The following is a 56,355-nucleotide window of genomic DNA, read 5'->3' as shown; positions in this document are numbered from 1 at the left end:
CCAGCGGTGTCAGCAGCACCGCGGCCAGGATGCCCCGCCAGGTCTTGGACGGCCCGAGCCAGGGCCGGCCGTCGGGCGCCCGCCGTCCGCCGTCCACCGGTCGGCCCTCGCGGCCGCCCGCGAGCAGGCGCGCCAGGATGGGCGCGCCGTTGGCCAGAATCAGCAGGCCCAGGACGATCAGGGCGTCGATCCAGGGTTCCGGCATGCGGTTTGGGGTCCTTGCGTCTCGCCCGTGAGGATTTTCAGCTTACCCGCGACCCGCGGGTTTCACCACGGGGACGAGGAAATGCCCGCAAATCCCTGTATTTTCGAAGCGGGAACCCGATGTGTCCTGTTCACCCGGCTGGCCTGCTGTCGGCGTATCCGGATGACGCCCGCCATCGCGCGCCCGGCGGCGGGCCTGGTACAGAATTCCTCCCCGGCGCCGATAACCCGGCCGAAGGCACGGGCCGGGCGGCCCGCGCATTGCCACTCAGGCGGCAGCGGGTGCAGCCGCTGCCGACCGACGAAGAACCGCTCATGGAAGAAGCCCTCGCCCTCGACCAGCTGCGCCCCACCGACCTGCCCGCGCCGCCTCAGGCCGCGCTGCAGATCGTTCAGGCCTGTTCGCGCCCGGACATCGATGCGCGTCGCCTGGGCGAATTCATCACCCGCGACCCGGTGCTCACGGCCGAATTGCTGCGGGTGGCCAATTCGGCCTTCTTCGGCTTTCGCTCCCAGGTCAGGTCCGCCGCCCACGCGGTCGCGCTGCTCGGTCAACGCGCCCTGCGCAACCTCGCGCTCTGTATCGCCATGCGCGATGCCCTGCGCAAGGAGGCCATTCCGGGCATGCCCCTGGACCGCTTCTGGGAGGCTGCCTTGCGGCGTGCGGTCTGCGCGCGGGCATTGGCAGACATTGCGGGACTGGACGTCGATGAATGCTTCACTGCCGGCCTGCTGCAGGATTTCGGTCTGCTGGTCCTGTTCTACCTGTATCCCGACCGCGTGAGCGAATGGGCGCGGCTGGAGGCGGCCAATCCCGACGACCGGCTGGAACTCGAGCGACAGCTCTTTGGCCATACCCACGAGCAGGCCGGGCAGGCGCTGGCCGCTGCCTGGGGGCTGCCCGAGGATCTGGCCGCGGCCATCGGTCATCATCATGCGCCGGTGTTCGGCGAACTGTCCGGCGAGATCCGGCAACTCTGCCGCGTGGCGCGCTGCGCGGACTGGATGGCCGCGGTGTTTTCCGCGGCCGACAAGCGCATCGTCTATGCGCGCTGCGGCAAGGTACTGGACGAACACTTCGATCTGGATGCCGAGGCCGTCGACGGCCTGCTGGACGGTGTCGGCGAGGCCATTGCCGAGGCGGCCAGCCTGCTGGGCTTTCGCATCGACCGCCAACCGGCGCTGGAGGAAGTCCTGCGCGAGGCGAACCTGCGTCTGGCCGAGGAAAACCTCAGCTTCCAGGAACTCACCTGGCGCCTGCAGCAGACCCTGGCCGAGCGCGACGCCCTGGCCGCGGAACTCGACCGCGAGCTGGCCCTGGCGCGCGAGGTGCAGTGCGCGCTGCTGCCGCGCCGCAGCACACCCGAGGAAGGTGTGCTGGGACTGAATCTCTCCGCCCGCCAGGTTTCCGGCGATTTCTACGACCACTTCACCGCCCGCGATGGCTGGCGCTACTTCGCCATCGCCGATGTGTCGGGCAAGGGCATGCATGCGGCGCTGCTGATGGCCAAGACCAGCAGCCTGTTCCACTGTCTGGGCAAGGGTGTCACCGATCCCTCGGCGCTGCTGGCCATGCTCAACCGCGAGCTGAGCGAGAACGCCATCCGCGGCATGTTCGTGACCATGGCGGCGGGCATCTTCGACCCCGAAACCGGGCGCGGCCGGCTGGCCAATGCCGGTCACCTGCCGGTGCTGCAATTGCGGGGCGACGGTGCCTTCCGCGAATGGCCGGCCAGTGGGCCGCCGCTGGGCGTGTTGCCGGACAGCCGCTACGAGAATCTCGAATTCCGGCTGGAAGAGGGCGCGCTGTATCTGTTCACCGACGGCGTGACCGAGGCGCGACAGCCCGGTGGCGGCGAGCTGGGCCTGGGCGGACTGAAGCGGCTGATCCGCGAGCACGCCGGGGCGCCGCTGGAACGGCGCTTGCATCAGATCCTGCATGGAGTCCAGGGACGTCAGGAATCGGCCGCGGACGACCTCACCCTGCTGGTCGTCGACAGCGGCGCCATGCGGGGTGGAAACGGTGGCTGAGACCCTGTTTTCGGGTCGTTTCGATGCGAGCCCGGCCGAGTTGCAGCGAATCCGCGACGGATTGCGCGCGGCGCTGGAGGATGCGGGCGTGACGGGAAGCCGGCGCGATGCCGTGGTGATGGCAGTCAACGAAGCCTGCATGAACGTCATCCAGCATGGCTACGCCGGTCGCCCCGGCTGGATCGGGGTCACGCTGGGGTTGGATGGCGACCGGCTGGAGGTCTGCATCGAGGACGGGGCGCCCGCGCTGGACCCGGCCCGCGTGCAGCCGCGCGACCTGGCCACCGTCCGCCCCGGTGGTCTCGGCGTGCACTTCATGCGCAGCCTGATGGACTCCGTCGAATACCGGCCGGACCCCGGCGGGACCGGCAATCGCCTGATCATGCAGGTTCACCTGTACCAGCAAGAGGGAAACCATGAGTTACGCAGTGAGCCGTGAGAAGGGCTGGGCCGTGGTGGGGCTCAGCGGCGAGATCGATATGCATCGGAGTCCGGAGGCCCGCGCGGTGATCCTGGGCTGTCTGGACGATGGCCAGCCGACCCTGGTCGACCTGTCTGCCGTCGACTATATCGACAGTTCGGGCGTCGCCAGTCTGGTCGAGGGACTGCAACACGCGCGGGAGCGCGGCCTGCAGTTCGCTCTGGTCGGGGTCAGCGCCACAGCGCTGAACGTGCTCAAGCTGGCGCGTCTGGACCAGGTGTTCACCCTCTACCGCAGCCTGGCGGAAATACCGCAGGCGGCCTGAGACCCTCATGCGCGCGGCGATGGAAAGCCTCGGGCGCCGGGTGGTCAACGGCGTGGAGGAATTCGGCTACGGCTCGGCGCTGCTGGCCGAATCCCTGTACTGGCTGTTCGCGGGCCCCTGGCAGCAGCAGCCGGTGCGCCTCTCGGCAGTGGCCACCGAAATGATGCGCATCGGTGTCAGCGCCATCCCGGTGGTCGTGATTCTGGCCTTCGCCAACGGGGTGATGATGGCGCTGCAGGGTATCCATACCCTGCGTGATTTCGGCGCCGAGTCCCAGGTCATCCCCGGACTCGCGTTGTCCATTACCCGCGAATTCGGCGCGCTGATCGTGGGCATCGTGGTCGCCGGCCGCTCGGGCTCGGCGATCGCGGCGCGCATCGGCGCCATGCAGATGTCGCAGGAAATCGACGCCCTGCGCGTGCTGGGCGTCAATCCCGTGCGCCAGCTCGTCGCGCCCATTCTGGTGGCCATGCTGGTCATGTTCCCGGCGCTGACCGTGCTTGCCAATGCCGCGGCGCTGACCGGCGGTGGCCTGCTGTGCAGCTTCCAGTTGCACATGAGCCTGGGTGCCTTCTGGGATGCGACCTTTGCCGCCATGGTGCTGGACGATCCCATACAGGGTTTGGCCAAGAGCCTGGTGTTCGCGGTGCTCATCACGCTGGTGGCCTGCATCAACGGCTTTCTGGCTACCGGCGGTTCCGAAGGGCTGGGGCGCTTCACCACGCGCTCGGTGGTGCTGTGCATCGCCGCCATCGTGATCGCCGACATGATCTTCACCTTCTTCCTGAGTCGCTGAGGCGGGCATGCAGGCGACCGACACCCAATCCCGTCCCGCCGAGCCCGTGATCGAGGTCCGCGGCCTGGTTACCCACTATGGCGAGCGGCGCATTCTGGACCAGGTCGACCTGCGCGTGGAAGCAGGCGAGATCCGCGTCATCATGGGTGGCAGCGGCTCGGGCAAGTCGACCCTGCTGCGCCATCTGCTGGGCCTGAACCGCCCCAGCGCGGGCGAGATCCGCCTGTTCGGCCGCGACCTGCACAGGCTGAGCGCCCGCGAGATGTACGAACTGCGACGCCGCATCGGCGTGTCCTTCCAGGGCGGGGCGCTGTTCAATTCCATGACCGTGGGCGAGAACGTGGAATTCCCGCTGCGTGAGCACACCCGGCTGGACGAGAAGACCATGCGCATCATGGCGCGCATGAAGCTGGAAGTGGTCAACCTGGCCGGCTTCGAGGACCTGATGCCGGCCCAGCTCTCGGGTGGCATGGTCAAGCGCGCCGCGCTTGCACGGGCCATCGTCATGGATCCGCAGGTGCTGTTCTTCGACGAGCCCTCGGCCGGTCTCGACCCGGTGGTCTCGGCCGAGCTGGACGAACTGATCCTGCGCCTGCGCGAGGCCATGGGCATCACCATGGTGGTGGTGACCCACGAGCTGGACAGCGCCTTCAAGATCGCCGACCGCATCACGGTACTGGATCGCGGCCGCATCCTGATGACGGGCACACCGGATGAACTGAGGCATTGCGACAACGAACGCATCCAGGCACTGCTCAATCGCACGCCGGACACGGAAGCCATCGACGCCGAGGCCTACCTCGAGCGACTGACAAGGATGAACTGAGTGCGATGAAGCGCGACAACATCAATTACCTGGCCGTCGGCCTGTTCGTGATCCTGATGCTGGCGGTGGCGCTGGTCGCCCTGTATCGCATCACCGGGCGGGTGGGCGACACCGAACCCTATTACGTGAGCTATGCCAACATCGCCGGCCTGGGCAGCGGCACGGTGGTGACCTACGAGGGCTTCCAGGTCGGCTATGTGCGTGCCATCGAGCCGCAGCAGACCGACAGCGGCACCCGCTACCGGCTGGAACTGCGCATCCGCGACGACTGGCGCATTCCGGTGGACAGCCGGGCGCGCATCCACGCCTCGGGACTGCTGGCAGAGACGGTGATCGACATCGACGAGGGCAAGGCACGCGAATTCCTGCCGCCCGGTGCCGAGATCGAGGGCGCCCCTGGCATGGACCTGTTCGCGGTTCTGAGCGAGGTGGCCGAGGATGTCGGTGGCCTCACCCGCGGCACGCTCAAGCCGCTGCTGGAGAACCTCGACCGGCAGATCGGCACCGTCGGCGGCGCGCTCGGCGAGCGGGTGCCGCGCATCCTCGCCGATGTCGAGAGCCTGGTCGGCCGGCTGGATGCCAGTGCCGCCACCCTGTCGCGGATACTGGATGGCGACAACGAACAGCGGGTGGACAACATCCTGGTCAACGCCGAGCGCATGTCCGCCGATCTGGCCAGCCTGTCGGCAACGCTGCGCAATTCCGAGCAGGAGCTGACCGCGCTGATCGGCGAAGCCCGGGGCCTGGTCAACGACAATGCCGGCGACGTGCGCGAGACGGTGCGCGGCCTACGCCAGAGCATGGATCGCATCGCGCGTTCGCTGGATGGCATGCTGGCCGACCTGGAGAGCGCCAGCCGCAACATGAACGAGTTCAGCCGCCAGTTGCGCAGCAACCCCGGCGTGCTGCTCAACAGCCGGCCGCCGGCCGACCGGGAGCGTCCGTGATGAAGCGCGTGAGACAGGGAAGCCTGCTGCTGCTGGTGTGTGCCTGGCTGCTGACGGCCTGCGGCGGCGGGGCCGTGGCACCGGAGACTCGCTACTACCGGCTGGATCCGGAACTGCCGGCGGCCGATCCGGCGCTGGCAGCGCTGCCGGCCGTGGTGGTTGAACGCTTCACCGCCTCGCCCCTGTATCGCGGTCGCGAGCTGGTGCACGGCGAGGCCGACCGTCCGCTGGCGCTGGTGCGTCACCACTATCATTACTGGCACGAGGCGCCGCCGCTCATGCTGGCGCGGGCCCAGGTACACTGGCTGCGCGCCGCCGGGCTGGAGGCGCGACTGGCGGGGGAGGGCGCGCCCGCCCGCTACCGGGTGCAGGGCCACATCGCCGCGCTCGACCAGATCTACGACGGCGCGCAGGCGCGCGCCCACCTGCATCTGCAGCTGCGGCTGGTCGACAGCCGCAGTGATCGGGTGCTGGCGCGCGCCGACTACGACCGCTGGTCGTCGCCGGTTCCGGCGCGGGCCTACGATACGGTCGCGGCCTTCCGTTCCCTGCTGGCAGAAATCCATGCCGACTGGCAGCGGCGACTGGCGGAGGCATTGGCCCGGATGCCAAGGGCCGACCTTGAAACCTCGATTTCCGGTCTACACTTTGAAGAGGCGGGGAATGGCCCGATCTCATGGAGACTCGATCCGTGGTCGAAGCAAGGCATGACAGCACCGGTCTGGTGCCGGTGGCGGATCGCGGGCACTGGCTGGCCCGTCTGGGCGAGGGCCGCTCCGACGCGGAACGGGTTCTGATCGCGCGCGCCATCGAGCGTGCCGAGGCCGCCCATGCCGGCCAGCGGCGGGCCTCCGGCGAGCCCTATGTCGAGCACTGCCTGGCGGTGGCTGCCATCCTGCAGGAGCAGCACCTGGACGCCGAGGCCATCGTTGCCGGCATTTTGCACGATACCCTGGAAGACACCGAATTGACACGCGCCGACATCGCCGCCGAGTTCGGCGAGGTGGTGGCGCGGCTGGTTGACGGCGTCACCAAGATGGGTCACCTGAGCCGCTTCCGCGATGCCTCCGAGCGCGCCCGCGACCAGGCCGAGAGCGTGCGCAAGCTGCTGCTGGCCATGGTCGAGGATGTGCGCGTGGTGCTGATAAAGCTGGCCGACCGGCTGCACAACATGCGCACCCTCAAGTACCTGAGTGGCGAACGCCAGCGCCGCATTGCGCGCGAGACGCTGGAGATCTACGCGCCGCTGGCCAACCGGCTGGGTATGGGCCAGGTGAAGTGGGAACTCGAGGACCTGTCGCTGCGCTACCTGGACCCGGACACCTACCGCGACATTGCGGCGCGGCTGGACGAGAAGCGTGTGGACCGCGAGCGCTACATCGAGCGCGTGGTGCGCCAGTTGCAGCGGGAGCTGGCCCACGCCGGCGTGCGCGCCGAGGTCACCGGGCGCCCCAAGCACATCTACAGCATCTGGAAGAAGATGCAGCGCAAGAACGTCGATTTCCACCAGATCTTCGACGTGCGGGCGGTGCGTATCCTCACCGAGTCGGTGGCGGACTGCTATGCGGCGCTGGGCGTGGTGCACAGTCTGTGGCATCACATCCCGAAGGAATTCGACGACTACATCGCCAATCCCAAGCAGAACAACTACCGCTCGCTGCACACCGCCGTGGTCGGGCCGGGCGGCAAGACGCTGGAGGTGCAGATCCGAACCCGAGACATGCACGAGCATGCCGAGCTGGGCGTGGCCGCACACTGGCGCTACAAGGAAGGCGCCCGTTTCGATGCCGCCTTCGAGCAGAAGATTGCCTGGTTGCGGCAGCTGCTGGAGTGGAAGGACGAGGAATCCTCGGCCACCGATTTCGTCGACCGCTTCAAGGCCGAGTCGGGTCATGAGCGGGTATACGTGCTCACGCCCGACGGCGAGGTGGTCGACCTGCCGCAGGGGGCGACGCCGCTGGACTTCGCCTACTACATCCATACCGAGATCGGCCACCGCTGCCGCGGGGCCAAGGTCAACGGCCGCATCGTACCGCTCACCTACGAACTGCAGAACGGCGAGCAGGTGGAGGTGCTGACCACCCGCCAGGGCGCGCCCAGCCGCGACTGGCTGAGCCCGCATCTCGGCTACCTGCGCACGCCGCGGGCACGCGCCAAGGTACGGCACTGGTTCCGCCAGCAGGACCAGGAAAAGAACATCGCTGCCGGTCGCGCCGCGCTGGAGCGCGAACTGTCGCGGCTGGGCATCGAGGGCCTGGCCTGGGAGCGGCTGGCCGAGCGCCTGGGCTTCGCCGAGGTGGATGCCATGCTCGCGGCCATCGGCAGTGGCGATCTCAATTCCGCCCAGCTGGTGGGCGCTGCCAGCGAACTCACCCGTAGCGAAACTGCGGAAACCCCGGCCACTGCCCCTGCGCGACGGCGGCGCGGCGAGGGCGAACGCGGCATTCGGATACAGGGGGTGGGCAACCTGCTGACCCATGTCGCCCAGTGCTGCCGGCCACTGCCTAGCGATGCCATCGTCGGTTACATCACCCGGGGCCGGGGGGTGACCATCCATCGTCAGGACTGCCCCAACATGCTGCGTCTGCGGCCCGAGGACCGCGATCGCCTGATCGAGGTGGAATGGGGCGAGGGGGGCGGCCAGACCTATCCGGTGGACATCCAGATCCTGGCCTTCGACCGCGCCGGGCTGCTGCGCGACGTCACCTCGGTGCTGGCGGGCGAGAAGATCAACGTGCTGGCGGTGAACACCCACACCGACAAGCGGGATCACGCCGCCCACATGCAGCTCACGGTCGAGATCAGCGACCTCGGTTCGCTGAGCCGGGTGCTGAGCAGGATCAGCCAGTTGCCCAACGTGGTGGAGGCGCGGCGCAAGGCGCGCTGATTGCGGTGGGCCGGAGATGCAAGGGGCGGCAATGTCCTTCCCCTGTGCGCCCTGCCTCGGTGAACTCGGCGTCTCTGCGTTCTCGGCATTTGTTCCGCCGATGCCGACAGGTCGGCCGTTCGAGTCGGGTGGTCAGCTGCGGCGCTGCGGATCACCCAGGCTGTCCGGTACCGAAGGAAATGAATGGCGCCCCGGAGACGACTCGAACGTCCGACCTAGCGCTTAGGAGGCGCTCGCTCTATCCAACTGAGCTACCGGGGCGGGAAAGGGCATTGTACCTCAGCGGCGGGTCTTGCGGCGCAGCAGGTCGCGCTCGAGCTGCGCGACGAAGCGGCTGAGGCGGGTCTCGATCTTCGGGGGCAGGTGCAGGAAGCGGCCGCCTATGCGGGTGACGTGCTTTTCGGTGTCTGTGCGGGCGAAACGCACCTCGACATCGGTCCGGACGGGATCGCCCTTGGGCAGCTTGAGGGTGCAGTCGGGGATCACCAGGCCCTGGCGCAACTCCTTTTCGGTGTCCAGGGTCAGCCCGATGCCGCCAACCGACAGGTCGTGCAGATGGCCCTGCAGGCGCTCCCCTTCATCGAGGGTCAGCAGGACCGGGATGTCGGTGTCCAGGGTGACATGCACCCGGTAGGCCGAGCGGCGCTGATAGTAGCTGAGGGAATCGGGGATCCCGCCGCGGTAGAAGGCGACGCCGTCGCGGCTCTGTTCCACCTGCACCCTGCAGACGAAATTGATCTCCACTCCCTGGCAGCGGCAGAAGGCGCGCAGCACACCCTTTTCCTGCACCAGTTCGTGACCGCGGGGTTGGTTGAGTTCGTCGAGGAGGATGTAGCCCTCGTCGGCGTCGACCTCCAGCAGCATGCTGTTGAAGGTCAGTTCGCTGCCGGGGATGCGGATGGTGAGCAGATTGCGGCTGTCGCGGATGCGTCTCAGCAGGCCGACGATCTGTGGAAAGTGGGTGACCTTCTCGGCCTTGCTTTCATACCGTGAAGCCTGCCCCCTGGGTGGTGCCTCGGCCATCTGCAGAGCCTTGTCTGTATCCGTCCCCGAAGGACCTCCATGATACGCAGCAAGTCACGGAATTCCAAACGCTTGCAGAGTATTAACCCGGCAACCCAATATATCGTGTTCAGCCAGGCTGTGCCGGCCCACAGCAAGGCGTCGGCGCGCCGCTGTAGCACCCCTACAGCAAGCGACGACAACGCAGACTGTGGGCCGGTACAGCCCGGCCTTTCCCTTGATCTTGAACCTGTCAGGGATGCAGAGAAAGCCCCTGCACTGCGTTGTGGCGCTTGCCAAGGGCAGGGCCATTGCCTGTGAGCCACGCCTTGTTCACCGCCTTTCTCTGCATCCTGAATACGATATATTGGGTTGCCGGGTTAATAATGTCCGGTAATGTCAGGCGGATCCGAGATTGCGCCCGACAGTGCCGGGGGCCGGGGTACGTTCGCCGCGTTCGCCATAGGTGAGGGTGCCGGGCTGGCGGCCGCGCAGAATCGCCAGGGCGTCCTCGACATGGCGGCGGCTGAGTTCCACGTGGGCGCCGTTGGCACGATTGAGTCGCTGGCAGTCTTCCAGTCGCAGCAGCAGGGCGCGCCAGCGTTCGCGCAGTCGGCCGCTGCGGTCGACTGCGGCGAGCAGGGCCTGCATGCCCGCGGCGGTGTCGGGCTGGCGTGCCCGGTCGAGCAGGGCGCGCCGCGTGCCGTCGAGCTGCTCGAGTTCGGCGAAGCAGGCCAGCTTGCGCTGGGCGACGTCGGCCATGCGGGCCAGGTCGCGCTCGGCGAGCACCTCGATTTCCTGCTCCAGCGCCTCGGCCAGCCGGTCGACGGCGGCCTCATGGGCGTCGAGGAGTGCCTCGGTCTGTTGGTAGGGTGTGCGGCCCATCTCAGCTTGCGTCGCCGAGCGCGCGTTCCAGGCTGCTCATTTTCGCGGCGATGCGCTCGGCGTTTACCTCAAAGGTGCCGTTGGCCAGCGCCTCGCGGATCTGCGCCACCCGGTTGCCGTCCACCTCGGGCTGTTCGGCGATGCGGGCCTCCAGGGCGCGCAGCTGCCGGGCCTGCGGCGTCAGGGTGACCTGATCGCTGCCCGGTGCCGGGGCGCCGGTCTTGCCGTCCTCGGCCTGCTGCGGGTTGGCATTGCCCACGCCCTGGCTGCCGGCCTGGCCGTCCAGTCCCACGTGCGAGGGAGGAAGGTTGTTGATTTCAATTGCCATCTCGGTCGTCTCCTGACTGCTGTTCCGGTAATTTCGATGCCGGTTTTTCCGTCCGGCTCGATCAGGGTATCGGTTGCTGTTTCAATAACTTTAGCGCCATTTTGTCGGGGCGCCACTAAAGCGTCACTTTTACGACACCTGCGCCGGCAACCCGTCCCTCGACAATGCGCCGGGAGCTGAGGGCGCGGACCCGGACCCGCTCGCCGGCGCGGCCGTCGCTGACCGCCTCGCCCTGCATGCGGACCTGGATACCCCCCTGATCGGCGACCAGCGTGACCCGGTCGCCGCGGCTGATCAGCTTGCGTCCGCGCACCAGTGCCGGCCGCAGCGGGGTGCCGGCGGGCAGGGCGCGCACGGCGACCTTGCCCAGGATCTCGGCGGGGTCGTCGAAACCGCCGCCCTGCAGACGGGCGAGGTTGCGTTCGGCCAGCACCAGGTCGTCGCGGCTGAGCGTCTCGCCTCGCGCAATGGCCCGGCGCGTGACCAGCATCTTCTGGAAAACATCAATCTGTCCAGTGACATACAGGCTCCAGCCGGGCAGGTCGGGGCAGCTGACCTGGACGCTGCTGCGGCCGATCAGGCGGGCGCCATCCGGCAACCGGGCTTCCAGCGGCTGCCGGCAGGGTGCCAGCTTGAGCCGGGGGTCCAGGCGGCCGATACGGACCTCGACCCGCCCACTGTGGTGGGCGGAGGCCTGTTCCAGCAGCAGGGCCTCGGCGCTGGCGCGGATGGCTGCCAGGTCCTGCGCCGCGGGTGCGGCAACGGTCCATCCGGCCAGGGCCAGCGGCAGCGCGGCGAGCATACGGATAAGTCGGATTCCGTTGAGCATGGGTTTCCTCGCGATGTCCTCTGCGCAGGAGCGATGCAAGTGCCGTGCCGGGTAAAGGAAGGTGGCCACGCGCCGATAATCGGGCATGACCCCTCGCATTCAGCCCTGAGCACAGGAGAACGGGAATGAGCAGCGTACTCGCCAGCGTCGACCAGCGCACCCAACTCGCCGGCCACAACCGCCTGGAAATCCTCATGTTCCAGCTCGGAACCCCGCAGCGTTTCGGGATCAACGTGTTCAAGATCCAGGAAGTGATCCAGTGTCCGCCGTTGACCGACGTGCCGCATGCCCATCCGGTCGTGCGGGGCATTGCCAACATGCGTGGCAAGACCATTCCGGTGCTGGATCTGGGCATGGCCATTGGTGCCGGGTCCGCCGATCCCAAGGATGCCTTCGTCATCGTTACCGAGTTCAACCGCAGCGTGCAGGGCTTCCTGGTGCGTATGGTGGACCGGATCGTCAACATGAACTGGGAACAGATCATGCCGCCGCCACAGGGAGCCGGAAAGGACAACTATCTCACCGCGGTCACCGAGATCGATGGCGATCTGGTCGAGATCATCGATGTCGAACAGGTGTTGTCCGAGGTCATCCGGATGGAGGAGACGGTTTCCGCCGAGGTGCTGGAAGAGGCCCGGGCCGATGATGACGATATCCTGGAGCGCCCTCATGTCCTGGTGGCGGACGACTCGATGGTGGCACGCAACCAGATCAAGCGCACGCTCGACCAGCTCGGCATCGAGTGCACCCTGGCCACCGACGGCAAGAAGGCGCTCAACCAGTTGCTCACCTGGCTGGAGGAAGATCCGCAGCGGGTCGAGCGCCTGTCCATGGTGATCTCCGACGTGGAGATGCCGGAAATGGACGGCTATACCTTTACCACCAAGGTACGCGAGCACCCGCAGCTTCAGCATCTGTATATCCTGCTGCACACCTCGCTGTCCGGCGTGTTCAACAACGCGATGGTGGAGAAGGTCGGCGCCAACGAGTTCATCGCCAAGTTCAAGCCGGACCTGCTGGCCAAGTCCGTGCTCAAGCAGGTGGATCGCAAGCGCGCGCAGCTCCGAGGTGACTGACCGGTCACCGGACGCCTGTCCCGTGGGCGCCCGCCGGGCGCTTGCGGAAGCGTGACGGCACCCGCCGGTACGGAAGCAGCAAGGGAACAAGCAGGGATCCCGGTTTGACACGCAGCGCAATCAACGACGACCACTATGATGCCTTCCGGGACTACCTGGAAGAGGCCTGCGGCATCCTGCTGGGCGACAACAAGCACTACCTGGTCATGAGCCGGCTGGGTCGCCTGCTGATCGAGGAAGATATTCCGGACCTGGGTGAACTGGTGAAGCGCCTGAAGGCGGCCTCGGGGCGGCGCCTGCGCGAGCAGGTGGTCGAGGCCATGACCACCAACGAGACCTTCTGGTTTCGCGATGCCTTTCCGTTCGACATCCTGAAAGAGATCATATTTCCCGACCTGGCCGAGCGCCGGGTACGCAAGGTCCGCATCTGGTCGGCCGCCTGTTCGTCGGGCCAGGAGCCCTATTCCATCAGCATGACGGCGCAGGAATACCTGAGCGCCCATCCGGGCCGACTGGGCGAGGTCGAGATCCTGGCCACCGACATCTCGCCGGCCATTCTCGAGGAGGCCAGGGCCGCGCGCTACGATGCGCTGGCGGTGGCGCGCGGCCTGTCCGAGGAACGCCGGGAGCGCTTCTTCATGCCCTTCGGCCGTGACTGGAAGGTCAAGCCGGAGATCACAGGGCGGGTGAGATTCAGCCAGCTCAACCTGATGCAGAGCTATACCCTGCTGGGCAAGTTCGACGTCATCTTCTGTCGCAATGTGCTGATCTACTTCTCCACGGAATCCAAGCGCGACATCCTGGCGCGCATGGCCCGGGCGCTGAATCCCGGCGGCTATCTGTTCCTGGGTTCGTCCGAGTCCATCACCCAGTACTCGGACGAGTTCGAGATGGTTAAGGCGCGCCGCGGTTCGGTGTACCGGGTCAAGGACGATCTGCCGCGGCTCGCCGGGGCCACACCGCGACCGGCCCTGAACAGCCGCCGGGCCTGAGCGGCCGGCCACCTTGCCGTCAGGCGGCGGGATCTTGCCGCCTTGCCGCCCCGTCCGTCCCCTCGGTGCCACTGGCGGCCACGCGCTGCCCCGGCCTTGTCTGCCCCCGCTTTTAGCCCGTCACGGGGCAGCCCATGGCCTCCGGTGTGTGCGGTTCTCCCTCTGCAATTGATTGATCTCAAAGTCCATTCGATCTGAATCCGGGGTTGCGCTCCGGGCCTCCCCGGTGGCCGGGCACGCATGGCGGAGGGCCTGTCGGACGGCGACGGAATGCCGGCATGGCACGGGCGTTGCTATGCACTGGGCAGGAAACGCTCAAGTTCGAGGACGCCATGCCGATAAGTTTCGATTCCGCTCTGGGTCCGCTGCCGCAGGCACTCAAGCTGCGTGCCCGGCGCACCGAGGTGCTGGCCTCGAATCTGGCCAATGCCGACACGCCCAACTACAAGGCCCGCGACATCGACTTTCGCGCTGCCTTCGACCAGGCGCAGGGTCGTCGCCTGGCCATGCGGGTCACTCAACCCGGCCATATTCCCCTTGGCGAGCCTGCCTACGGCGGCGCCCCGCTCAAGTTCCGCGTTCCCAGCCAGCCCTCGCTCGACGGCAACACGGTCGACAGTCAGGTCGAGCAGGCCGCCTTTTCCGAAAACGCCGTCAGGTATCAGGCGACGCTGACCTTTCTCAGTGGCCGCATCAAGGGCCTGAAGGCTGCCATCAAGGGGGAATAAGCCATGTCACTGTTCAAGGTGTTCGACATCGCCGGTTCCGCCATGAGCGCGCAGAGCGTGCGCCTGAACACCACCGCCAGCAATCTGGCCAATGCCGAAACCGCCGCCGGTTCGCCGGAAGCGGCCTACAGGGCACGCCAGCCGGTCTTCGCGGCGGTGTTGAAGGGCCTGGACCCGCAGTCCGATCCGGCGGTCGGCGTGCGGGTGCTGGGCATCACGGAGTCCACCGCGCCACCGCAGCAGAAGTACGATCCCGGCAACCCGCTGGCCGACGAGCAGGGTTATATCTATCTGCCCAACGTCAACCCGGTGGATGAGATGGTGAACATGATTTCCGCGTCCCGCAGCTACCAGAACAGCGTCGAGGTGCTCAACACCTCCAAGCAGATGCTGCTCGCCACGCTGCGCCTGGGCCAGTGAGGGAGATGAAGCGAGATGATCGAGAACAACGGACTGGATGCCTTTGCCGACGTCGGCCTGCGCACCATAGCCCAGAGCCAGGCAAAGGAGGCCGATCGCAACAAGCTGGGTCAGGAGGATTTCCTCGATCTGATGGTCGCGCAGTTGCGCAACCAGGATCCCTTCGAGCCCATGGAAAACGGCGAGTTCCTGTCGCAGATGGCGCAATTCGGCACCGTCTCCGGCATCGAGGACCTGCAGAAGTCCTTCAAGGAACTCAGCCAGTCGCTGGTCTCCAACCAGTCCCTGCAGGCCGCGGCACTGGTGGGGCGCCAGGTACTGGCGCCCACGGGCGTCGGCTCGCTGAGCCCGGGCGGGGTCATAAGGGGTGAACTGGTGCTGCCCGACGGCAGCCCGGACGTGGGCATCAAGATCTACGACAGCAGCGGCCAGCTGGTGCGCAGCCTGGAGATGGGCGCGCAAGCCGCGGGCAATGTGCCCTTCCAGTGGGATGGCATTCGGGACGACGGCAGCTTCGCCGCGCCCGGCGCCTACTTCGTGACCGCGGATGCGACCATCGATGGCCGCACCGAGGCACTCGAAACCCTGATTGCCAACGATGTCGAGGCCGTGACCCTGGGCAGCGCCGGACTGGTGCTGGATCTCAAGGGCGTCGGCGCCATCGACTTCAACCAGGTCAAGCAGATTCTCTGACGAGGAGGGAACACCATGCCTTTCCGGATTGCACTCAGCGGACTCAATGCCGCTTCCTCGGACCTCAAGGTCACCGGCAACAACATCGCCAACGCCAGCACCAACGGCTTCAAGTCCTCGCGCGCCGAGTTCGCGGATGTCTACGCAACCTCGCTGGGCGGTGTCAGCAACACCGCGGTCGGCGGCGGCGTGCGCCTGTCGAGCGTGGCCCAGCAGTTTTCCCAGGGCAACATAGAGTTCACCAACAACAATCTCGACCTGGCGATCAACGGCGAGGGCTTCTTCGTGCTCAGCGACGGCGGCACCAACATCTATACCCGCGCGGGTTCCTTTGGCATCGACCGCGAGGGCTACGTGGTCAATGCCTCGGGCCAGCGCCTGCAGGTCTTCTCGCCCATCGGCAACACCAATACCTTCAATACCGGCTCGCTGAACGACCTGCGGATATCGCTGACCGAAGGCGCGCCGCAGGCAACCGTCGACGTGGACCTGGCCATCAACCTGGACGCCGGTGACACCTCGGCCGGGGCCACGGCCGCGTCCACGGCCGCCGCCATTGCCGCCTTTTCGCCCAGCAATGCCGCTACCTACGACTACTCGACCTCCTTCACGGTATTCGACTCGCTGGGTACCGAGCATACCGCGACGACCTACTACCTCAAGGACCCCAACGCAGCCAACACCTGGTACAGCTGGCTGTACGTGGACGACGGCTCGGGTACGGCGCAGAACGTGACTTTCAACGGTGGTGCCGACAGCTATGCCACGCTGGTGTTCAACACCGACGGCAGCCTGGACACCGCGAATTCCTCGGGTACCGCCGGCGTAATCGACTACGACAATCTGTCGCTGGCCGGCACCACCGGCGCAGCGCCGCTGGCCCTGGACCTCGACTATAACGACATGACCCAGTACGGCAGCGACTTCGCCGTGAACGGCCTGAGCCAGGACGGTTTCTCGACGGGTCGTCTCACCGGCCTGGACATCTCCGACACCGGTGTCGTTTCGGCGCGCTACACCAACGGCCAGTCCACGGCGCTGGGCAAGATCGCGCTGGCCAACTTCCCCAACGTGCAGGGCCTGCGCCAGTTGGGTGACACCAACTGGGCCGAGACCTTCGCCTCGGGCGACCGGCTGGTCGGCGAGGCCGGAACCGCCAGTTTCGGCCTGGTGCAGTCCGGCGCGCTGGAGGCGTCTAACGTGGATATCGCGGAACAGTTGATCAACCTGATCACGGCCCAGCGCAACTTCCAGGCCAACTCGCAGGTGATCAGCACCGCCGATACCGTTACCCAGACCATCATCAATATCCGCTAGGGCTGAGAGGCGCTGACCGACCATGGACCGCATGCTCTACATCGCCGCCAGTGGTGCCAGCCAGATCATGGAGCGCCAGGCGATCAATGCCAACAACCTGGCCAACGTCGCCACCACCGGTTTTCAGGCCGACCTCGCGGCGGCCCGGTCGCGGCCGGTATACGGCCCTGTGTATCCAAGCCGGGTGTATGCGACCAACGAGACGCCGGCGGTGGACCACGACAAGGGTGCCATCCGGGCGACCGGTCGCGAGCTGGACGTGGCCATCAACGGCCAGGGCTGGCTGGCCGTGCAGGCGCCGGATGGCAGCGAGGCCTATACCCGTGCCGGGGATCTCAGGCTGTCCCCCGAGGGTGTCCTGGAAACATCCGCCGGTCATCCCGTGGTGGGCGATGGCGGTCTCCTGGTCGTGCCGCCCTCCGAGAAGCTCGAGATCGCCGAGGACGGCACCCTGTCCGTGCGACCGATCGGGCAGGCGGCCAGCGAACTCGCGGTCATCGGCCGCATCAAGCTGGTGGCCCCGGATCCGGCCATCCTGGTCAAGGGTGCCGATGGCCTGCTGCGTACCCGTGACGGGGTTCCGGCAGCGGCCGATGCCAGCGTGCGGCTGGTGAGCGGGGCGCTGGAGTCCAGCAACGTCAATGCCGTCGAGGCGCTGATGAACATGATGAGCCTGGCCCGCCAGTTCGAGGCCCAGACCAAGATCATGGAGGCCGCGCGCGACAACGATGCCGCGTCCGCGCGGTTGATGAATATCTCCGGCTGACGCGGCCGGCACTGAAATCGAGACGGGAGAAAGGCAATGAACAAGGCAATGTGGGTTGCGATGACGGGCCTGGAGGCGCAGCAGACGCGCATGAGCGTCATCTCCAATAACCTGGCCAATGTCAACACCACCGGTTTCAAGAAGGACCGCGCGCTGTTCGAGGATCTGCTCTACCAGAACGTGCGCCAGGCCGGTGCCCAGGCCTCGCAGGATACCCAGTTGCCCTCCGGCTTCATGATGGGCACCGGCGTGCGCGCGGTCGCCACACAGAAGCTGCACACCCAGGGCAACATCGTGCAGACCAACAACAGCCTCGATGTCGCCATCTCCGGCCGCGGCTTCCTGCAGGTGCTGCTGCCCGACGGCACCCTGGCCTACACCCGCAGCGGCGCCCTGATGACCGATGCCACCGGGCAACTGGTCACGGCCAACGGCAACCTGATCCAGCCTTCCATCACCATTCCCGAGAATGCGCAGAGCGTGACCATCGGCTCGGACGGCACGGTGTCGGTGCAGATCTCGGGGCAGGCGGCACCGACCCAGCTTGGCAATATCCAGCTTGCCGACTTCATCAACCCCACCGGCCTGCAGCCCATCGGCGACAGCCTGTTCCTGGAAACGGCTTCCAGCGGCGCGCCCATCACCGGCAATCCCGGGATCAGCGGCATGGGTACCCTCGTCCAGGGCGCGTTGGAAACTTCCAACGTGAACGTGGTCGAGGAACTGGTGAACATGATCGAGACCCAGCGCGCCTATGAGATGAACTCCAAGGCCATCTCGACCAGCGATCGCATGCTGCAGTACGTCAACAACAACCTCTGATGAACGCGGGACAGGCCAATGAACGCTGAAGCCCGGAACAGCCTCGTCACTACGGTACTGGCGCTGTACGCCCTGCTGCTGGGTGGTTGTGCCAGCCAGTCGGTGGCGCCCGGCAACTACCGCGCCGCCATGCCGCCGGTGCCCGCGCCGCCGGCACAGACCGACGGTGCCATCTACCAGCCGGGCTACGGTCTGGCGCTGTTCGAGGATCGGACCGCGCGCCGGGTCGGGGACATCCTGACCATCGTCCTGCAGGAGAAGACCCAGGCCAGCAAGAAGGCCACCACCAGCACCAGCAAGGAGACCAAGGTCAATACGGCCAATCCGACCCTGCTGGGCTCGGCGCTGCGCTACGACGTGCCGCTGTTGCCGGGGCTCAAGGACAGCACCCGCACGCTGGGCACGGCCATGGACTCGACCAACGAGTTCGACGGCTCGGGTGACAGCCAGCAGTCCAACAGCCTGACCGGCAACATCAGTGTCACCGTGGCCGAGGTCCTGCCCAACGGCAACCTCTATGTGCGCGGGGAAAAGTGGCTGACCCTGAACCAGGGCGACGAGTACATCCAGATTTCCGGCATCGTGCGACCCGAGGACGTCAAGGCGGACAACACGGTGCTGTCGAGCCAGGTCGCCGATGCCCGCATCACCTACAGCGGACGCGGCACCCTGGCCGATGCCAACACCATGGGCTGGCTGACGCGCTTCTTCAACAGCCCCATATGGCCGTTCTGAAGGCGGGGGAGAGACCAACATGAACAGGCTGATTCAAAGACTCGTGCTCCTGGGAATGCTGTTCCCGCTGGCCGTGGGCCAGGTCCTGGCCGAGCGGGTCAAGGACATTGCCGCCGTGGCCGGCGTGCGCGACAACCAGCTTGTCGGCTACGGTATCGTGGTCGGGCTCAGCGGCACCGGTGACAAGACCCAGCAGGTGCCCTATACCCTGCAGAGCATCAAGAGCATGCTGGCCAGGTTCGGCGTCACCGTGCCGCCCGATCTCAATGCCAAGCCCAAGAACGTCGCCGCAGTCACCATCAGCGCCACCCTGCCGCCCTTCGCCAAGCGCGGCCAGACCATCGATGTCACCGTTTCCTCGATCGGCGACGCCAAGAGCCTGCGCGGGGGCACCTTGCTGATGACCCCCCTCAAGGGTGCCGACGGGCAGGTCTATGCCATGGCCCAGGGCAACCTGGTGGTCGGCGGGCTCAGCGCAGAGGGCAGCGATGGCTCGCGCATCACGGTCAACGTACCCAGCGTCGGCCGCATCCCGAACGGCGCGACGGTAGAGCGCGAGGTCAGCTCGCCCTTCGCGCGGGGCGACAGCCTGACCCTGAACCTGCACACGGCCGATTTCACCACGGCCAACCGGCTGGCCGAGTCCATAAACCGCACTGTCGGCCCCGGCACCGCGCGGCCCCTGGACGCCTCCTCGGTGCGCGTCAACGCGCCGCGCGATCCGGCCCAGCGGGTGGCCTTCGTCTCCATGCTGGAAAACATCGAGGTGATGCCGGGCGACGCGCCGGCGCGGGTGATCGTCAACTCCCGTACCGGCACCGTGGTGATCGGCAGCCATGTACGGGTCATGCCGGCGGCGGTCGCCCACGGCAGCCTGACCGTGACCATCACCGAGGACATGCAGGTCAGCCAGCCCGCGCCGCTGTCCGCCGGGCAGACCGTGGTCACCCCCTCCAGCGACGTGACCGTGGAAGAGTCGGGCCGGCGCATGTTCCTGTTCGAGCCCGGCGTCACGCTCAACGACATCGTGCTGGCGGTCAACCGGGTCGGGGCCGCGCCCGGTGACCTGGTGGCGATACTCGAAGCGCTGAAGGAGGCCGGTGCGCTGCGCGCCGAGCTGATCGTGCTCTGAGGATGCAACAATGATGGGCCTGTCCGCCGATCCTTCCGTCTACACCGATCTCCAGGGCCTTGCCGCCCTGCGGGGCCAGGTGCGCGCGGACGGCGGGCGCGACCCGGAGACCCTGCGCAAGGTGGCCGGGCAGTTCGAGGCCCTGTTCGTCAACATGGTGCTCAAGAGCATGCGCGAGGCGAGCCTGGGCGACGGATTCCTGGACAACGACCAGACCCGTTTCTACCAGGGCATGTACGACCAGCAGATCGGTCTGGAACTCACGAAGGGCAGGGGGCTCGGTCTTGCCGACATGCTGGTGCGCCAGCTCGGCGGCGGCAGTGCGGCCGAGGCCCGACCCCGATCGCCCTCGGACCCCTTTGCCATACCCCCCGTCGGTGGGTCGCCTTCGGCACCCACGGGTCCGCGGATGCCGCCAGGGAGGGTGGCACCCCGGACCGCTTTTTCTTCCGGCGAGACGCGCGCCGCGGCCCCGGACGCGGCGCTCGACTGGCCACCCGGAACCCCGGCCGAATTTGTGCGCAGCCTGTGGCCGCATGCCCGCGAGGCTGCCGCCGGGCTGGGGGTGGATCCCGCGGTTCTGATTGCCCAGGCCGCACTGGAATCCGGCTGGGGCCGGCGCATGCCCCGCCACGAGGATGGTCGCCCCAGCTACAACCTGTTCGGCATCAAGGCCGACCGGCGCTGGGCGGGCGAGCGTGTCGGCAGCGGCACCCTGGAGTACCGTGATGGCGTGGTGAACCGGGAGCGCGCCGTCTTCCGCGCCTACGCATCGCCCGCCGACAGCATGGCCGACTATGCCGCCTTCATTCGCGGCAGCACGCGGTATCGAGAGGCGCTGGCGCGGGCCGGTGACGCCGAGTCCTATGTGCGGGCGATCGCCGATGCCGGCTATGCCACCGATCCGGCCTATGCGGACAAGGTAATGCGCATCTATCGCGGCCCCGAACTGCGGGACGCGCTCGCGGCACTGCAGGGACCGCGGCGGCTCGCCATGGTCGATGAACAGGGAGTCGACTGAGCATGTCCACCATCTTCGGAACCGCCACCTCGGGACTGCTCGCCTACCAGGCGCTGCTGAGCACGACGGGGCAGAACATCGCCAATGCCAACACGCCCGGCTATACCCGCCAGCGGGTGGACCTCAGTGCGCAGATACCGCAGTTCACGGGCGGCGGCTACATCGGCAGCGGGGTCACCATCGATTCCATCCGGCGGACCTATGACCAGTTCCTGACCGAGCGGGTGCGCGATACCACGTCGTCGAGCGAGCGTTACGCCATCTACGAGCAGTTCGCGGGGCGTGTCTCGGATGTGCTTGGCGATCCGGTGGCCGGCCTGAACGGCGGACTGGAGCGCTTCTTTCAGGCGGTGCAGACCCTGGCGGACAATCCGGCCTCGATCCCGGAGCGGCAGCTCCTGCTCACCGAGGCCGAGTCCCTGGTCGGGCGCTTCGGCTACCTGGACGACCAGATCACCAGCGTGCGCCGCGACCTCAATGGCCAGCTCGAGTCGATGGTGGCCGAAATCAACAGCCTCAGCCAGTCCATTGCCGATATCAACGAGGATATCGTGGTGGCGACCGGGCGCGCTGGCGGCAATCCGCCCAACGATCTGCTGGACCGGCGCGACCGCATGATCGAGCAACTGTCCGCCTTTGTCTCGGTCAAGACGGTGCAACAGGACGACGGCACCCTGAATGTCTTCATCGGCAACGGCCAGTCACTGGTCACCGGCGGCTCGGCAGGCACCCTGTCGGTGACGGGCAGCCCCTATGACGCCAATCACAAGGAAATCCAGTACAGCGTCGGCAATCTCTCCACCACCATTACGCCCAACATCACGGGCGGCAAGCTGGCCGGGCTGCTGGCCTTTCGCGACGAGATACTGGATCCCGCGCAGAATGCCATCGGGCGCATCGGCGTGGTGCTGGCCAACGAGTTCAACGCCCGGCACCAGCTCGGCATGGACCTGGACGGCAACCCGGGCGGGCCGTTCTTCCAGTCGGCCGCTCCGGCCTGGTCGGCCCACAGTGGCAACGGCGGTACCGGCACCCTGACCGTGAGCTACGACACCGCCAATCTCGACCGGCTGACCACAAAGGACTATGTCCTTTCCTGGGACGGATCCGCCTGGTCCCTGACCGACAGCGACGGCAACGCCGTGGCCCTCAGCGGCGCGGGCACCGTTGCCTCGCCCTTCACCGCTGATGGCCTGAGCATCGTGGTGGGCGGCACGCCCAATGCCGGCGATTCCTTCCAGATCCGGCCGACCCGCGACGGGGCCGATGACATTGCCCTGCTGATCGGCGACGCGCGCCGCATCGCCGCCGCGGCGCCGGTGCGCATCACCGAGGCGACCAACGCCAACGGCCTGCCCGTCAATACCGGGACCGGCCGTTTCGGTTTCCAGTCGGTGGATTCGACCTTCAGCGCGCTGGGCGCGCCCATCACCTTCACCTACGACGACAGCACGAACCTGTTCAGCTATACGCTGGGCGGCAACAACTACACCCTCGGCTACGACCCGGCGACCGATGCCGGCAGCAGCTACACGGTTGCCGGCATCACCTTCACCATCGATGGCAACCCGCTCACCAACGACCAGTTCGTCATCGACGCCAACACCGGCGGGATCGGAGACAACGCCAACGCCCTGGCACTGGGCGATCTGCAGACGGCGCTGCTGACCGAAAACGGCACCGCCAACCTGCAGGGCGCCTATGCCCGGCTGCTGTCGGACAGCGCCACCCGCACCCGCCAGGCCGAGATCAACCGTGATGCGCAGACGAAACTCAACGAGCACGCACGCGAGCAGCGGGACTCGGTGCAGGGCGTCAACCTTGACGAGGAGGCCGCCAACCTCCTGCGCTACCAGCAGGCCTACCAGGCCATGGCCCAGGTCATCACGGTGGCCGACACCATGTTCCAGGCCCTGCTCTCGGCGACCCAGAGGTAGGCCATGATCCGACTCTCTTCCGCGACCTTCTACCAGGGCGGCGTCGACGCCATGCTGGAACAGCAGCAAAGGGTGTTCGAAAGCCAGATGCAGCTCTCCACCGGCCGGCGCTTTCTCGATCCCTCGGACGATCCCACCGCGGCCGCCCAGGTGGTCGGGCTTTCCGAGGCCATAGCGCGCACCGAGCAGTTCCAGCAAAACATCCTGGCCGCGCGCAATCGCCTGGAGCTGGAAGATACCGTGCTCGGCAATGTCGACAACCTGTTGCAACGGGCGCGCGAACTGACCGTGCAGGGACTCAATGATACCCTCACCGCACAAGACCGGCAGGCTGTCGCGGTCGAGATCCGGGAACTGCTCGACGAGCTGCTCGCGTTGGCCAACACCCGCGACGGCAACGGCGACTACCTGTTCGCCGGCACCCGGACCGGCACCCGGCCCTTCGTCGACAATGGCGGGGGCAGCTTCGCCTACGCCGGCGACCAGGGTCAGCGCAGCCTGCAGGTGGGCAGCTCGAGGCGCGTCGCCGACAGCGACTCCGGGCTGGAGGTCTTCATGAAGGTGCCGGACGCCACCGGCACCGCCTATCAGGATGTGTTCACCAGCCTCTACCGGCTCGCCGCCGATCTCGACGCCGACAATCCCGGCGGAAACAGCCTCACCGAGATCGACAACGCCCTGGAGCGCGTGCTGGCAACCCGCGCCCGGGTCGGCGCCCGGCTCAACGCCCTGGACCGGGAACAGGATGTCAACGAGGGCTTCCTGGTGCGGCTGCGCGAGACGCGCTCCCGCATCGAGGACCTCGACATCGCCGAGGCCGCCACCGAACTCAACCGCCAGATGGTTGTTCTCCAGGCCGCCCAGCAGGCCTACGTCAAGGTCAGCGGCCTCTCGCTGTTCAACTTCCTCTGATTCCGCATCCCCTCGCGCGGGATGGAACTGGCCCGCGCCCGTTGGATCACGGCCCTTCGGGCCTGATCCGGCCTGCCGTTTTCCCGGAGCCGCCGTCATCCCCACCCCTGAGGTGCAATACGCGGGTTAAAGTTTTGCCTCGGGCGGCCGTTGACACAGTCGGGGACGGTGAATGTCCGCACGGGCATATCCGTCAAGGTTCAAGACCCGGATCGCGCAAGCCGCTGACCGGGCACGAAAACGAGGAGAGCAGATCATGCCTCAGGTCATCAATACCAACGTCATGTCGCTGAACGCCCAGCGCAACCTGACCCGCAGCCAGACCTCCCTGGCGACTTCCATCCAGCGCCTGTCCTCGGGCCTGCGCATCAACAGCGCCAAGGACGACGCCGCCGGCCTGGCCATTTCCGAGCGCATGAGCGCACAGATCCGCGGCCTGAACCAGGCGGCGCGCAACGCCAACGACGCCATCTCCCTGGCCCAGACCGCCGAGGGCGCCATGTCGTCGGCCACCGACATCCTGCAGCGCATCCGCGAGCTGGCGATCCAGTCGGCCAACTCCACCAACTCGGCCTCCGACCGCGCCGCCCTGCAGGAAGAGGTCAACCAGCTCGTCGAGGAGCTGGACCGCATCTCCACCACCACCGAGTTCAACGGCCTCAAGCTGCTGGATGGCACCTTCACCGCCCAGCAGTTCCAGGTGGGCGCCAACGCCAACCAGACCCTCAGCGTCAGCGTGGACAGCATGCGCACCGACGATATCGGCGCCTATGTGAATGCCAGCAGTGATCAGAGTTATTCCGCGGGTACGGCTGCCGGGGCAGGCGGTGGTTTCGCAGCCACTACCCTGCAGTCTGATGCCCAGAATTATACTGGCGTCGACGGCAACGCCATCTCCGGCGGGAATCTGCAGATCAATGGTAAACCCGTCAACGACTCAGTGGATTATGTCGGTGCCAACCTGACCTATCAGGGTGATACCAGCGCCTATGCCAAGGCCCGGGCCATCAACGACAGCAACATCGCCGGCGTGACAGCAGTCGCTGACAACACCCAGACCTTTGCCGAGGCCAGCGCAGACAATTTCCTGGATGCCAGCGGTATTACGTTTGGAGCTACGGATACGCTCTCCTATACCCTGACCATCAACGGCGAGCAGATCTTCAGCGGGACCACGCTGGACGGTACGACCAACACCATCAGCATGCAGGCGGCGGTCGATGCCATCAACAGCAAGCAGTTCGACACCGGTATTACCGCGACCATCACCTCGGCTGGAGCGCTCCAGTTGCAGGCAGACGACGGGCGCGATATCGTGGTTTCGGAAACCATAGCTTTTAATGACAACACCACTGCAGCGGGGTCTAGTGGTACCTTGGCTACGGTATTCAGTAGCAACCCCCTTGCGGCGGAAACGGCTGGCGATGATAGTGGTTCCGTAACTCAGAACCTGACCTTCAAAGGGCAGGTGACACTGCAGTCCAGCGACAACATCACCTTCAATTCAGGCCAGGCCCTGCTCGGTTTCGGTTCGGCCACCGTGAGCGCCACGGGCTCCATCTCCGCCGTGGATATCTCGGACGTGTCCGGCGCCAACGCGGCGATCCTGGCGGTGGATGCGGCGCTGGATACCATCAACAGCTCCCGCGCCAGGCTGGGTGCCGTCCAGAACCGGGTGGAGACCACCATCGCCAACCTGCAGACCACGTCCGAGAACCTGTCGGCCGCGCGCTCGCGGATCCGGGACACGGACTTCGCGGCCGAGACGGCCAACATGACCCGGATGCAGATCCTGCAGCAGGCCGGCGTGGCCATGCTGGCCCAGGCCAATGCGGTGCCCCAGCTCGCGCTGCAGCTCCTGCAGTAAGCGGCGACGCAAGGCGCCGATGCCGCTGCCAGGGAAGGCGGCGGGCGCCGTCGGCGCGAGGAGGGTGTCTGAATGACTTCCATGCTCATCGCCTTGCCCGGCAGTCCCCCGCAGGCCCAGGCCGCGGGGAGTGCCGGCGTGCGCGGTCCGGCGCCGGCCGTTCCGGAGCCGGGGCGCCTGTCGCGGCTGGCAGGGTCGGACCGGCCGGATGACGGTGCGCGGCGGCCAGAGCTGGAGGAGGCCACGGCCGAGGCGCTGGACCGGGCCGTGGTCCGCCTGCAGGAGCAGGTGCAGATGGTGCGCCGCAATCTCGAGTTCAGCATCGACGAGACCACGGACCGGCTGGTGGTCAAGGTGGTCGATGCCGAAACCGAGGAGGTGGTGCGGCAGATCCCCTCGGAGGAGGCCCTGGCCCTGGCGCGGCGTCTCGAGGCGGCGCGCTCGGCGCAGCAGGGGCTGCTCCTCTCCACCGAGGCCTGAACGGGCATCCATCTTGCATTCCTTGCATCGGGTTCAACACAGGAGGGCCTGATGGCAACCCTGACATCCCCCGGCATCGGTTCCGGCCTCGATGTGTCCGGCATCGTCAGCGGCCTGGTCGCGGCGGAGCGGCAGCCCGTGGAGGGTCGGCTGAATGTGAAGGAAGCGGACATACAGGCGCGCCTGTCCGCCCTGGGCAGCCTCAAGAGCGCGCTGGCCTCCTTTCAGAGTTCCTTTTCCTCGCTCAGGAGCCTGAGCGGCTTCCGCCAGCGCACCGTGAGCGTGGGTGACGAGAGCCTGTTTTCCGCCAGCGTGACCAGCACGGCGCCGACCGGCAAGATGTCGGTCGAGGTGCGGCAACTGGCTGCCGCCCAGAGCCTGGCCACCCGCGCCGGCGAGTTCGGCTCGCTGAGCGACGTGGTCGGCGGCGGCACCCTCACTTTCAAGTTCGGCACGGCCTCCGGCTATGCCGACGGCACGGGATACGGCGACGGCAGCTACAGCTTCACCGCCGACCCGGACAAGGCCATCAAGACGGTCAGCATCGCCGCGGGCAGCACCCTGGAGGAGGTGCGCGACACCATCAACGATGCCGACATCGGCGTGCGCGCCACCATCGTGGACGACGGCTCGGGCAGCAATTCATACAGGCTGTTGCTGAGCGTCGAGGACACGGGGGCGGCCAACAATCTAGAAATCACCGTGGCCGACGACGACGGCAACGATACCGACGGCGCCGGCCTCTCGCGCCTGGCGCTGGCCAACGGCGCCACCAACATGGTCCAGACCGTGGCGGGGCAGGATGCCGAGGTGGTGGTCGATGGCCTTACCCTCTACAGCGACAGCAACCAGGTGACGGCCATTCCCGGTGTCACGCTCGACCTCCGCAAGGCAGCGCCCGGCAGCCCCAGCAGCATGGAGATCAGCCTCAACACGGGCGAGATCGCCAGCCAGATCACCGGGTTCGTCAACAGCTACAACGAGCTGATACAGACCATCGACGCCATGACCTCCTACGATGCGGAGACGGAGACGGCGGGCGTGCTGAACGGCGATGCCAGCCTGAGGATCATCACCGGGCAGTTGCGCAACATCATCTCCGACCGGGTGGAATACCTGACCGGAACCTACGATTCCCTGGCCGCCATCGGCATCGTCAGCGAGCGCGACGGCACCCTGTCTCTGGATTCGAGCAAGCTGGATGCCGCGCTTTCGAGCGACCTGGACCAGGTGGTGAAGCTCTTTGCCGCCGTGGGCACGCCAAGCGATGCCGCCATCGAGTATCTGAGCGCGGACGAGGACGTGGCGCCGGGAGAATACGCCATCGATGTGACTGCCCTGGCGACCCAGGGCGCCCTGACCGCCGGCAGCGCCATCGGCTCGCTGACGGTGGATGCCAGCAACGACACCTTTGCCATCAAGGTGGACGGCGTGGACGCCGGCACCATCACTCTGACCCGGAAGACCTACGCCTCCAACGCCGAGCTGGCCCAGGAGATCCAGAACCGCATCAACGGGGCCAGCGCCCTGGCGGACGCCGGGGTGAGCGTGGCGGTGACGGTGAACGCGAGCAACCAGCTCGTCATCACCTCCTCGCGTTACGGCAGCGCCTCCGGCGTGGAGATCACCGCGGTGGACACCAACACCACGGCGACCCTGGGGCTTTCGACGGGTGCCGGCACGGCGGGCCAGGACGTGGCGGGCAGCATCGGCGGTGTCGCCGGCGCGGGTTCCGGCCAGAAGCTCACGGCCAACGGCCTGGAGATACAGGTCAACGGCGGCGCCATCGGGGCGCGCGGCAACCTCACCTTCACCCGCGGCTATGCCGACCGGCTCGATACCCTGCTGGACCAGTTGCTCGACGATGACGGCCTGCTGGAAACCCGGATCGACGGCCTGAACGACCGCATCGAGGACATCAACGAGGACCGCGAGCGCCTGGAGGCGAGGATGCAGGCGCTGGAGGCGCGGCTGTTCCGGCAGTTCAACGCCATGGATGCGCTGGTGGCGCAACTGAATTCGACCAGCCAGTTTCTCGCCCAGCAGTTGAGTTCACTGGCAAAGCTGACCCCCGGCGGGTCGCAGAAGTGAGTCCGGCGGCCCGGCGCCCGACCGCGCCGGGGCCGGTTGTCGCAATCCGCAAGTATCCTGCAGAGGATAGAGGACAGAGATCATGACCTACACGCCCATGGGCAAGGCACAGCAGTATGCGCGCATCGGTACCGCTTCCGAGGTGATGAGCGCCAGCCCCCATCGCATTGTCCAGTTGCTGCTGGAAGGCGCTCTGGAGAAGGTGGCTCGCGCCCGCGGTTTCATGGAACTGGGCAACGTGGCCGAGAAGGGGCGCCACATCGGCCTGGCGATATCGGTCATCGAGGGCCTTCAGGCCAGCCTGGACAAGGAGCGGGGCGGCGACATCGCGCGCAATCTCGATGAACTCTACGACTACATGAGCCGGCGCCTGGTCGAAGCCAACCTGCGCGATGACACGGCCATTCTCGACGAGGTCGCGGGCCTGCTGCGCGAGATCAAGTCGGCCTGGGACGCCATCCCCACCGAGATGCGCGGCGACGGCCAGGCCGACGGGCCGGCGGTTTCGGCCGGTGCCTGAGGAGGCGCCGCTTTCGGCCGCGCTGGCGCTCACGGCCGGGATGGAGGCGGCCGCCGACGCGGAAGACTGGGACAAGGTGGCGGCGCTGGAGGCGCGGCGGCGGCCCCTGCTCGAAAGGGCGTTGGCGGCCGTCGATCCCGCGGAAGCGGTTGCCGTTCGTGCGGTGATCGAGAAACTGATCGCCCGCGACCGGCGGATCCTCGCCCGCGCCGGCGCCCGGCGCGATGCCCTGGCGGCGGATCTGGGACGCCTGGCCAGCGGCCGCCGCGGACGCGATGCCTACGCGGCCGTGCAGACACTCGCGCGGTGACCGCCCGCTTGTCGCGCTGGCCCGATCCTGGCCGGCGGCCGCCATCCGGCCGGGTGGCGCCAGCCCGTGTCGTGCACCCGCAAACAGAACCGCCGGTTGCGCGATGCCTGGATGCGGCCGCCGATGCAGCGGATTCGGCATCCAACAGCCTGATTTTCCACTTCCTGGCCCGCCGGAATTTTGACATTTCCGGAAAAGGGTGTTTAACTTCCTCCTACCCTACCTAAAGAAACGAACCGAGCGGCGGATGCGCCGGCGCGTCCGGCCCTGGCTACACCCCCGCAGCGCACGCTCGGACAATGGTCGACCCGGGAGGACGACTCATGTCGCTGGATGGCAAGGTACTCATCATCGAGGCAGACGGGGAGCGCGCGCAGCAGTTGCGGGCGGTGCTCGAATTCATCGATCGCGACGCGGAGATCGTCGCGGGCTGCGAGGCCTGGCAGGAAGCGGCAGGCAAGCCCGAGGCACTGCTGGCGGTGCTGGTCGGCGGTTGCGAGACCGACACCCAGCTCGAGCGCCTGTTGCAGCAGATTCACGACTTCGACCCCCATTTGCCCATCTTCCTGCTGGCCGAGAAGGGCAAGGAGCCGACAGTGGCCATCGATGCCGGCTCGGCTATCCTGGGTCGCGTCGAAATGCCACCGCGCTACAGCCAGTTGACCAACGCCCTGCACCAGGCCGAGGTCTACCGCGAATCCCATCAGGCCGCCGGCCGCCAGCGCCCGGTGGATCTGTTCCGCAGCCTGGTCGGCAGCTCCCGCGCCATCCAGACGGTGCGCAAGCACATCCAGCAGGTGGCGGATTCCGACGCCACCGTGCTCATCCTCGGCGAGTCCGGCACCGGCAAGGAGGTGGTGGCGCGCAACCTCCACTACTACTCCGCGCGTCGTGACAAGCCCTTCGTGCCCATCAACTGCGGCGCCATTCCGGGGGATCTGCTCGAATCCGAGCTGTTCGGTCACGAGAAGGGTGCCTTCACTGGCGCCATCTCCGCCCGCCAGGGCCGCTTCGAGATGGCAGAGGGCGGCACCCTGTTCCTCGACGAGATCGGCGACATGAGCCTGCCCATGCAGGTCAAGCTGTTGCGCGTGCTGCAGGAGCGCACCTTCGAGCGGGTGGGCAGCAACAAGAGCATCGAGGCCAATGTCCGCATCATTGCCGCCACCCACCGCAACCTCGAGGAGGCGGTGAAGGAAGGCAAGTTCCGCGAGGATCTCTTCTATCGCCTGAACGTCTTCCCCATCGAGATGCCCCCGCTGCGCGAGCGGGTGGAGGACATCCCGCTGCTGGTCAACGAACTCATCCGCCGCATCGAGCACGAGAAGCGCGGCTCGGTGCGCCTGACCTCCGCCGCCGTCATGTCGCTGTGCCAGTACACCTGGCCGGGCAACGTGCGCGAGCTGGCCAACCTGATCGAGCGGCTGGCCATCCTCTATCCCTTCGGCGTGGTGGACGTGGCCGAGCTGCCGGAGAAGTTCCAGACCGAGGATGCGCTGGCCGAGGCCAGGGCCAAGAAGGCGGCCGAGGATCAGCTGGTGCTCAACCCCACCCCCATCGAGTACCAGGAGCCGCGCCTGCCGCGCGGCGGCATCGATCTCAAGGAACACCTGAGCAATCTCGAACAGAGCTTCATCAAGCAGGCGCTGGACGATGCCGACGGCGTGGTGGCCCATGCCGCCAAGCGGCTCGGCATGCGCCGCACCACGCTGGTCGAGAAGCTGCGCAAGTACGGCCTGCAGCGCGCCAACGCCTGAACTCCGCCCGGGCCCGGCCCGGGCTTTTTCCCGCCATTGTCATGGCCACCGAATCCACCGCATCCACGGCAGTCACGGGTTGCCTGGCGCGCCGTTTCGCTCTTTGCTCTTTCGCGGGTTTCGTGGATTCAGAATTTGCAGGATGGGCAAAGGCCCGAAGGGCCGTGCCCATCATGACGGTCACGGGATGCTGATGGGCACGTCGCTGCGCGCCTTTGCCCATCCTACCAGTCCTGCGGTTGCGTTCTTTATCATTCTCGCGGGTTCGATTGGATTCGGTGGCGCCTTTTATTTTTGCGTCGATGGCCACGGAATCCACCGCATCCACGGCCGTTTCGGTCGTGCGACATGCCCTTGCGCACTACTACCTTTTCGCGGGTTCCGTGGATTCAGTAGCGCTTTTGATCTTTTTCCTTCAGTCGTGTAGCCCGGATGGAGCGCAGCGTAATCCGGAGGCTGTTCCGGCTCTCCCCGGATTTCGGCCTTCGGCCTGCATACGGGCTACGGGACAGGCATGCGACCCACTGACATTCTTTTCCTTTTCGCGGATTCCGTGGATTCAGTGGCGCTTTTCATGTCTTCGCTTTTCCGTCGCGGCCCCGGCTCCCAATGCGGCGATTTTCCGTCGGCAGATTGACGCCTGCCGCTTCCTTCATTCCCAACTGGTTGATTAGAAAGACTTCCCGATTTCTGGCACGTTTGCTGCTTTGCCACCGGCATGCCGCTGGCAAGCCGTTGCCGCCAGCGAGACGAACCGCAACGACCGGGATCGCCGATGAACCAGGCCGAACAGCCGAATGCCCAGACCCTCGCCGACGCCTTCCTGGCGTTCAACCGCATGTCCGCGGCACTGGAGTCTTCCTACCGGGACCTGGAGCAGCGGGCCGCGGCACTGGCGGAGGAACTGGCGGCGACCCGCTCCGAGCGCCTGGCGCTGGCCGACAGGCTGGAGACGCTGCTGGCGACCTTGCCCGGCGCGGTGCTGCACATCGATGGCGACGGCCGTATCCGCGAGGCCAATGCCGCCGCCCGCGTCTGGTTCGGCGGCGAGCTGACCGGCCAGGTCTGGCAGCGGGTACTGTCGGTCCGGGGCGCGCGGCTGCGCGGCAACGAACTGGCGCTGGCCGACGGCCGCCGGGTGAGCATGGCGCGGCGCGACCTGGCCCAGGGCGACGGCTGCATCCTGCTGCTCACCGATGTCACGGAACAGCGCCAGCTCGAGGAGGCGCTGGAAAGGCAGCAGCGCCTGAGCGCCATCGGCGAGATGGCCGCCGGGCTGGCCCACCAGATCCGTACCCCGCTGTCCGCCGCGCTGCTCTATGCCGGTCAGCTCGGTCACGCCCGCCTCGATGCCGCGCGCCAGGCGCGTTTCCGCAACAAGCTGGTCGAGCGCCTGCGTCATCTGGAACGCCTGGTCAATGACATGCTCGCCTTCGCCCGGGGCGGCGAGGTGGCGCAGGGCGGTTTTGCCCTGCAGGATCTGGTCGCGACGCTGGCGGCGCGCAGCGAGGCCGCACTCGCCGCCGCCGGGGCATGCCTGCGCTGCCGCTTGCCCGACGCGCTGGCCGAATTCGTATTGCCCGGCAGTGTGGACATGCTGGGGGCGGCGCTGGCCAACCTGGTCGAGAACGCTCTGCAGGCCGGTGCCGATGCCATCGAGGTCACGGCAGGCGATGACGCGGGTTTTCTGATTCTGGAAGTGGCCGACAACGGTCCCGGCATCGCCGAGGCCGATCGCGAGCGCGTATTCGAGCCCTTCTACACCACCCGGAGCGAAGGCACCGGCCTGGGGCTGGCCGTGGTGCGCAACACGGTGGAGGCCCATGGCGGCCGTATCCGTGTGCGGCCGGCCGAGACCGGCGCCCGCTTCGAGATCCGCCTGCCGCGCGCGGCGGCCGAACCCCTGCCCACCGATTCCACCACCGGCATGGCGCCGCTTGCGGCGCACACGGCCGGTCGACTCTCCCAAGGAGCCCGATGATGCAAGATTCCGCAGCCGTTCTGATCGTCGAAGACGACCCTTCGCTGAGCGAGGCCCTGTGCGACACCCTGGAGCTGGCCGGCATTCCGGCGCGCGCGGCGGGCGATGGCCGCAGCGCGCTGGAGATCCTGGCGCGCGAGCCGATCGGCATGGTGGTCAGCGATGTGCAGATGCCGGAGCTGGACGGCCACCGCCTGCTCCGGCAGATCCGCAGTCGCCAGCCGCATCTGCCGGTGGTGCTGATGACTGCCTACGGCACGGTACAGAAGGCCGTGGAGGCCATGCGCCTGGGCGCGTCCGACTACCTGCTCAAGCCCTTCGAGGCCGAGGTGCTGGTGGACATGGTGAACCGCTACCTGCCGCGGGCCACGGACAGTGATGCCGGCCTGGTGGCCGAGGACGCCCATACCCGGTCGCTGGCGGCGCTGGCCGAGCGCGTGGCCGAGACCGACGCCACGGTGATGATCACCGGCGAGTCCGGCACCGGCAAGGAGGTCTTCGCCCGTTACATCCATGACCATTCCGATCGTCGCGAGGGTCCCTTCGTCGCCATCAACTGCGCGGCGATTCCCGAGAACATGCTGGAGGCGGTGCTGTTCGGCTACGAAAAGGGTGCCTTCACCGGCGCCTACCAGAGCCGCGCCGGCAAGTTCGAGCAGGCCCAGGGCGGCACCCTGCTGCTCGACGAAATCTCGGAAATGGATCTCGGCCTGCAGGCCAAGCTGCTGCGGGTGCTGCAGGAGCGCGAGGTCGAGCGCCTCGGCGGCAAGGAAACCATCCGCCTCGACGTGCGCGTGCTGGCCACTTCCAATCGCGTCATGCGCGAGGCAGTGGCCGCCGGCCGCTTCCGCGAGGACCTGTTCTATCGCCTCAACGTCTTTCCCCTGCACCTGCGCCCGCTGCGCGAGCGCCCGGCCGACATCCTGCCGCTGGCCCGGCAATTGCTCGCGCGCCACACGCCGGCCGGTCGGCCGGTGCCGGCGCTGTGCCCCGACGCCGAGGCCCGGCTGCTGGCGCATGCCTGGCCCGGCAATGTGCGCGAGCTGGAGAATGTGCTGCAGCGCGCCATCATCCTGATGAGCGGGGACTGCATCGAGGCCGGCGACCTGCATTTCGAGGCCGAGGCCCTGGGTGGCGTCGAAGGTCTTGGGGCCGGCCACATCGAAGCGCCCGACACCGGGCGCGGCGAGCGCCTCGGCGAGGACCTGCGCAGCCGGGAACACCGGCTGATCCTGGCCGCGCTGGCCAGTACCGACAGCCGCAAGGCCGCCGCCGAGCAGCTCGGCATCAGCCCGCGCACCCTGCGCTACAAGCTGGCGCGGATGCGCGAGGCGGGCATCCAGGTCCCGCGCTGAGGAACTGGCCCCGAAACTGCATCAGCAAGCGGTTGGCGGCGCGTTTCCGCCGCGGCCGCCGGCAGGCACCCGGAACAGGAGTTCGAGATGAGCGAAATCGACGTCAATCAGCTACTTGACCAGATGCGGGCAATGGCGGCCACGGCCCAGGCCGGCGGCAAGCCGGCGCCGGCCGCGGACAAGCAGGGGGCGGACTTTGCCGCCCTGCTGGCACAGTCCATCAACCAAGTCAACGAACAGAAGAAGGCCGCCGGCGCCATGGCCAACGCCTTCGCCAAGGGCGATCCGAACGTGGATCTCACCGACGTGATGGTGCAGTTGCAGAAGGCGAGCGTGTCCTTCCAGGCCATGACCCAGGTGCGCAACAAGCTGGTGGAGGCCTACCAGCAAGTCATGAACATGAGCATGTAAGTCCCCCTGAGCGAGAGCGAGCGAGATCATGGCACTGGTACAAGCGGAAACGGTACACGGCTTTGCCGGGCTCACGCCCATGCGCCAGGTCGGCCTGCTGATCGGGCTGGCCGCCAGTGTCGCGCTGGGCGTGGCCATCGTGCTCTGGTCGCAGCAGCCCACCTACAGCCTGCTGTACGGCAACCTGTCGGAGCGGGATGCCAGCCAGGTGATGGGCGCGCTGCAGAAGTCGGGCATCCCGTACAAGATCGACACGGCCACCGGCGCGCTCATGGTGCCGGCGGCCCAGGTGCACGAGGCGCGGCTCAAGCTGGCCGCCGACGGCCTGCCCAAGGGCAGCGGCGCCGGATTCGAGCTGTTGTCGGAGGACCAGGGCTTCGGCACCAGCCAGTTCATCGAGACCGCCCGCTACCAGCATGCGTTGGAAGGGGAGCTGAGCCGCACCATCGCCACCCTGCAGCACGTGCGCGAGGCCCGGGTGCATCTCGCCATTCCCAAGCGTTCCGTGTTCCTGCGCCGGCAGGAGAAGCCCAGCGCCTCGGTGGTGATGAACCTGTATTCGGGACGTACGCTGAGCGACGATCAGGTGGCGGCCATCGTGCACCTGGTGGCCTCCAGCGTGCCGCGCCTGACCGCCAACGATGTCACCGTGGTCGACCAGGCCGGCAACCTGCTGTCCACCCGCGACGACAGCGGCTTCGGCATGACCTCCACCCAGTTCGCCTACAACCGCAAGCTGGAGCAGACCTACGCCCGGCGCATCGAGAACCTGCTCGAGCCCTTGGTCGGCAGCGCCGGCGTGCGCGCCAAGGTCGCCGCGGAGCTGGACTTCACCCAGGTCGAGAAGACCCAGGAAAGCTACAACCCCGACCTGCCGGCGCTGCGCAGCGAGCAGGTGATCGAGGAACAGAACGGCAGCGGCGGTGCCGCGGTGGGTGTGCCCGGCGCGCTGTCCAACCAGCCTCCGGGCGGGGGCGTTGCGCCCGGCGTGGCAGCCGATGCCCTGAGCGAAGGCGCAGCCGGGGTCGGCGGCAACAGCAGCCGGCGCGCCACCCGCAACTACGAGCTGGACAAGACCATCAGCCACACCCGGCTGGCCACCGGGTCGGTGCGCCGGCTGTCGGTGGCGGTGGTGATCGACGACAAGCAGACCCTCGACGCCGACGGCAAGCCGGTGCGCGCGCCCTGGAGCGATGAGGAGATCGCCAAGTTCACCACCCTGATCAAGGAGGCCATCGGCTTCAACGCCCAGCGGGGCGACAGCGTGCAGGTGATCAACCAGTCCTTCCAGCCGCCGCCCGAGGTGGAGCCGCTGCCCGAGCCCGGTTTGCTGGAGCAGCCTTGGGTGTGGAATGTCGCCAAGCAGGCGATCGGGGCCCTGGGCGTGCTGATCCTCATCTTCGGTGTCATCAAGCCGGTGATGCGCAACCTGGCCGAGCGCGGTGCCGCCGAGCGTGAGGCACTCGCCGCCGCGGCCGCTGCGGCCGCCCAGCTCCCTGAAGGCGGCGAGGAGGGTCAGGCGCAGCTCGCCGCTCCGGATGGCGGCGCTGCGCTGGCCGGACCCAGTCACGAGGACCATGTGGCCATGGCGCGCAACATGGTCAAGGAAGATCCCAAGCGGGTGGCGCAGCTGATGAAGAACTGGGTGAGTGACGATGGCTGAGGCACCGGGCAAGCTCTCCGGCACCGAGCGCGCGGCGATCTTTCTGCTGTCGCTGGGCGAGGATGCCGCCTCCGAGATCCTCAAGCACATGGGGCCAAAGGAGGTGCAGAAGGTCGGTGCCGCCATGGCGGCGATGACCAACGTGACCAGCGAGCAGGTGGTCGAGGTGATGACCGACTTCAGTGAAGCGGTCGCCCACCAGACCGCCCTCGGTGTCGGCTCCGAGGAATATATCCGCAAGGTGATGATCGATGCCCTGGGCGAGGAGAAGGCGTCCAGCATGATCGATCGTATCCTGCTGGGCCGCAATACCAAGGGGCTGGAGCAGCTGAAGTGGATGGATGCGCGTGCCGTGGCCGAGATCATCCGCCTCGAGCATCCCCAGATCATGGCCATCGTGCTGTCCTATCTGGATGCCGATCACGCCGCCGAGGTCATCAGCTTCCTGCCGGAGCGGGTGCGGGTGGACGTACTGCTGCGTATCGCCACCCTGGACGGCATCCAGCCCTCCGCGCTGCAGGAGCTGGACGACATCCTCGAGCGCCAGTTCAGCGGCAACCAGAACAACGTCAAGTCCTCGGGCGTCGGCGGCGTCAAGTCGGCGGCGGACATCCTAAACTTCGTCGACAGCTCGATCGAGGCCGAGATCATGGAAATGATCAAGGACAACGATGCCGAGCTGGGCCAGCAGATACAGGACCTGATGTTCGTGTTCGACAACCTCGCCGAGGTCGACGACCAGGGCATCCAGGCGCTGCTGCGCGAGGTGTCCTCCGACACCCTCATCATCGCGCTCAAGGGCGCCGACGATGCGGTCAAGGAAAAGATCTTCAAGAACATGTCCAAGCGCGCGTCCGAGATGCTGCGCGACGACCTGGAGGCCAAGGGGCCGGTGCGCCTGTCCGAGGTCGAGGCGGCGCAGAAGGAAATCCTCTCCATCGCCCGGCGCATGGCCGAGGCCGGCGACATCATGCTCGGCGGCAAGGGTGCCGAGGAGTTCGTGTGATGCCGGCTGAAGCGTGGAGGGCGGCATGAAGTCCGGCAACCGCATCCTGCGCGGGGACGACGAAGGCGTTGCGGTCGAGCACTGGCATCTGCCCGAGGTGTCCGACGGCGACACCGGTGATTGTGCCGGCGGGCCGCTGACCGCGAGCCAGCTCGAGGAAATCCAGAAGGCCGCGTACGCCGAGGGTTTCGAGCAGGGCCGGCGCGAGGGCATGGAGGCGGGACAGCGCGAGCTGACCGCGCGGGTGCGCGAGTTCGAGGCCCTGATGCAGACCCTGGCCCGGCCGCTGGAGAAGCTCGACGAGACGGTGGAGCAGGAACTGGTCACCCTGGCGCTGACCGTGGCCCGCCACCTGGTCCGCCGCGAGCTGAAGACCGATCCCGGCGAGGTGCTGGGCGTGGTGCGCGAGGCAGTGTCGCAGCTGCCGGTGGCGGAGGGCCGGATCCAGGTGCACCTTCACCCGGAAGATGCCGCGCTGGTGCGCGAGACGCTGTCGGTGAACGAACAGGAACAGGGCTGGCAGATCGTCGAGGATCCGCTGATGACACGCGGCGGTTGCCGGGTGCAGAGCCAGCGCTCGCAGATCGATGCCACCGTCGAGAACCGGCTCAATGCCGTCATCGCCCGGGTGATGGGCGGCGAGCGCGGGAGTGACGAGGCGTGAGCCAGGCCGGCCTGCGACTGCCCGAAGCCGATCGCAATGCCCGCTGGCGCCAGCGACTGCAACCCTACCTGCAGCGCGCGCAGGAACCCCTCCCGCTGGTGGTCGAGGGACGGCTCACGCGCATGGTGGGCCTGACCCTGGAAGCGGAGGGTTGCCAGGCCGCGATCGGCAGCCGCTGCGAGGTGGTCAATCCTGACAACAGTCGCATCGAGGCCGAGGTGGTGGGTTTTTCCGGGGACCGCCTGTACCTGATGCCGACCGGCGACCTGCGTGGCCTGGCCCCCAGCGCCCGTGTCATTCCCACTCGCCGCGCCTGCGAGGCGCCGGTGGGTGACATGCTGCTGGGCCGTGTCATCGACGGCGCTGGCCGGCCGCTGGACGGCAAGGGACCGCTGCGGACCACGGAGCGCGTTCCGCTGTCGGGTCGGCAGATCAATCCCATGGCCCGGCGGCCGATTCGGGAGCCGCTGGATGTCGGCGTGCGCGCCATCAACGCCCTGCTCAGTGTCGGCCGCGGCCAGCGCATGGGGCTGTTTGCCGGCTCCGGCGTGGGCAAGAGCGTGCTGCTGAGCATGATGACCCGCTTCACCAACGCCGATGTCATCGTGGTCGGGCTGGTCGGCGAACGTGGCCGGGAAGTGGTGGAGTTCGTGCAGAACAATCTCGGCGAGGAGGGACTGGCGCGATCCGTGGTGGTGGCCACGCCGGCCGATACCTCGCCGCTCATGCGCCTGCATGGCGCGCAGATGGCGACCGCCATCGCCGAACATTTCCGTGACCGGGGCCTGCAGGTGCTGCTGCTGATGGATTCCCTGACCCGTTATGCCCAGGCCCAGCGGGAGATCGCGCTGGCCATCGGCGAGCCGCCGGCCACCAAGGGTTATCCGCCGTCGGTGTTCGCGCGGCTGCCGCAGCTGGTGGAGCGCGCCGGCAACGGCGACGTCGGCGGTGGATCCATCACGGCCTTCTACACGGTGCTGGCCGAGGGCGACGACCAGAACGATCCTATCGCCGACGCGGCCCGCGCCATTCTCGATGGCCACATCGTGCTGTCGCGGCGGCTGGCCGAGTCCGGCCACTATCCGGCCATCGATATCGAGGCCTCCATCAGCCGCGCCATGACCGAGATCACCGATCCGCGCCATCTGGCCGCCGCGCGCCGCTTCCGCGAACTCTATGCCACCTACGAGCGCCACCGCGACCTGATCAGTGTGGGCGCCTACCAGGCCGGTTCCGATCCCCGCGTGGACGAGGCCATACGCTTCCATCCCGCACTGATGGATTTCCTTGCCCAGGACATGCACGAACAGGTGCCGCTGGTGGAGAGCCTGGACGATCTCGAGCGCCTGCTCGGCAACGCCATGCAGCCGGGGGGCGAGGCATGAGTCCCGGTGACGGGAGCCAGACGGGGCCGGACGCATGAGTCGTTCCAAGCGCATGAAGCCGGTCAAGCAGGTCGCCGAGCATCGGGAGCAGGATGCCGCGCGCGCGCTCGGACGCGAGCTGGATCGGCTGGCCACCGAGCGTGGCAAGCTCGACCAGTTGATCGCCTATCGCGACGAGTATGCCCGCAGCTTCGAGGCCCGCGGCGGCAACGGTGTGCACGCCCGCGAGTTGCAGAACTTCCATGCCTTCCTGGGCCGGCTCAACGCGGCCATCGAGCAGCAGCAAAAGTCGGTTGCCGAGGCCGAGCAGGCCTGCGAGGCCCGGCGCCGGCAGTGGCTGCAGCGGCGCTCGCGCTCGGAGGCCCTGGGCAAGGTCATGGCACGCTATCAACGCGAAGAGGCACGTGACCGCGATCGGCGCGAACAGGCCGACAGCGACGAGCGCGCCCTTCAGTCCCATCGCCGGCGCCGGGACGACAGCTGAGCCGACTGCCTCGCGCCTCGGCAATCCGCTGCTGGACATGGGCTGGCACGGCCCTTGCTCCTTTTCTCTCCGTAAGCAACCCGCTCAGGAGAAGCACTCATGCCGGAACTGATGCCCGCCCCCGCACCGACACCTGCACCGGTCGCGGCCAGCTCTTCACCGGATTCGGGAAAATCGCTTCAGATTACTGAATCTTCAAGAGATGAGTCGGATTTTTCCGATATCCTGAATGGCCAGGCCGGTGCACCCGAGGCGACCACGGCGACGCCGTCCGGCGCGCCTGCAAAGGCGGTGGCGGCGGCCATGGGCGAGGACCCGCCGGTTGCCGACGGCAAGCCCTTGCCGGAACTGCTGACCCTGCTTCTGGCCGTGCCGCCGCAGCAGGAACCCGTGCCCCTGAACAGGGAGCAGCCCGGAGCGACCGTGGCCGCGACGGCAGGCGAGGCCCTGGAGCAGCGACTGGCGGCGCTGCTGCGCCGGTTCGATCGCGAGGCGGGGCCGTCCGGGCTGCGTGGACGGGTCGGCGAGATCGTTTCCGAGTTGGCCGCCGAGGCTGGCAAGGGCGGGGATGCAGTGACCATCGCCGTGCGGCAGGCGGTGGCCTCGCTGCAGCAGGTCCTGCCCCGAGCGGGCGAGTTCCGGCCGGCTGCGGAGCGCCTGATGGTGCGCATGGAGCAGTTGCTGCAGACCCGTGCCAGCCTGCAGCCCACCGCCCTTGCACCGGCCGATACGCCGGATGTCGCGGCCAGCCTGCCGGCCACCGCGGCCCCGATGACCGCCCCGGCAGCCCAGGCCCCCCAGGCCGCTCCGGCAGCGACCGCGACGGCCCTGCCGAGCACCCAGGTCACGGTGCCCTTCCAGCAGAGCGGCTGGGACCAGGCCGTCGGCGAGCGTGTGCTGTGGATGGTGAACCGGAACCTCCAGGGGGCCGAGATCCGGCTGAACCCGCCGCATTTGGGTCCCATCGAGGTACGGGTGCAGATGCACCAGGATCAGGCCCAGGTGAACTTCACTGCCCAGCATGCCGTGGTCCGCGAGGCGCTGGAAGCGGCCCTGCCGAGGCTGCGCGACATGTTCCAGAGTCAGGGCGTGGCACTGGTGAACGTGGACGTCTCGGATCGTTCGCTGGCCGAGCAGCGCGAACGCGCCGATGCTGAAGGCCAGGCTGCGCGGGGTGCCGTGGCCGGAATCGACGACGAGCTGCCGGAGGACGAGGCGGCGTCGCTGGCCATGATCCGCACCCTGCCGCCGGATCGGGCCATCGACCTGTTCGTGTGATACCGCCGAAGGATCGCTTCCGCCCTGGTGGAATGGGCGGGGCTAGCCCGCATATTGCACCAGGGGCTGCGGATGATGGCGGATTTGCAGCCGGGCTCGGAGAGCTGGAGCGAAAGCCGTAGCCGTCGCTACGGCTTGAGTGAAGCACCCCCGAGGCCGAGCGAAAATCCGCCAGGGCCGCAGCAGGAAGCGGGTGGGCACAAATCGTACTCCGGGCCACGGGTAAAAAACCCGGTTCATTGCCCACCAGGACAACAAGTTGCCTCCCGCCCGCTTCCGCCCTGGTGGAATATGCGGGCTAGGCAGCGGCTTTGCGATGTGGTACGGTCCTGCCATCGATAATAACAACAACATAAGAAGAGATGGCTGGAGGAAAATCACCAAAACGCGGGAAGCCGGACGTGCGCGCGTCGCGAGGCGATTCGTCGCGGCGGTTGCATGAACAGCGCAAGGAATTCCACTACGTCTTGCAGCTTGACGGCGAGGACGAACGCCTTTTGTCCGAGTACCAGGACGTGCTCGGTCAGGGCGCGGCACGCTTTGCCGAGATCTATTACGACTTCCTGTTCGACAATCCCGCCACGGCCGAAGTGCTCTATGCCTACGAGCGGCGCGGCGGCAACATCGGTGATCTGGTGCGGGCACACCTCAACCGGCTGCTGGCGCTGCTGCGTCCGGAGGCCGGAGAGGGCGACGGCGACATCGGTGCGCGCCATTGCCTCCATGGCGTAAAGCCGGTGTGGGTGATCGGCGCCTATCGGCTCTATCTCTCCCACTTGCAGAAACTGGTCGCGGAGCTGCCCGACCTGGACGGCGAACGGCGCCAGGCGCTGCAGGCGACGCTGGCCAAGCGGGTGTTCCTGGACATGGGACTGATGCTGCAGGGCTATGTCGATGCCCTGGGCGAGGATCTGGCCGCCAGCCGCGATGCCGCGCTGGGCCAGGAGGCGGAACTGACGCGGTTGCTCGACAATCTCCCCGGCAGCCTGTGGTCGGTCGATCCTGCACGGGGCAGTGTGCTGCACGCCAATGCCGCTGCCATCCGCGCCTGCGGGCGGGATGCGGCCGGGCCGCTGCCCATGCTGGCAGGTGTCGCCGAGCCGGACCAGTCCGCGCTGCAGGCCGCCTGGACGCACGCCTGTGCCGGTGAGGCTGCGGCGCTGGAAGTCGATTTTTGCCCGCGCGGCAGTGAGACGGCGCAGCGTTGCCGGTTGCTGCTCCGGCCCAGCCTGCGCCGGCGCAAGGTGGTGCGGGTGGATCTCTGGCTGGAACCGGTGGAGACCGGAGAGGCAGCCGAGCCGACGGCAGGCGATTCCGCGCCGGTCATGGACGAGCGCTCCCGGCTCTACGACCGCCTCGACCAGGCCATCCGCGCCTGCCGGCGCGAGTCCGATCGCCAGGCGGTACTGATGCTGATCGAACTCGACCCCTTCGAGCTGGTCGATCCCATCTCCGGCGGTCCTGCGGACGAGGCCTTGCGCCGCGAGGTCACCCTTCGCTTGCAGGGCAGCCTGCGGGAATCCGATACCCTGGTGCAGCTCGGTGCCGATCGCTTCGCCGTGCTGATGCCGTCGGTCGAACATGGCCGGCTGGCCGCCGAGCGGGTGGCCGGCAAGCTGCTCGAATGCTGCAAGGAACCGGTGTGGCTCGACGGCGAGGAGCATTACCTCGCCGGCGCCATCGGCGTGGCCCTGTTCCCGGATCATGGCGCGGATGCCGACACCCTGTTTGCCCGCGCCGAGCGCGCCGCCGAGCGGGCTCGGCGCAGCGATGCCGGTTTCCTGATCTACAGCCCGCAGACCGAAAACCAGCCCATGCCCGAGCTGCAGCTCTCCGGGCAGCTGCGCACGGCGCTGGAGCGCAACGAGTTCGAGCTGCACTACCAGCCCAAGGTCGGCATGCTGGACGGCAGCCTGGTGGGGGTGGAGGCATTGCTGCGCTGGAATCACCCGCATGATGGCGTCGTACCGCCCTCGCGCTTCCTGCATCTGGCCGAACAGAGCGGCATGATGGCACCCATTACCAACTGGGTGCTGGTCACCGCCCTGCGCCAGTGTCGCGAATGGCAGGCCCAGGGGCTGAGGCTGCCGGTGTCGGTGAACGTTTCCGCGCGCTCCTTCCAGACCCCGCGACTGCTGGAGCGCGTGGAATGGGCGCTCAACGAGGCGGGGGTGAGCGGTGAAAGCCTCGAAATCGAGATCACCGAGGAAACCCTGATGGCCGATCTCGACTATGGCGCGCAGGTGCTGACGCGGCTCGGCGACCTGGGCGTGCGGGTGGCGGTGGACGACTTCGGCACGGGCTATTCGTCGCTGGCCTATCTGCGGCGTCTGCCCATCGATACCCTCAAGATCGACAAGTCCTTCATGCAGGCGGCCCCGGACAGCCGGGCCGACGCCGCCATCGTCCGTTCCATCATCGAACTGGGTCACAACCTGGGGTGTACCGTGGTCGCCGAGGGCGTGGAAACACCCCGTGCCTGGAGCCTGCTGGCCGCGCTCGGATGCGATGCCGTCCAGGGCTATCACGTCAGCGGTCCGCTGCCGCGGGCCGGCTTCGCCGACTGGCTGAACGCAGGGGCCTGGTCGCCGCCCCAGTAGCCGGCTCGCCACCTTTTTGGCTGGTGGCGGGCGCCGGCCACGTCAATCCTTCGGCGTCCGATCAAATCGCTTTCTCATCATATTGATTCAGAACGGGAAAAATTTTCCCGACTTCGTGGCATGGGACTTGCTTCAGCTCTGTCGACCGTAATCAGGGGAAGACAGAGATGGCAGACGACCTCGATCTCGACGTGGAAGACGCACCCAAGGGCGGGGGCAAGAAACTGCTGCTGTTCGGCATCATCGGTGGCGTGCTGCTGATCGGCGCGCTGGTGGCGGTGCTCTTCTTCGCCGGCATCCTGGGCGGTGGTGACCAGGCCGGCACGCCCGAGGGTGAGGGCGCCGAGGCCGGCGCGGAGGCCGAAGAGGCGGCCGTGGCAGCCGCGGGTCCCATGATCTATCAGCCGCTGGAACCCCCCTTCGTGGTGAATTTTTCCGCCGACGCCGACGTGCGTTTCATGCAGATCACATTGCAGGTCGCCGACCGTCGCCAGGCCGTCATCGATGCCGTCAAGGAACACAGCCCGGCCATCCGCAATGCCCTGGTGCTGCTGTTCAGCAGCCAGGACCCGGAAGTGCTGAACACGCGCGAGGGCAAGGAAAACCTGCGCCAGCAGGCGCTGGTCGAGATCCGCAAGGTACTCAAGGAACAGACCGGCAAGGGCGAACTCGAGAATCTCTATTTCACCAGCTTCGTGATGCAGTAGGACGGGGGATGCGGTGAGCGACCTGCTTTCACAGGAAGAAATCGACGCGCTGCTGCACGGGGTAGGCAGCGGCGATGTCGAAACCGAAGGCGACGACGGCCTGGCCGAGGGCGAGGCACGGTCCTACGACTTCACCAGCCAGGACCGCATCGTGCGCGGGCGCATGCCCACGCTGGAGATGATCAACGAACGCTTCGCCCGCTATTTTCGTATCAGCCTGTTCAATATGCTGCGTCGCCAGGGCGAGATCTCGGTCGGCGGCGTGCAGATGCTCAAGTTCGGCGAATACATCCACAGCCTGTTCGTGCCCACCAGCCTCAATCTGGTGAAGATCAATCCGCTCAGGGGCACGGCCCTTTTCGTGTTCGATCCCAAGCTGGTGTTCAGCGCGGTGGACAACTATTTCGGTGGCGACGGTCGCTTCCATACCAAGATCGAGGGCCGCGAGTTCACGCCCACCGAGCAGCGGGTCATCCAGCGCATGCTCAAGCAGGCCTTCGACGACCTGCAGCAGGCCTGGAAGCCGGTGCTGCCAGTGGAGTTCGAGTACATGAACTCCGAGGTCAATCCCCAGTTCGCCAACATCGTCAGTCCGACCGAAGTGGTGGTGGTCTCCACCTTCCATATCGAGCTGGAGGGCGGTGGCGGCGCCCTGCATGTGACCATGCCCTACAGCATGGTGGAGCCGATCCGCGAGTTGCTGGATGCCGGTGTGCAGAGTGACCGTTCCGAGGTCGACGAACGCTGGCGCATCGCCATTCGCGAGGAAATGAAGAGTGCGCAGATCGAACTGACCTCGATCCTGACCGAGACCGAGCTGACCATGCGTGAACTGATGGAGCTCAAGCCCGGCGACGTCATTCCCTTTGACATGCCGGAGACGGTCGTTCTGCGCTCGGAGGACATTCCCCTGTTTCGCGGGCGGTTCGGGGTCTCCAACGGCAACCGCGCAGTCAAGATCATCGAACGCATCAGCCAGGGGCCTGCCGGCCTGACCCAGGGCGGCCCCCTGGATGTCGTGAACTGAAGCCATGCTCTGGAGCCAGTCATGAGTGACGAAGAGAACGTAGATCAGGATGCCATCGCTGACGAATGGGCCGCGGCTCTGGCGCAGCAGGAAGGCGAGGAAGGCGGAGGCGAGGGCGCCAAGGCTGCGTCCGAGACCGAGGCGCAGCCGGCGCAGCTCGATGAGCTGGAGAGCGACAATCTTCCGGTAAACACCGGCGACGATGTGAACCTCGATCTGATACTCGACATCCCGGTCACCATCGCCATGGAGATCGGCCGCACCCGGATCAGCATCCGCAACCTGCTGCAGCTCAACCAGGGCTCGGTGGTGGAGCTGGACCGGCTGGCCGGCGAGCCCATGGATGTGCTGGTCAACGGCACCCTGGTCGCCCATGGCGAGGTGGTGGTGGTCAACGAAAAGTTCGGCATTCGACTGACCGACGTGGTCAGTCCGGCCGAGCGGGTGAAGAAACTGAAGTGAAACCGGGACTTGCAGTGCTGATCGGCGTCTGTCTCGCGCCGGGTCTGGCCGCCGCCGAAGGGGAAACCCCGGCGTTGCCGGCGGTCGCAGAGCCCATGGCCGCCGGGCAGATCGTCCAGCTCCTGCTGGGGCTGGCCGCGGTCATGCTGCTGATCTTCGGTATGGCCTGGTTGCTGCGCCGGGTCACGGGGCAGGGCGCTCTCGCCAACGGTGCGTTGCGCATCGTGGGCGGCCTGTCCATGGGTGCGCGCGAGCGCATCGTGCTGGTCCAGGTCGGCGACACCCAGCTGCTGGTGGGGGTGGCACCGGGCCGGGTACAGACACTGCACGTGCTCCCCGAGCCCTTGCCGGTCGAAACGGCGGAGCAGGGTGGTGCCGGCTTTCAGCGGGTGCTGGGGCAGGTGCTGGGCGGACGCGGAGCGAAGCGTTCATGAAGCGCTGGCTGTCGCTGCTGCTGCCGCTGCTGTTGTGCCTGTCCCTGCCGGTGCAGGCCGAGCAGGGCTTTGCCGCCGTGCATGTGGACACGGCCGCGGACGGTTCCCAGACCTGGTCGGTGAGCCTGCAGGTGCTGGCGCTGATGACGGCGCTGAGCTTCCTGCCGGCGCTGCTTATGATGATGACTTCCTTTACCCGCATTGTCATCGTGCTGGCCATCCTGCGCCAGGCACTGGGTACCATGCAGACCCCGTCCAACCAGATTCTCATCGGCCTGTCGCTGATGCTGACCTTCTTCATCATGGTGCCGGTGTTCGACGAGGTCTACGACACCGCGGTGCAGCCCTATCTCAACGATGAGCTCACGCCACAGGAAGCGATCCAGCGCGCGGCCGTACCTTTCCGCGGTTTCATGCTGGCGCAGACCCGCGAGGCGGACCTGGATCTGTTCGCCGAGATCTCCCGCAGCGAGCCCGTCGCCGATGCCGAGTCGGTCCCATTCTCGCTGCTGATGCCGGCCTTCGTGACCAGCGAGCTGAAGACGGCGTTCCAGATCGGTTTCCTGATCCTGATTCCCTTTCTGGTGATCGACCTGGTCATCGCCAGCCTGCTGATGTCCATGGGCATGATGATGCTGTCGCCGATGATCATTTCCCTGCCGTTCAAGATCATGCTGTTCGTGCTGATCGACGGCTGGACCCTGATCATGGGTACGCTCGCCCAGAGTTTCTTCGTCTAGCGCCGTGGAGGTCTCCTCATGACACCCGAAGCCGTACTCACCGTGGGCCGTCAGGCGCTGGAAGTGACCACGCTGCTGGCGGGTCCGCTGCTGATTTCCTCGCTGGTGGTGGGCCTGATCGTGGCCATGTTCCAGGCCGCGACCCAGATCAACGAAATGACGCTCACCTTCATCCCCAAGCTGATCGTCATTGTGGTGGTGCTCATGGTCGCCGGGCCCTGGCTGCTACGCACGCTCACCGGCTTCACCATCCGTTTGTTCCAGAGCATCCCGACGCTGGTCGGACAGTAGCGGGTCGCTGCCCGGGATGCTGTTCACCACCAGTCAGATCGCCGCCTGGATAGGGGATTTCTTCTGGCCCTTCATCCGCATCGGCATGATGTTCGCGGTGGTGCCCGTGTTTGGCGGCCGCCTGGTGCCGATGCGGGTGCGGATCATTCTGGCCCTGGCCGTCACGATGGTCCTGGTGCCGGTGATTCCGCCGGCCCCGGCCGTGGATCCGCTGAGTGGGGCGGCCCTGCTGATCACCTTCCAGCAACTGGCCATCGGCATGGTCATGGGTTTTCTCATCCAGCTCGTGTTCAGCGCGCTGGTGCTGGGTGGTCATACGGTGGCCATGAGCATGGGCCTGGGCTTTGCCTCCATGGTCGATCCCCAGAACGGGGTACAGGTGCCGGTGGTGGGCCAGTACTACATCACGGTGGCGACGCTGCTGTTCCTGGCCCTCGACGGTCACCTGGCGCTGATTGCGCTGTTGGCGGACAGCTTCCACAGCATTCCGGTCGGTACGCTCGGTGTGACCCGTGACAATCTGTGGGAAGTGGCCGCCTGGGGCGGACGCATGTTCGCCGGCGGCGTGCTGATCGCCATGCCGGCCGTCACCGCGCTGTTGCTGACCAACATCGCCTTTGGCGTGGTCACGCGGGCCGCGCCCCAGCTCAATATCTTCGGCGTGGGCTTCCCTATCACGCTCACGCTGGGTTTTGTGCTCATCATGTTCTCCCTGCCGAGCCTGTTGCCGCAGTTCAGCGGCCTGCTCGAGGATGCCATGGGCGTGATTCTCCGCATCGGCCGGACGCACGGAGGCTGACATGGCGGAGAACAAGGACGGGCAGGAACGCACAGAACAGGCGACGCCCAAGCGCCAGCAGGAGGCGCGGCGCAAGGGCCAGATTCCCCGTTCGCGGGAACTGAACACCCTGGCCATGCTGATGGCAGCCGCCGGTACCCTGGTGTTGAGCGGCGGCCACATGGCGGCGCAGTTTTCGGCGTTGCTGCACAACGGCCTCAGCTTCGACCGCCGTGCGATCTTCAGTCCCAGGGGGTTGATCGATGCCATGGAAATGGCGCTGGGGGCCGGCCTGGCCCTCGTCGCGCCCTTCTTCGTCATCAGCGTCATCGTGGCGCTGGTGTCCTCGGTGGCGCTCGGGGGCTGGGGATTCAGTGTCGAAGCCCTGACTCCGAAACTCGACAAGCTCAACCCGCTCAAGGGTTTCAAGCGGATGTTTTCGGTGCGCGGCCTGGTGGAACTGCTCAAGGCACTGGCCAAGTTCCTGCTGGTCGCCGGCGTCGGCATCGGACTGTTCATGCATTACTCGTCCGAGCTTATCGGGCTCGGCTACGAGTCGGTCGAGGCGGCGCTCGCGCACGCGGGCGAGATCCTGGCCTGGTGCTTCCTGCTGCTGAGCGCGACCCTGATTCTGGTCGCGGCCGCGGACGTGCCCTTCCAGCTATGGGATCACAAGCGGAATCTCAAGATGACCCGGCAGGAGGTCAAGGACGAACTCAAGGACACCGAGGGCAAGCCGGAAGTCAAGAGCCGCATCAAGCAGATGCAGCGCGAGATTGCCCAGCGGCGGATGATGGAGGCGGTGCCCGACGCCGATGTCGTCATCACCAACCCCACCCACTATGCCGTGGCCCTCAAGTACGACGATGCGCGCATGGGCGCGCCGGTGGTGGTGGCCAAGGGCAAGGACCTGATCGCGCGCGAGATCCGCGAACGGGCGATCGCCGCCGAGGTGCCCATCGTGTCCGCGCCGCCGCTGGCGCGCGCCATCTTCTTCAGTACCGAGCTCGACCAGGAGATTCCCGCCGCCCTGTACCTGGCCGTGGCCCAGGTGCTGGCCTACGTGTTCCAGTTGCGCACCGCTGCGCGTCACGGCGGCGAGGTGCCGCCACCGCCGGCCGACATCGAGGTGCCGGAGGGTTTCGACGCGCCACCCCGCTGAGTGTGCGGCCCCGCCAGGGAAGGCCCGGGGGTGCCATCGCCGTCATGGCCCGGGCTGGCAAGGAAATTGAATCAGTGATGCAAGGCGTCATTTGCATGACGCGCAACGGGTGGACCCATGAACGACAGTGCACTGACCCTGAACTTCCGTGACCTGGCCCGCAACGGCCTGGGTGCGCCCATCCTGCTGGTGCTCATGCTGGCGATGATGGTGGTGCCGCTGCCGCCGCTGGCGCTGGACATGCTGTTCACCTTCAATATCTCGCTGTCGCTGGTGGTGCTGATGGTCACCATCTACGCGCTGCGCCCGCTGGACTTCGGCGTGTTCCCGACCGTGCTGCTGGTCGCAACCCTGATGCGGCTGGCGCTCAATGTGGCCTCCACCCGCGTGGTACTGCTGGAAGGGCATACCGGCACCGGCGCGGCGGGCAAGGTGATCGAGGCCTTCGGCGAATTCGTGGTCGGCGGCAACTATGCCGTGGGTCTGGTGGTGTTCGCCATCCTGGTCATCATCAATTTCGTGGTGGTCACCAAGGGCGCCGGGCGCGTGTCCGAGGTCAGCGCACGCTTCACCCTCGATGCCATGCCCGGCAAGCAGATGGCCATCGACGCCGATCTCAATGCCGGTCTGATCACCCAGGAGGAGGCCCGTGCGCGGCGCGAGGACGTGACCCGCGAGGCCGATTTCTACGGGGCCATGGACGGCGCCAGCAAGTTCGTTCGCGGCGACGCCATTGCGGGCATCCTGATCCTGTTCATCAACATCCTCGGCGGTCTAGGCATCGGCATGATCCAGCACGACCTGGCGTTCTCCGATGCCCTGCGCAACTACACCCTGCTGACCATCGGCGACGGCCTGGTGGCACAGATCCCCTCGCTGGTGCTGTCCACGGCCACGGCCATCATCGTCACCCGTGTCTCCAGCTCGCAGAACATGGGCGAGCAGGTGGTCAGCCAGCTGTTCGACAACCCGGCCGCGCTGGGTGTGACTTCCGGCGTGCTGGGCCTGCTCGGCATCATTCCCGGCATGCCCAATCTGGCCTTCCTCTCGCTGGCCGGCGCCGGCGGCTTTGCCACCTGGTGGCTGACGGAGCGCAGGAAGAATGTACCCACCGAGGAAGCGGAACCCCCCGAAACGCCCGAGCCGCCACCCGAGGCACGCGATCTCAGCTGGGAGGATGTCGGCCCCGTGGATGTCATCGGTCTGGAGGTCGGCTATCGCCTGATCCCGCTGGTGGACCGTAACCAGGGCGGGCCGCTGATGGAACGCATCAAGGGCGTGCGCAAGAAGCTGTCCCAGGAACTGGGCTTCCTGATCCAGCCGGTACACATCCGCGACAATCTCGACCTGTCGCCCAATGCCTACCGCATCACCCTCAACGGGGTGCCGGTGGGCGAGGCCGAGATCCACCCCGATCAGGAGCTGGCCATCAATCCCGGCCAGGTCTTCGGCAGCGTGCCGGGCACGCCGACCCGTGACCCCGCGTTCGGGCTGGAGGCGGTCTGGATCACGCCGGACCAGCACGACAACGCCCAGGCCATGGGTTACACCGTGGTCGATGCCGCCACCGTGGTCGCCACCCACCTGTCGAACCTGTTGCAGGAAAACGCGGCCCAGCTCCTCGGCCACGAGGAGGTCCAGCACCTGCTCGACAACCTGGCGCGGACCGCGCCCAAGCTGGTCGAGGATCTGGTGCCCAATGCACTGCCGCTGGGCGTGGTGGTCAAGGTGCTGCAGAACCTGCTCGCCGAGCGCGTGCCCATCCGCGACCTGCGCACCATCGCCGAGACGCTGGCAGAACACGCCCCCCGGACGCAGGACGCCGAAAATCTGACGGCCGCCGTCCGGGTCGCCCTCGGCCGGTCGATCGTCCAGAACATCAATGGCTTGGCGAACGAATTGCCGGTGATTGCGCTCGATCCCGCGCTGGAACAGATATTGCTAAACACCATTCAGGGTGCCCAGGACGGGGGTGCCGGATTCGAACCGGGGTTGGCCGAACAGCTGCACCGGGCACTGGCGGAAAAGGCTCAGCAACAGGAAATGAACGGTCAGCCGGCCGTGCTGCTGGTAGCCCCGCCCATCCGCGGCTGGCTGGCGCGGCTGGTGCGGCACAGCATCCCGAATCTGCACGTCCTGTCCTACAACGAGGTGCCGGACAACAGGCAGATCAAGGTCGTGGCCACTGTCGGACAGGCACCGACCGGACTCGAACAGGGCAACTGAGCGACGGACTGAAGGGGCAGGAAGATGAAGATCAAGCGCTACTTCGCACCGGACATGCGCCAGGCGATTCGCAAGGTCCGCGAGGCCCAGGGTCCCGATGCCGTCATCCTCTCCAACCGCAAGGTCAAGGGCGGCGTCGAGATCATCGCCGCCATCGACTACGACCCGTACCAGCTCCCGGGCGAGGCCGTGGAGGCCCGGCGCAGCGAGGCACCCGCGGCTGCCGAGCCGCCCCCGGAACCGACGCCCGAACCGCGGCGCAAGCGACCCGATGTGGAGTGGGACGAGGATCCGGCGCTGGTTGCCATGCGGAGCGAGATCCGCGAACTGCGCGACCTGCTGGAGAACCAGCTGGCCCACCTGGCCTGGCGTGAATTCAGCCGCGAGCACCCGGCGCAGGCCGGCCTGCTGCGACGCCTGACCGAACTCGGCCTGCCGCGTGACCTGTGCGAGCGCCTGATCGAGGCCGTGGGCGAGCAGCCCGATGCCGAGCAGGCCTGGCGGCGCGCGCTGGTGCTGCTGGCGCAGAGCCTGCCGGTGACCGATGACGACATCCTGGACAAGGGGGGCATCGTCGCCCTGGTCGGTCCCACCGGGGTCGGCAAGACCACCACGGTCGCCAAGCTCGCCGCGCGTTTCGCCCTGCGTCACGGGCCCCGCAGCGTGGCCCTGATCAGCACTGACAGCTATCGCATCGCTGCCCACGAGCAGTTGTTCACCTACGGTCGCATCCTCGGCGTGCCGGCGCAGGTGGCCGGCGACGCCCAGGAACTGGCCAACGCCCTCAAGAGCCTGCCCGACAAGCGGCTGATCCTGATCGATACCGCCGGCATGAGCCAGCGTGACCTGCGCCTGAGCAGCCAGTTCGAGACCCTGCGTGTCGCCGGTCTGCCCATACGCAGCTATCTTGTGCTGGCGGCCAGTACCCAGACTGCCGTGCTCGAGGAGGCGGTGCGCGCCTTCGGCGGGCTCGAGCTGGCCGGCTGCATCCTGACCAAGGTCGACGAGAGTGCCAGCCTTGGCGGCGCGCTCTCGGTCGTGGTCCGTTACCGCCTGCCGCTGGCCTACGTCGGCGACGGCCAGCGCGTGCCGGAAGATCTCCATCCCGCCCGGGCCCACAAGCTGGTGAACCGGGCGGAAGCCCTCATGCAACAAGCCGGACAAACCACAGATGACGACACCCTTGCAGAACGCTTCGGCGGCCTGGCAGCCCAGGCCCATGCCTGAAGCGCATTTCGATCAGGCGAGCGGACTGCGACAGATGGCCAACCCGAAACCCGTGCGCGTGATTGCCGTGACCAGCGGCAAGGGAGGCGTGGGCAAGACCAACGTATCGGTCAATCTGGCGGTAGCACTCGCGGATGCCGGTCGCAACGTGATGCTGATGGACGCCGACCTGGGCCTGGCCAATGTCGACGTCATGCTTGGCCTGCAACCCGAGCACGATCTTTCGCACGTGGTCAACGGCGAGCGTACCCTGGAGGAGGTTGTCGTCGACGGCCCGGCCGGCCTGCGCATCGTGCCGGCGGCCAGCGGCGTGCAGGCGATGGCGGAATTGAGCACGGCGGAACACGCCGGACTGATCCGCGCCTTCTCCGAACTCAGCGTGCCGCTGGACACCCTGATCGTGGATACCGCGGCCGGCATTGCCGACAGCGTGGTCAGCTTCAGCCGTGCCTCGCAGGAAGTGATCGTGGTGGTCTGCGACGAGCCGGCCTCGATCACCGATGCCTATGCCCTGATCAAGGTGCTCAGCCGCGATCACGGCGTGCAACGCTTCCGGGTGCTTGCCAATATGGCGCACAGCGCCCAGGAAGGGCGTGATCTCTACGGCAAGATCGCCCGCGTGACCGAGCGCTATCTCGACGTCACCCTCGATTTCATGGGCGCCGTGCCCTATGACGACTACCTGCGCAAGGCGGTCAAGCGCCAGAAGCCGGTGGTCGAGGCCTATCCCCGTTCCCGTGCCGCCATGGCCTTCAAGAACCTGGCGCAGAAGGCGGAGAACTGGCCCATCCCGACCGGTGCCGCCGGTCATCTCGAATTCTTCGTTGAACGACTGATCCAGTCCTCCACCCAGGTGATGGAGGCCACGTCATGAATGGAGCTGCCATGTACGCCGCAACCCAGGACCGCGGACAGGATGAACTGGTCACCCGGCATGCGCCGCTGGTCAAGCGCATTGCCTACCATCTGATGAGCCGGCTGCCGCCCAGCGTGCAGGTGGACGATCTCATCCAGGCCGGCATGATCGGCCTGCTGGAGGCGGCGCGCAACTACGACCCCTCGCAGGGCGCGAGCTTCGAGACCTACGCGGGCATTCGCATTCGGGGCGCGATGCTCGACGAAATCCGCCGTACCGACTGGACCCCGCGTTCGGTGCACCGCAAGGCCCGGCAGGTCGCCGAGGCGGTGCGCGAGATCGAGAACGCCAAGGGCCGCGACGCTCGCGACAACGAGGTCGCCGAACTGCTCGGCATCAGCCTCGACGAGTATCACCGCATCCTTCAGGATGCCACCGGGGCCCGGGTATTCAGCTTCGACGACCCGGGCACCATGGGCGAGGAGAGCGAGCCGCGCAGCCTGGAGGCCGGCAACGAGCCGCTGGACAATCTCCAGCACGACGACTTCCAGAAGGCCCTGGCGGAAGCCATCGCCGGTCTGCCGGAGCGCGAGCGCCTGGTGATGGCGCTCTATTACGACGAGGAGCTGAATCTCCGCGAAATCGGCGAGGTTCTGGGCGTCTCCGAGTCGCGCGTATGCCAGATCCACGGCCAGGCGCTGATCCGCCTGCGGGCCCGCATGGGCGAGTGGACCGGCGATTAAGAAATCTGCGCGGGCGGCCGATACAGGGTCGAGCCTGCGCCCGGCATGAGGGAGTCATGCGCAATCCGAACACAAGCAGGAAGACGGAAGGCGTGTTCTGCGGGAGGTCGATTTGGACAAGAACATGAAAATCCTGATCGTGGATGATTTCTCCACGATGCGGCGCATCATCAAAAACCTGCTCCGAGACCTGGGATTCAACAACACCCAGGAGGCGGATGACGGGACCACCGCCTTGCCCATGCTCCAGGCGGGCGGCTTCGATTTTCTGGTCACGGACTGGAACATGCCTGGCATGACCGGCCTGGATCTGCTCAAGGCAGTGCGTGCCGATCCCAAGCTTTCCAGCCTGCCGGTGCTGATGGTCACGGCCGAGGCCAAGAAGGACCAGATCATCGAGGCGGCGCAGGCGGGTGTCAACGGCTACATCGTCAAGCCGTTCACCGCCCAGACCCTGAAGGAGAAGATCGACAAGATCTTCGAGCGCCTGGCGGCCACGGGTTGAAGGACAGAACAAGATGAGCGAAACAGCAAAGGTAGCGGAGCAGGCATCACTGGACACGGCACGGCAGCTGGTCGCCGAGCTGGAGGCCGGCAACGAGGAGGCCGCCAACGAACTTCTCGACCAGCTTTCCCGGCAGCGCGAACAGGGCCTGTTCCAGGAACTCGGCAAGCTCACCCGCGAGCTGCACAACGCGCTCAGCAGCTTCCAGCTCGACTCGCGCATTGCCACGCTGACCGAATCGGACATCCCGGATGCCAAGGAGCGGCTGAACTACGTCATTACCATGACGGAGCAGGCCGCCCACAAGACCCTGACCGCGGTCGAGACCAGCCTTCCGGTAGCCGAGGAACTGCAACGCGACGCCCGCGAGCTGCACGACAAGTGGCAGCGCTTTCGGCGACGCGACATGATCGCCGAGGAGTTTCGCGAGCTGGTGCCGGAGCTGGACCGCTTTCTGGCCAGTACCGTGGATCACGCCAGCCTGCTCAGCGGCCAGCTCTCCGACGTACTGATGGCGCAGGACTTCCAGGATCTCACCGGGCAGATCATCCGCCGGGTCATCAGCCTGGTGCAGGAGGTCGAGGAGAACCTGGTCGACCTGATCCGCATCTCCGGCCAGCAGATCAAGGGTGGCCAGGTCGTGGACAAGCCGGTCAAGGCGGTGGAAGAGAAATCGTCCTCGAAGGGATTCGGGCCCCAGGTGCCGGGCGTGAAGGAAGGCGAGGGGGAAGTCATGAACGGTCAGGACGACGTCGACGAGCTGCTTTCCAGTCTGGGCTTCTGAACGGACGGAACGAGCCGAGATGGTTGAGGAACGCGACCCATGAGTCTGGATCCCAATGACGACATTCTTCAGGACTTCCTGGTCGAGGCCGGGGAGCTGCTGGAATCGCTGAACGAACAGCTGGTGGAGCTGGAGCAGAGTCCCGAGGACAAGGACCTGCTCAATGCGGTGTTCCGCAGTTTTCACACCATCAAGGGTGGCGCCAGCTTCCTGAACCTGACTCATCTGGTGGAGATCTGCCACCGCGCCGAGGATGTGTTCAACGTGTTGCGCAACGGCGAACGCGTGGCGGACGGTGACCTCATGGACACCGTCCTGCAGGTGCTGGACGTGGTCAACGCCATGTTTGGAGAGATCCACGGTGGCGAGGAGCCCAGTCCGGCCGACCCCGGGCTGCTCAAGGCGCTCGAGGGCTATGCGGTGCCCGACACGGGCGAGGCACCGGCGCCGGCCGTGGAAGCGTCCGCGGGCGAGGCCCCTGCGGACGATGTGGAGGCCGAGTTCGAGGCCATGCTCGATGCCGCACAGG

At 66.9% G+C, this 56,355-nt stretch carries 57 protein-coding genes and 1 tRNA gene (1 of these 58 only partly in view); 52 read left to right on the top strand and 6 right to left on the bottom strand.

Annotation, left to right across the window (positions count from 1 at the left end):
• On the bottom strand, nucleotides 1–205 hold the beginning of the coding sequence (locus MVF76_RS00325; protein WP_297526517.1) for a CDP-archaeol synthase. Its footprint begins 290 nt before the window's first position; 205 of the gene's 495 nt are visible here — the first part of the coding sequence; the start codon lies at nucleotides 203–205; its stop codon lies off the left edge, out of view.
• A 314-nt stretch (nucleotides 206–519) separates the two neighbouring features.
• Here MVF76_RS00325 and MVF76_RS00320 point away from each other — a divergent pair, with 314 nt between their 5' ends.
• From MVF76_RS00320 to relA, 8 genes are read left to right on the top strand one after another with little or no spacing between them, the layout of a single operon-like run.
• Nucleotides 520–2,235 carry an HDOD domain-containing protein gene (locus tag MVF76_RS00320; RefSeq protein ID WP_297526515.1) on the top strand — a complete coding sequence of 572 codons (1,716 nt, stop codon included), beginning with the start codon at nucleotides 520–522 and terminating at the stop codon, nucleotides 2,233–2,235.
• Nucleotides 2,228–2,674: an ATP-binding protein gene (locus tag MVF76_RS00315; RefSeq protein ID WP_297526513.1), complete on the top strand. Its 447-nt coding sequence runs from the start codon at nucleotides 2,228–2,230 to the stop codon at nucleotides 2,672–2,674. Before MVF76_RS00320 ends, MVF76_RS00315 begins: the two co-directional genes overlap by 8 nt.
• Entirely contained in the window at nucleotides 2,652–2,981 is a 330-nt protein-coding gene (locus MVF76_RS00310; RefSeq protein ID WP_297526511.1) for an STAS domain-containing protein, read from the top strand. The genes MVF76_RS00315 and MVF76_RS00310 overlap by 23 nt, the downstream gene beginning before the upstream one ends.
• 7 nt (nucleotides 2,982–2,988) lie before the next feature.
• A complete protein-coding gene (locus MVF76_RS00305) occupies nucleotides 2,989–3,777 on the top strand; it encodes an MlaE family ABC transporter permease (protein WP_297526509.1) in 789 nt (262 codons plus the stop codon).
• 7 nt (nucleotides 3,778–3,784) lie between these two features.
• Nucleotides 3,785–4,603: an ABC transporter ATP-binding protein gene (locus tag MVF76_RS00300; RefSeq protein ID WP_297526507.1), complete on the top strand. Its 819-nt coding sequence runs from the start codon at nucleotides 3,785–3,787 to the stop codon at nucleotides 4,601–4,603.
• Nucleotides 4,604–4,608: 5 nt separating this feature from the next.
• Entirely contained in the window at nucleotides 4,609–5,550 is a 942-nt protein-coding gene (locus tag MVF76_RS00295; protein ID WP_297526505.1) for an MlaD family protein, read from the top strand.
• Nucleotides 5,550–6,347: an ABC-type transport auxiliary lipoprotein family protein gene (locus MVF76_RS00290; protein ID WP_297526502.1), complete on the top strand. Its 798-nt coding sequence runs from the start codon at nucleotides 5,550–5,552 to the stop codon at nucleotides 6,345–6,347. Before MVF76_RS00295 ends, MVF76_RS00290 begins: the two co-directional genes overlap by 1 nt.
• Nucleotides 6,242–8,437: a GTP diphosphokinase gene (gene relA / locus MVF76_RS00285; protein WP_297526499.1), complete on the top strand. Its 2,196-nt coding sequence runs from the start codon at nucleotides 6,242–6,244 to the stop codon at nucleotides 8,435–8,437. Before MVF76_RS00290 ends, relA begins: the two co-directional genes overlap by 106 nt.
• A gap of 184 nt (nucleotides 8,438–8,621) precedes the next feature.
• On the opposite strand, the gene MVF76_RS00280 is transcribed toward relA, so the two are convergent.
• The 5 genes from MVF76_RS00280 to flgA all read right to left on the bottom strand — a co-directional run bounded on the left by MVF76_RS00280 (nucleotide 8,622) and on the right by flgA (nucleotide 11,481).
• Nucleotides 8,622–8,698 (bottom strand) — tRNA-Arg (locus tag MVF76_RS00280).
• An 18-nt stretch (nucleotides 8,699–8,716) separates the two neighbouring features.
• Nucleotides 8,717–9,460, bottom strand: coding sequence for a flagellar brake protein (locus MVF76_RS00275; RefSeq protein WP_297526497.1), 744 nt, complete (start codon nucleotides 9,458–9,460; stop codon nucleotides 8,717–8,719).
• Nucleotides 9,461–9,838: 378 nt separating this feature from the next.
• On the bottom strand, nucleotides 9,839–10,324 hold the full coding sequence (locus MVF76_RS00270; protein ID WP_297526495.1) for a flagella synthesis protein FlgN: 486 nt from the start codon (nucleotides 10,322–10,324) through the stop codon (nucleotides 9,839–9,841).
• A 1-nt stretch (nucleotide 10,325) separates the two neighbouring features.
• Complete coding sequence (flgM, locus tag MVF76_RS00265; RefSeq protein ID WP_297526493.1) at nucleotides 10,326–10,652, bottom strand: flagellar biosynthesis anti-sigma factor FlgM; 327 nt, start codon at nucleotides 10,650–10,652, stop codon at nucleotides 10,326–10,328.
• A 115-nt stretch (nucleotides 10,653–10,767) separates the two neighbouring features.
• Nucleotides 10,768–11,481, bottom strand: coding sequence for a flagellar basal body P-ring formation chaperone FlgA (gene flgA, locus MVF76_RS00260; protein WP_297526491.1), 714 nt, complete (start codon nucleotides 11,479–11,481; stop codon nucleotides 10,768–10,770).
• Nucleotides 11,482–11,606: 125 nt separating this feature from the next.
• On the opposite strand from flgA, the gene MVF76_RS00255 reads away from it, so the two are divergent.
• The 44 genes from MVF76_RS00255 to MVF76_RS00040 all read left to right on the top strand — a co-directional run.
• Complete coding sequence (locus MVF76_RS00255; RefSeq protein ID WP_297526489.1) at nucleotides 11,607–12,557, top strand: chemotaxis protein CheV; 951 nt, start codon at nucleotides 11,607–11,609, stop codon at nucleotides 12,555–12,557.
• 104 nt (nucleotides 12,558–12,661) lie between these two features.
• Nucleotides 12,662–13,549: a CheR family methyltransferase gene (locus MVF76_RS00250; protein ID WP_297526487.1), complete on the top strand. Its 888-nt coding sequence runs from the start codon at nucleotides 12,662–12,664 to the stop codon at nucleotides 13,547–13,549.
• 332 nt (nucleotides 13,550–13,881) lie between these two features.
• Nucleotides 13,882–14,277 (top strand): flagellar basal body rod protein FlgB, encoded by a 396-nt coding sequence (gene flgB, locus MVF76_RS00245; protein ID WP_297526593.1) that lies wholly within the window; start codon nucleotides 13,882–13,884, stop codon nucleotides 14,275–14,277.
• Between the two features lie 3 nt (nucleotides 14,278–14,280).
• Nucleotides 14,281–14,697 (top strand): flagellar basal body rod protein FlgC, encoded by a 417-nt coding sequence (flgC, locus tag MVF76_RS00240; protein WP_297526485.1) that lies wholly within the window; start codon nucleotides 14,281–14,283, stop codon nucleotides 14,695–14,697.
• 15 nt (nucleotides 14,698–14,712) lie between these two features.
• Complete coding sequence (locus MVF76_RS00235) at nucleotides 14,713–15,390, top strand: flagellar hook assembly protein FlgD (protein ID WP_297526483.1); 678 nt, start codon at nucleotides 14,713–14,715, stop codon at nucleotides 15,388–15,390.
• Between the two features lie 15 nt (nucleotides 15,391–15,405).
• The gene (gene flgE / locus MVF76_RS00230; protein ID WP_297526481.1) at nucleotides 15,406–16,707 is read left to right on the top strand and encodes a flagellar hook protein FlgE; all 1,302 of its coding nucleotides are present in this window, start codon (nucleotides 15,406–15,408) and stop codon (nucleotides 16,705–16,707) included.
• 22 nt (nucleotides 16,708–16,729) lie between these two features.
• Entirely contained in the window at nucleotides 16,730–17,473 is a 744-nt protein-coding gene (locus tag MVF76_RS00225) for a flagellar basal body rod protein FlgF (protein ID WP_297526479.1), read from the top strand.
• A gap of 36 nt (nucleotides 17,474–17,509) precedes the next feature.
• Complete coding sequence (gene flgG, locus MVF76_RS00220; RefSeq protein ID WP_297526477.1) at nucleotides 17,510–18,295, top strand: flagellar basal-body rod protein FlgG; 786 nt, start codon at nucleotides 17,510–17,512, stop codon at nucleotides 18,293–18,295.
• Between the two features lie 18 nt (nucleotides 18,296–18,313).
• Complete coding sequence (flgH, locus tag MVF76_RS00215) at nucleotides 18,314–19,030, top strand: flagellar basal body L-ring protein FlgH (RefSeq protein WP_297526475.1); 717 nt, start codon at nucleotides 18,314–18,316, stop codon at nucleotides 19,028–19,030.
• 55 nt (nucleotides 19,031–19,085) lie between these two features.
• Nucleotides 19,086–20,162, top strand: a complete 1,077-nt coding sequence (locus MVF76_RS00210) for a flagellar basal body P-ring protein FlgI (protein ID WP_297526591.1) — start codon at nucleotides 19,086–19,088, stop codon at nucleotides 20,160–20,162.
• A 10-nt stretch (nucleotides 20,163–20,172) separates the two neighbouring features.
• Nucleotides 20,173–21,183 carry a flagellar assembly peptidoglycan hydrolase FlgJ gene (gene flgJ / locus MVF76_RS00205; RefSeq protein ID WP_297526473.1) on the top strand — a complete coding sequence of 337 codons (1,011 nt, stop codon included), beginning with the start codon at nucleotides 20,173–20,175 and terminating at the stop codon, nucleotides 21,181–21,183.
• A 2-nt stretch (nucleotides 21,184–21,185) separates the two neighbouring features.
• Nucleotides 21,186–23,120, top strand: coding sequence for a flagellar hook-associated protein FlgK (flgK, locus tag MVF76_RS00200; RefSeq protein ID WP_297526471.1), 1,935 nt, complete (start codon nucleotides 21,186–21,188; stop codon nucleotides 23,118–23,120).
• 3 nt (nucleotides 23,121–23,123) lie between these two features.
• On the top strand, nucleotides 23,124–24,032 hold the full coding sequence (gene flgL / locus MVF76_RS00195; RefSeq protein ID WP_297526469.1) for a flagellar hook-associated protein FlgL: 909 nt from the start codon (nucleotides 23,124–23,126) through the stop codon (nucleotides 24,030–24,032).
• A 256-nt stretch (nucleotides 24,033–24,288) separates the two neighbouring features.
• A complete protein-coding gene (locus MVF76_RS00190; protein ID WP_297526467.1) occupies nucleotides 24,289–25,899 on the top strand; it encodes a flagellin N-terminal helical domain-containing protein in 1,611 nt (536 codons plus the stop codon).
• Nucleotides 25,900–25,971: 72 nt separating this feature from the next.
• Entirely contained in the window at nucleotides 25,972–26,379 is a 408-nt protein-coding gene (locus tag MVF76_RS00185; protein ID WP_297526465.1) for a flagellar protein FlaG, read from the top strand.
• 51 nt (nucleotides 26,380–26,430) lie between these two features.
• Entirely contained in the window at nucleotides 26,431–28,470 is a 2,040-nt protein-coding gene (fliD, locus tag MVF76_RS00180) for a flagellar filament capping protein FliD (protein ID WP_297526463.1), read from the top strand.
• An 82-nt stretch (nucleotides 28,471–28,552) separates the two neighbouring features.
• Nucleotides 28,553–28,990 (top strand): flagellar export chaperone FliS, encoded by a 438-nt coding sequence (fliS, locus tag MVF76_RS00175; RefSeq protein ID WP_297526461.1) that lies wholly within the window; start codon nucleotides 28,553–28,555, stop codon nucleotides 28,988–28,990.
• The gene (locus MVF76_RS00170) at nucleotides 28,983–29,300 is read left to right on the top strand and encodes a flagellar protein FliT (RefSeq protein WP_297526459.1); all 318 of its coding nucleotides are present in this window, start codon (nucleotides 28,983–28,985) and stop codon (nucleotides 29,298–29,300) included. Before fliS ends, MVF76_RS00170 begins: the two co-directional genes overlap by 8 nt.
• Before the next feature lie 323 nt (nucleotides 29,301–29,623).
• Nucleotides 29,624–31,057: a sigma-54 dependent transcriptional regulator gene (locus MVF76_RS00165; RefSeq protein WP_297526457.1), complete on the top strand. Its 1,434-nt coding sequence runs from the start codon at nucleotides 29,624–29,626 to the stop codon at nucleotides 31,055–31,057.
• A 775-nt stretch (nucleotides 31,058–31,832) separates the two neighbouring features.
• Nucleotides 31,833–33,038, top strand: a complete 1,206-nt coding sequence (locus MVF76_RS00160) for a sensor histidine kinase (RefSeq protein ID WP_297526455.1) — start codon at nucleotides 31,833–31,835, stop codon at nucleotides 33,036–33,038.
• Nucleotides 33,038–34,393 carry a sigma-54-dependent transcriptional regulator gene (locus tag MVF76_RS00155; protein ID WP_297526589.1) on the top strand — a complete coding sequence of 452 codons (1,356 nt, stop codon included), beginning with the start codon at nucleotides 33,038–33,040 and terminating at the stop codon, nucleotides 34,391–34,393. Before MVF76_RS00160 ends, MVF76_RS00155 begins: the two co-directional genes overlap by 1 nt.
• 87 nt (nucleotides 34,394–34,480) lie before the next feature.
• Complete coding sequence (fliE, locus tag MVF76_RS00150) at nucleotides 34,481–34,804, top strand: flagellar hook-basal body complex protein FliE (protein ID WP_297526453.1); 324 nt, start codon at nucleotides 34,481–34,483, stop codon at nucleotides 34,802–34,804.
• A gap of 28 nt (nucleotides 34,805–34,832) precedes the next feature.
• The gene (gene fliF, locus MVF76_RS00145; protein ID WP_297526451.1) at nucleotides 34,833–36,467 is read left to right on the top strand and encodes a flagellar basal-body MS-ring/collar protein FliF; all 1,635 of its coding nucleotides are present in this window, start codon (nucleotides 34,833–34,835) and stop codon (nucleotides 36,465–36,467) included.
• Nucleotides 36,460–37,473, top strand: coding sequence for a flagellar motor switch protein FliG (fliG, locus tag MVF76_RS00140; RefSeq protein ID WP_297526449.1), 1,014 nt, complete (start codon nucleotides 36,460–36,462; stop codon nucleotides 37,471–37,473). The genes fliF and fliG overlap by 8 nt, the downstream gene beginning before the upstream one ends.
• A gap of 25 nt (nucleotides 37,474–37,498) precedes the next feature.
• Complete coding sequence (locus MVF76_RS00135) at nucleotides 37,499–38,137, top strand: flagellar assembly protein FliH (RefSeq protein WP_297526447.1); 639 nt, start codon at nucleotides 37,499–37,501, stop codon at nucleotides 38,135–38,137.
• Nucleotides 38,134–39,522 carry a flagellar protein export ATPase FliI gene (gene fliI, locus MVF76_RS00130; protein ID WP_317622904.1) on the top strand — a complete coding sequence of 463 codons (1,389 nt, stop codon included), beginning with the start codon at nucleotides 38,134–38,136 and terminating at the stop codon, nucleotides 39,520–39,522. Before MVF76_RS00135 ends, fliI begins: the two co-directional genes overlap by 4 nt.
• Nucleotides 39,523–39,556: 34 nt before the next feature.
• Nucleotides 39,557–40,006 (top strand): flagellar export protein FliJ, encoded by a 450-nt coding sequence (gene fliJ, locus MVF76_RS00125; protein WP_297526445.1) that lies wholly within the window; start codon nucleotides 39,557–39,559, stop codon nucleotides 40,004–40,006.
• Between the two features lie 303 nt (nucleotides 40,007–40,309).
• Nucleotides 40,310–41,284 carry a flagellar hook-length control protein FliK gene (locus MVF76_RS00120; RefSeq protein WP_297526443.1) on the top strand — a complete coding sequence of 325 codons (975 nt, stop codon included), beginning with the start codon at nucleotides 40,310–40,312 and terminating at the stop codon, nucleotides 41,282–41,284.
• Nucleotides 41,285–41,685: 401 nt separating this feature from the next.
• Nucleotides 41,686–43,884, top strand: a complete 2,199-nt coding sequence (locus MVF76_RS00115; protein ID WP_297526442.1) for a putative bifunctional diguanylate cyclase/phosphodiesterase — start codon at nucleotides 41,686–41,688, stop codon at nucleotides 43,882–43,884.
• 167 nt (nucleotides 43,885–44,051) lie between these two features.
• Nucleotides 44,052–44,591 carry a flagellar basal body-associated FliL family protein gene (locus MVF76_RS00110; protein ID WP_297526440.1) on the top strand — a complete coding sequence of 180 codons (540 nt, stop codon included), beginning with the start codon at nucleotides 44,052–44,054 and terminating at the stop codon, nucleotides 44,589–44,591.
• A gap of 13 nt (nucleotides 44,592–44,604) precedes the next feature.
• Nucleotides 44,605–45,618 carry a flagellar motor switch protein FliM gene (gene fliM / locus MVF76_RS00105; protein WP_297526438.1) on the top strand — a complete coding sequence of 338 codons (1,014 nt, stop codon included), beginning with the start codon at nucleotides 44,605–44,607 and terminating at the stop codon, nucleotides 45,616–45,618.
• A 21-nt stretch (nucleotides 45,619–45,639) separates the two neighbouring features.
• Nucleotides 45,640–46,080, top strand: coding sequence for a flagellar motor switch protein FliN (gene fliN, locus MVF76_RS00100; protein ID WP_297526436.1), 441 nt, complete (start codon nucleotides 45,640–45,642; stop codon nucleotides 46,078–46,080).
• On the top strand, nucleotides 46,077–46,514 hold the full coding sequence (gene fliO / locus MVF76_RS00095; protein ID WP_297526434.1) for a flagellar biosynthetic protein FliO: 438 nt from the start codon (nucleotides 46,077–46,079) through the stop codon (nucleotides 46,512–46,514). The genes fliN and fliO overlap by 4 nt, the downstream gene beginning before the upstream one ends.
• Nucleotides 46,511–47,254 carry a flagellar type III secretion system pore protein FliP gene (gene fliP, locus MVF76_RS00090; RefSeq protein ID WP_297526432.1) on the top strand — a complete coding sequence of 248 codons (744 nt, stop codon included), beginning with the start codon at nucleotides 46,511–46,513 and terminating at the stop codon, nucleotides 47,252–47,254. The genes fliO and fliP overlap by 4 nt, the downstream gene beginning before the upstream one ends.
• A gap of 18 nt (nucleotides 47,255–47,272) precedes the next feature.
• The gene (gene fliQ, locus MVF76_RS00085; protein ID WP_297526430.1) at nucleotides 47,273–47,545 is read left to right on the top strand and encodes a flagellar biosynthesis protein FliQ; all 273 of its coding nucleotides are present in this window, start codon (nucleotides 47,273–47,275) and stop codon (nucleotides 47,543–47,545) included.
• A 16-nt stretch (nucleotides 47,546–47,561) separates the two neighbouring features.
• Nucleotides 47,562–48,344: a flagellar biosynthetic protein FliR gene (gene fliR / locus MVF76_RS00080; RefSeq protein WP_297526428.1), complete on the top strand. Its 783-nt coding sequence runs from the start codon at nucleotides 47,562–47,564 to the stop codon at nucleotides 48,342–48,344.
• 1 nt (nucleotide 48,345) lies between these two features.
• Nucleotides 48,346–49,485 (top strand): flagellar biosynthesis protein FlhB, encoded by a 1,140-nt coding sequence (gene flhB, locus MVF76_RS00075; RefSeq protein WP_297526426.1) that lies wholly within the window; start codon nucleotides 48,346–48,348, stop codon nucleotides 49,483–49,485.
• A 117-nt stretch (nucleotides 49,486–49,602) separates the two neighbouring features.
• Nucleotides 49,603–51,711, top strand: a complete 2,109-nt coding sequence (flhA, locus tag MVF76_RS00070; protein ID WP_297526424.1) for a flagellar biosynthesis protein FlhA — start codon at nucleotides 49,603–49,605, stop codon at nucleotides 51,709–51,711.
• Nucleotides 51,712–51,735: 24 nt separating this feature from the next.
• The gene (gene flhF / locus MVF76_RS00065; protein WP_297526423.1) at nucleotides 51,736–52,938 is read left to right on the top strand and encodes a flagellar biosynthesis protein FlhF; all 1,203 of its coding nucleotides are present in this window, start codon (nucleotides 51,736–51,738) and stop codon (nucleotides 52,936–52,938) included.
• On the top strand, nucleotides 52,931–53,812 hold the full coding sequence (locus MVF76_RS00060; RefSeq protein WP_297526421.1) for a MinD/ParA family protein: 882 nt from the start codon (nucleotides 52,931–52,933) through the stop codon (nucleotides 53,810–53,812). Before flhF ends, MVF76_RS00060 begins: the two co-directional genes overlap by 8 nt.
• Nucleotides 53,809–54,537 carry an RNA polymerase sigma factor FliA gene (locus MVF76_RS00055; protein ID WP_297526419.1) on the top strand — a complete coding sequence of 243 codons (729 nt, stop codon included), beginning with the start codon at nucleotides 53,809–53,811 and terminating at the stop codon, nucleotides 54,535–54,537. The genes MVF76_RS00060 and MVF76_RS00055 overlap by 4 nt, the downstream gene beginning before the upstream one ends.
• A gap of 112 nt (nucleotides 54,538–54,649) precedes the next feature.
• Nucleotides 54,650–55,042: a chemotaxis response regulator CheY gene (gene cheY / locus MVF76_RS00050; RefSeq protein ID WP_297526417.1), complete on the top strand. Its 393-nt coding sequence runs from the start codon at nucleotides 54,650–54,652 to the stop codon at nucleotides 55,040–55,042.
• A 13-nt stretch (nucleotides 55,043–55,055) separates the two neighbouring features.
• The gene (locus MVF76_RS00045; protein ID WP_297526415.1) at nucleotides 55,056–55,826 is read left to right on the top strand and encodes a protein phosphatase CheZ; all 771 of its coding nucleotides are present in this window, start codon (nucleotides 55,056–55,058) and stop codon (nucleotides 55,824–55,826) included.
• Between the two features lie 39 nt (nucleotides 55,827–55,865).
• Nucleotides 55,866–56,355 (top strand): Hpt domain-containing protein (locus tag MVF76_RS00040; RefSeq protein ID WP_297526413.1); only part of this gene is annotated, 490 nt, incomplete at its 3' end.

The sequence above is a fragment of the Thiohalobacter sp. genome (assembly GCF_027000115.1).
Lineage (GTDB): Bacteria > Pseudomonadota > Gammaproteobacteria > Thiohalobacterales > Thiohalobacteraceae > JALTON01.
This window is presented reverse-complemented; position numbering and strand designations above follow the sequence as displayed.

Bases quoted from the DNA above. Each gene is read 5' to 3' on its own strand.
- MVF76_RS00320 (WP_297526515.1), top strand. From the start codon at position 520: ATGGAAGAAGCCCTCGCCCTCGACCAGCTGCGCCCCACCGACCTGCCC.
- MVF76_RS00310 (WP_297526511.1), top strand. From the start codon at position 2,652: ATGAGTTACGCAGTGAGCCGTGAGAAGGGCTGGGCCGTGGTGGGGCTC.
- MVF76_RS00305 (WP_297526509.1), top strand. From the start codon at position 2,989: ATGCGCGCGGCGATGGAAAGCCTCGGGCGCCGGGTGGTCAACGGCGTG.
- MVF76_RS00300 (WP_297526507.1), top strand. From the start codon at position 3,785: ATGCAGGCGACCGACACCCAATCCCGTCCCGCCGAGCCCGTGATCGAG.
- MVF76_RS00295 (WP_297526505.1), top strand. From the start codon at position 4,609: ATGAAGCGCGACAACATCAATTACCTGGCCGTCGGCCTGTTCGTGATC.
- MVF76_RS00290 (WP_297526502.1), top strand. From the start codon at position 5,550: ATGAAGCGCGTGAGACAGGGAAGCCTGCTGCTGCTGGTGTGTGCCTGG.
- MVF76_RS00275 (WP_297526497.1), bottom strand. From the start codon at position 9,460: ATGGCCGAGGCACCACCCAGGGGGCAGGCTTCACGGTATGAAAGCAAG.
- MVF76_RS00270 (WP_297526495.1), bottom strand. From the start codon at position 10,324: ATGGGCCGCACACCCTACCAACAGACCGAGGCACTCCTCGACGCCCAT.
- flgM (WP_297526493.1), bottom strand. From the start codon at position 10,652: ATGGCAATTGAAATCAACAACCTTCCTCCCTCGCACGTGGGACTGGAC.
- flgA (WP_297526491.1), bottom strand. From the start codon at position 11,481: ATGCTCAACGGAATCCGACTTATCCGTATGCTCGCCGCGCTGCCGCTG.
- MVF76_RS00255 (WP_297526489.1), top strand. From the start codon at position 11,607: ATGAGCAGCGTACTCGCCAGCGTCGACCAGCGCACCCAACTCGCCGGC.
- flgB (WP_297526593.1), top strand. From the start codon at position 13,882: ATGCCGATAAGTTTCGATTCCGCTCTGGGTCCGCTGCCGCAGGCACTC.
- flgC (WP_297526485.1), top strand. From the start codon at position 14,281: ATGTCACTGTTCAAGGTGTTCGACATCGCCGGTTCCGCCATGAGCGCG.
- MVF76_RS00235 (WP_297526483.1), top strand. From the start codon at position 14,713: ATGATCGAGAACAACGGACTGGATGCCTTTGCCGACGTCGGCCTGCGC.
- flgE (WP_297526481.1), top strand. From the start codon at position 15,406: ATGCCTTTCCGGATTGCACTCAGCGGACTCAATGCCGCTTCCTCGGAC.
- MVF76_RS00225 (WP_297526479.1), top strand. From the start codon at position 16,730: ATGGACCGCATGCTCTACATCGCCGCCAGTGGTGCCAGCCAGATCATG.
- flgG (WP_297526477.1), top strand. From the start codon at position 17,510: ATGAACAAGGCAATGTGGGTTGCGATGACGGGCCTGGAGGCGCAGCAG.
- flgH (WP_297526475.1), top strand. From the start codon at position 18,314: ATGAACGCTGAAGCCCGGAACAGCCTCGTCACTACGGTACTGGCGCTG.
- MVF76_RS00210 (WP_297526591.1), top strand. From the start codon at position 19,086: ATGCTGTTCCCGCTGGCCGTGGGCCAGGTCCTGGCCGAGCGGGTCAAG.
- flgJ (WP_297526473.1), top strand. From the start codon at position 20,173: ATGATGGGCCTGTCCGCCGATCCTTCCGTCTACACCGATCTCCAGGGC.
- flgK (WP_297526471.1), top strand. From the start codon at position 21,186: ATGTCCACCATCTTCGGAACCGCCACCTCGGGACTGCTCGCCTACCAG.
- flgL (WP_297526469.1), top strand. From the start codon at position 23,124: ATGATCCGACTCTCTTCCGCGACCTTCTACCAGGGCGGCGTCGACGCC.
- MVF76_RS00190 (WP_297526467.1), top strand. From the start codon at position 24,289: ATGCCTCAGGTCATCAATACCAACGTCATGTCGCTGAACGCCCAGCGC.
- MVF76_RS00185 (WP_297526465.1), top strand. From the start codon at position 25,972: ATGACTTCCATGCTCATCGCCTTGCCCGGCAGTCCCCCGCAGGCCCAG.
- fliD (WP_297526463.1), top strand. From the start codon at position 26,431: ATGGCAACCCTGACATCCCCCGGCATCGGTTCCGGCCTCGATGTGTCC.
- fliS (WP_297526461.1), top strand. From the start codon at position 28,553: ATGACCTACACGCCCATGGGCAAGGCACAGCAGTATGCGCGCATCGGT.
- MVF76_RS00165 (WP_297526457.1), top strand. From the start codon at position 29,624: ATGTCGCTGGATGGCAAGGTACTCATCATCGAGGCAGACGGGGAGCGC.
- MVF76_RS00160 (WP_297526455.1), top strand. From the start codon at position 31,833: ATGAACCAGGCCGAACAGCCGAATGCCCAGACCCTCGCCGACGCCTTC.
- MVF76_RS00155 (WP_297526589.1), top strand. From the start codon at position 33,038: ATGCAAGATTCCGCAGCCGTTCTGATCGTCGAAGACGACCCTTCGCTG.
- fliE (WP_297526453.1), top strand. From the start codon at position 34,481: ATGAGCGAAATCGACGTCAATCAGCTACTTGACCAGATGCGGGCAATG.
- fliF (WP_297526451.1), top strand. From the start codon at position 34,833: ATGGCACTGGTACAAGCGGAAACGGTACACGGCTTTGCCGGGCTCACG.
- fliG (WP_297526449.1), top strand. From the start codon at position 36,460: ATGGCTGAGGCACCGGGCAAGCTCTCCGGCACCGAGCGCGCGGCGATC.
- MVF76_RS00135 (WP_297526447.1), top strand. From the start codon at position 37,499: ATGAAGTCCGGCAACCGCATCCTGCGCGGGGACGACGAAGGCGTTGCG.
- fliJ (WP_297526445.1), top strand. From the start codon at position 39,557: ATGAGTCGTTCCAAGCGCATGAAGCCGGTCAAGCAGGTCGCCGAGCAT.
- MVF76_RS00120 (WP_297526443.1), top strand. From the start codon at position 40,310: ATGGGCGAGGACCCGCCGGTTGCCGACGGCAAGCCCTTGCCGGAACTG.
- MVF76_RS00110 (WP_297526440.1), top strand. From the start codon at position 44,052: ATGGCAGACGACCTCGATCTCGACGTGGAAGACGCACCCAAGGGCGGG.
- fliN (WP_297526436.1), top strand. From the start codon at position 45,640: ATGAGTGACGAAGAGAACGTAGATCAGGATGCCATCGCTGACGAATGG.
- fliP (WP_297526432.1), top strand. From the start codon at position 46,511: ATGAAGCGCTGGCTGTCGCTGCTGCTGCCGCTGCTGTTGTGCCTGTCC.
- fliQ (WP_297526430.1), top strand. From the start codon at position 47,273: ATGACACCCGAAGCCGTACTCACCGTGGGCCGTCAGGCGCTGGAAGTG.
- fliR (WP_297526428.1), top strand. From the start codon at position 47,562: ATGCTGTTCACCACCAGTCAGATCGCCGCCTGGATAGGGGATTTCTTC.
- flhB (WP_297526426.1), top strand. From the start codon at position 48,346: ATGGCGGAGAACAAGGACGGGCAGGAACGCACAGAACAGGCGACGCCC.
- flhA (WP_297526424.1), top strand. From the start codon at position 49,603: ATGAACGACAGTGCACTGACCCTGAACTTCCGTGACCTGGCCCGCAAC.
- flhF (WP_297526423.1), top strand. From the start codon at position 51,736: ATGAAGATCAAGCGCTACTTCGCACCGGACATGCGCCAGGCGATTCGC.
- MVF76_RS00060 (WP_297526421.1), top strand. From the start codon at position 52,931: ATGCCTGAAGCGCATTTCGATCAGGCGAGCGGACTGCGACAGATGGCC.
- MVF76_RS00055 (WP_297526419.1), top strand. From the start codon at position 53,809: ATGAATGGAGCTGCCATGTACGCCGCAACCCAGGACCGCGGACAGGAT.
- MVF76_RS00045 (WP_297526415.1), top strand. From the start codon at position 55,056: ATGAGCGAAACAGCAAAGGTAGCGGAGCAGGCATCACTGGACACGGCA.